This is a genomic window from Cryobacterium algoricola, assembly GCF_004402485.1.
Classification (GTDB): Bacteria; Actinomycetota; Actinomycetes; order Actinomycetales; family Microbacteriaceae; genus Cryobacterium; species Cryobacterium algoricola.
The window spans coordinates 1-56634 of the sequence record NZ_SOFG01000024.1 but is presented as its reverse complement, the minus strand read 5'-3'; the positions used below and the strand labels follow the sequence as shown (position 1 = coordinate 56634).

Sequence of the window (56634 nt, the reverse complement as noted above, 5' to 3'; positions counted from 1 at the left end):
TGTCGTCAGCCTAGGCCAGCGCTTCTCCTGAACCACACGCGCCCTATCCGTGGGGCCACTTCGTTTCAATGGCGCCGATGGTCGTCCCGACCGCCGAGCCGCCGGCGGGGAACGCGGGAATTCGTCCGCTGACGAGGAACGGTAACCGCAGTGTTCGACCGTGCTCGTCGATGGTCGTGAATGCAGCTGCACTGAACGTACGGCTGCCGTTATCGACCGTTGTTGCCTCAATCGACGACAATCGTGACCATGGCAGGTGCAGTGCTTGCACGGGCTTCACGCCTCCTTGCCAGAGCCCGATGCCCGTATCGTCGATGGCCCACACGAAATAGGTGTGGATGGGCACGGCTGCCAGCTGCAGCTCCCGGGCCGTCTCAACGAGCTCTTCCGACCGGCCGGCCGGCACGAGAAGGGCGGATGGGTACGCAGCCGCGACGGCCGCGTTCCTGCGCCGACCACGCGCACGAAGCATCCCCAGCGGCACCCAGATGCAGGCCCCTACCGCGACCACGATCGCGAGAAACACCGTCGCTCCTTGTGCGCCGCCGCCAGGCCCCGGCTCGTCGAAAACCGAAATGCCAATCAGCGCGAGGCGCACGCCAAAGCCGACAACGAGAAGCAGGATCAGCGCCCACCACCACTTCGACGGTCCAGCACTCCGAACGGATTCCGGCGGGACCGCGATCCGATCAAGAACGGTCGGTGCAGCAGAGCTGTCCGCTGGAACCATCGGACTGTAGGCATCCGGCAGGGTGTAGTTCCTGGCCGCGTACGCACGCGCTGACTTCAGCATGAAGGTCCCGGGCGCGATAGGGGAACCCGCGGGACGCAGAACGGCCCCGGTGACGGGATCGAGTCGCTCGACGAACACCGCTTCGCGCGGCAGGGTCGTGTACCCGGCCCGAATCTCCCTCGCCCGGGCGAGTGCCATCCACAACCGGCTCACGGGGACCGTAATCACGCACAGGCCCCAGGCCACCCAAGCGGATGTCGCCGCGACCGTGTGCGACTGCAGGAACGTGCTCGAGACCAGAACTACGACAAGCGACACGAATGCCACCACAAACACAACGGCACTGCCGAGGCCGACCCACAATATCCGATAGGCAGAGACGCCTCGGAGCAGAGTGGCGCTCATTTCTTTTTTGCTGACTGAGTGGTCATTCTGTGATCCTAGTAGCCTGGCAGCACACCGACATCGTTCGCGAATTTCCGGATTGAGGTTCGGATGACGGCTCCGTCATAGACTCTGGACGCACGGTAGGGAGATGGGGGACGATATGGCCACTCCGGCCGAATTGACACAAACATGGAGAACGTGGGAGCCGCTGATTGGTCCCGGCTATGCCCGCGCCCTAGTGCCGGTCCGGAGGCGATTCACCTATTCCATCCTGAGTTACCTCTTCGGATTGTTCCTGATGGTGTTCTTGGCCATGGGACTGCGCGACAGCCCATTCGTGCCCGTGGCGTGGGTCACCATCGTCATCTTGGTCACCATCGTCGTCCTTTTCTTGGGGGCGACTGCTGTCGGATTTTACGGTCTGTACGCCTTCGGGCGGGAAATGCGACAGGACCTCGCGGGGGCGGGCTTCCCTACCGATCGCAGGGCACCGATGCAGTATCCGCGCCTCTTCGAGGAATGGCTGGACCGAAATGCCCTGACGTCGGAAACCATTGTCAATGTCGGAAACGCCCGGCACGGCGAGCACGATGACTCTCGCGTGTCAGGTCCACGTCCCATCGCTGAGGAAGACCGATGACAAATCGACTCAACGAGACCAGTGACACCGATCCCTGGGCCGTGCGAATCGGCGTGGATGCCGCTGCCACTCTGCGTCGATCGAACCGAGCCTTGTTCGTCGCCATCGGGTTCCTGCTTGTGACGGTTGGAGGTGTCATGCCCGTGAGCGCGGCCCTTCCTCTGGGGAGTGACTTCCGCAATTACCTGACGCTCGGGATCGCTTCTTTCGCGATTCTGGGGTACGCCGCCGGTCTGGTGCGGCAGTGGCGTCTTCGAGCGAAAGCTTGCAATCAAGCTGCAATCTTCCTGCGTCTTCCACAGCGCACGGGTGAACGAATACTCCCCGGACTGGCGTTGAAGAATACGACGATGTTCGACAACCTCATGCACACCCGGGGCGTCTCCTCCGAGGGACGGTATGTCCCACATCCCAGCGCGAACTGGGTCAAGAACAATTTGGGCAGGTTTGGCGTAGGCAAGTTCTGACCCAATGACAAGAGTCGCTCCTGGCCCGATGGCGACGGGAGACAAAGCCGTGGGCCTCGACCGCGACACGAGCGGGGCGGCCCTCTCTAGTTAGTCCTGCCAGCGACTTCACCGAGCGCCATAGATCGCTAGACATGACCGTGGTAATGCTCGGCCGCGAGGATCTCACGTCGTTGAGCCATCTAGACCTAGTCGACCATGGGCTGAATAGGACCAAGTCCTTTGAGAGTCGGCAATGCCACCCGAGGAGCTGCCGATTTGCCTTTCCTGTGGCACTGGCTATGGTGAGGCTATGTCCACGTCTCGAATGACCACACTCTGCGCTCGACGCAGCTTGGTCGCTCTCGGTGGGCACCTCAATTCCGCGGGACGTGTTGTGCCCTTCCGCTCCTTTACGCGCGCTCCACCGCACTGACCCCCAGATATTTGGTCAGTTCAGCTGGCAGTGGCGCGTCGCAGTTGCGGCGCGTTTTTTCTTTAACGCGTAGGAGCATTCATGACTTTTCAGCCTTCCCTTTCCCGTGCGCCCCGAGGCCACCGGATCGACGTAGACGCATTCCGTCGGATCCTTCAGATCCAACTTCGCGAGCGGGAAGCCCTCATCGGTGAGCTGGACCACCGAGCGGCACCGCACCTGGATGTCGTGGCCTGGTCCACGACTCAGTCCAGCAAGCGAGTCGTTGCACAAATCACCCGGGCGTTAGGCCGCATCGCCGCGGGCACCTTCGGAATCTGCACCGGATGCTTCGAAGCCATTGCGAAAGACCGCCTCTCTGTGGTGCCGCACGCCGAGTTGTGCGTGACATGTCAAGGCCTGGCAGAACAACGACTGTGATTGATCCGGCCTTGAGGTCAGGGAGACCGTGACCACGTCCGGCCCTGCCTTGCCGGTGCCAGTGGCGGACGGTGGATCTGGCTGTGCCTGTGGAAGTGGCAGTGGCAGCATTGCCGCCGAAGGCGAGAAACACACCAGATGCATTGTGGTGCTCGGAGACACACTCAAGTGTCTCGGTGCGCTGCAATTCGATCCAGCCGCTCTACTGCCGACCGACACCGCTGGGCGGTATACCGAGGCTGCGGTGATCGGATTGAATGCCACCTCCGTCACAACACGGCGGGCATTCAAAACGGCTATTCGGCACCAGGCCCAGGTGTCCATCGCTGCCTGCAAGCAATGGACAACGCTTCGTCACATCCTTGTGATCGTCGATGCAGCGGGGAGCCTCGCTGACGAGGAGGTGATCGACCAATGCGACATCGCGGCAGAAACGACTCATCGCGGAGCTCGGGACCGACGCGCTCTGAGCCGGCCCTCCCCCGGTGAATCATGACCGATATCCCTCGGACGGTCGGCGCCGTCTGGCGCATCCAAAGCGCGCATCTTCGCAAGGCTCGATTGCAACTTTTTAGTTGCAGTTCGCTTCTTCTTGTGCAACCCTGAAGTTGCAGCAACAACCAAAGACTCATCAACCGAAGGGATGAAGAATCATGAGCACGAAGATCAACGAGTTGTCCGTCGTCAATGCGGACGAGTTCACCGTCTCACGAACCATCACGATCGCGGCCCCCATCGAGAAGGTCTGGGCCGCCGTCACCGAGCCGCAGCACATCGCCCGCTGGTTTCCCGAGCACGCCACCCTGGCGCCCCTCGCGGTCGGCACCACCGGCGTCTTCGGCTGGTCCGACCACGGCGATTTCCCGGTCCGCATCGAGGAGCTCGACCCACCCCGAATGATCGCCTACCGCTGGGCAAACAGCAACGCCACCGCATCCACCCTCGAGTCGGGAGAAACAACCGTCTTCCGCTTCACCCTGGAACCAGTGGATGCCGGCACGCAACTCACGGTCGTCGAATCCGGTTTCGACGCCCTCCGCGACCCCGCCGCGAGCATGGACAGCAACCGCGGCGGCTGGAACTTCGAACTGGACGAGCTGGTCGCCTACCTCGAAGGCTCCGAGTGACCGCATCCACCCTCGTTCCGGTGTTCGCCGCCCTGGGCGATGACACGCGCTGGAGCATCCTGGCAGCCCTCGGCAGGGCGGATGCCTCAGCATCCGCCCTCGCCGAGGTCCTGCCGGTCTCCCGCCAGGCGATCGCCAAGCACCTGGCGGTGCTGCAGGACGTCAGACTCGTCGAGCCGGTGCGGGTGGGCCGCGAAGTCCGGTACCGGGTGCTGGGCAGCCAGCTCACCGAGACCGCCCGGCGGCTCGACCTCATCGGGGCGCAGTGGGACCGCCGGCTGGCCACGATCAAGCAGATCGCGGAGGACCTGGAAATCGAGTGAGGGCGGTTACTCGCTTCGATACCGGAGGCCCTCCCCCGTCAAATCACGCCAGGCCCGAACCGGGGAGCTCCACCGTCTCGTCGGTCTCCCCGGATAGACGCCTCACGCAGGTGCGCAGCCATCGGTGCGCTGGGTCGACGTCGAGTCTCGGATGCCAGAGCATCGAGACGGTGACTTCTGGCGTGGGTATCGGGAGGGGGAACGTCCACAGGTCGTTGCGCAGGTTCCTGGTCTGTCGTTCAGGCACGGTGGCGATCAGATCTGATGCCCGGGCCAGAGCGAGCGCGGCCGCGAAGCCGCCGACCACGACGACGATCTCCCGTTCCAGCCCAGCGAGCGTGAGCGCCTGGTCGACGAGTCCTCTTTCGAGACCCCGTCGTGACACGCGGATATGACCACCGGATGCGTATCGCTTCGGGGTGATCGTGGTGTGCGTCACGGGGTGCCCCATCCGGACTACGCCGACAAAACGGTCCCGGAACACCGGCTCAGAGTGAATCTCCCTGATGTTCTCGCCGGCCACGCCGATTTCGAGGTCCACGGTGCCGTCGCGCAGGGATGCGGCGTCAGTGTTGGTCTTCTGCAGGAAACGCAGCCGCACGCCTGGTGCCTGCTCCAGGACGCTGCTGATCAGATCCGGTCCGAAGCTCTCGACGAAGCCATCGCTGGTCCGCAAGGTGAATGTCCTGGATAGTGCACCAAGGTCGACTGTGTCGGCCGGACTGAGTAACGCCTCGGCATCCTGAACGAGCCGGCTGACGCGCTCGACGAGTTCAAGCGCGTGCGGCGTGCGCACGAGACCGCGTCCGGCCCTGACCAACAGGGGGTCACCCGTGGTCTCACGCAACCGGGCAAGTGCCCGGCTCATCGCGGAGGGGCTCAGCCGCAGCCGTTCGGCCGCGCGGGTGACGTTGCCCTCCTGAAGCAGCACGTCCAGGGTAACCAGAAGATTCAAGTCAGGTCTTGCCACTGGACCAGTGTCTCATGACGCGTCGGACTATGGCGCCTGGTGCACTGATTGTGTAACAATGATGCGCCTTCCGCCATCCCAAAGACGCCTCTACTCTGAGGAAGTCCGCTCCGAGACCGCAGGGAAGCACGGTTCACCCATGACACCAATGAACGTCAATCAAGACAATCCACCGGCCACGAAGCCGGGCAGAGCGACCGGGTTCCGGGGAGCTCTCCTCACTCTCTCCCTGTCGATGTTGCTGCCTGCGCTGAGCACGAGCATCGTCAACGTCGCCCTGCCGAGCATGGCGGAGGGATTCTCTGCCTCCTTTCAACAAGTCCAGTGGATTGTTCTGGCCTACCTTCTCGCAATCTCGTCCCTGATCGTCGGCGTCGGGCGCCTCGGCGACATCGCCGGACGCCGGCGACTGCTGTTGGTCGGAATCGCTACCTTCACCGCGGCCACGTTCCTCTCCGGCGTTGCCCCGACCCTGTGGCTCCTGATTGCTGCCCGCGCGGCTCAAGGCATCGGCGCGGCCAGCATGATGGCGCTCAGTATGGCGTTCGTTGCCGAGACGGTGCCCAAGCCACGGATCGGACGGGCCATGGGGTTGCTCGGAACGATGTCCGCGATCGGGACCGCCCTCGGGCCGTCGCTCGGCGGCCTCCTGATCGCAGGCTTCGGCTGGCGGGCGATCTTCCTCGTCACAGCACCGCTGGGCCTTCTGACCTTTGTACTCGCTCGCCGGTACCTGCCTGCCGACGGGCCGACGCGGAAGGCCGGGCGACTCGGGTTCGACTACGTGGGGACGTTGCTCCTCGCCCTCACGCTCGGCGCCTACTCGCTGGCCGTGACCCTCGAGCATGGCTTTTTCGGATCCCTGAGTACGGCCCTGCTGGTGGCCGCACTCGTGGGATTGGGTCTGTTCCTGCTTGCGGAGAGGCGAGTGTCGTCACCGCTGATTCGATTGAAGAATTTCCGTGACCCCGCACTCAGCGCCGGCCTTGCAATGAGCGTTCTCGTCTCGACGGTCATGATGACGACGCTGGTGGTCGGCCCGTTCCATCTCGCTCGTGCCCTCGGAATCCAGCCCGCCCTGATCGGACTCGTGATGTCGGCCGGTCCCGTCGTCGCAGCGCTCACTGGCGTGCCGGGCGGCCGCCTGGTCGATCGTCTGGGAGCCCAGCGCGTTCTCGTCATCGGACTGATCGGCACGGTCATCGGGTCGATTTCGATGTCGTTGGTCCCGATCTCGTTCGGAATCGCGGGATATGTCCTCTCGCTTGTGGTCATCACGGCCGGCTACGCACTGTTTCAGACGGCTAACAACACCACCGTCATGACCGGCATCCTCGCCGAACAGCGCGGCGTGACCTCGGGGATGCTCAACCTGTCGCGCAATCTGGGGCTCCTCACCGGTGCGTCCGTGATGGGCGCCATCTTCGCCTTCGCGTCAGGCGCGGCCGACATCACCACCGCAGATTCCGGTGCCGTCGCCACCGGCACCCGGTGGGCTTTCGCGATGGCGGCAGCCCTCGTCATGGTCGCGCTTGGCCTCGCAATCGGAAGCAAACGGTCGGCCAGAATGCGGCCCCGGTACCCCATCGAGAGTTGACACGAACCCTCCCAGCGATTCTTGTCGGTGGGGCGGATGCCTCGGCGTCCGCCCTCGCCGAGGTCCTCCCGGTCTCGCGCCAGGCGATCGCGAAGCACCTGGCACTGCTGCAGGACGTCGGACTAGTGGAGCGATGCTACGTGCCCACTCGCATCCGTCACTGGCCGAGTTGAGCGAGGAGTTGTAAGGCGTCGGCGTCGGGGGTTCCTGGCTGGGCCTGGTACGTGAGGACGCGCAGGTTGGATTCGGCCGGCCGGAGGACGTCGAAGTCGAGGGTCAGACGGCCGACCAAGGGGTGGGCGAACAGGTGTTGGCCATAGCTGAGGTCGTGCACGGGGTGCTCGGCCCAGATCCTGGCGAACGCGTCGCTGCGTTGTGCGAGCTCACCGATCACTCCGCTGAGTCGCTTATCGTCGGGGCAGGTGCTCGACGAGTACCGGAGGAACCCAACGACTTCCCGCGCCATGGTCTCGGAATCCTCGAACAGCTCGGGGCCGGCGCATCCGAGGAAGAAGCGCTGGGCGAAATTCGGACGGATGTCGTCGCGCTCGGCCGCGTCGAAGGGAAGGTCGTGGGCGAGCAGTAGGTGACCGAGCCTGTTCCAGGCGTAGATGTCGTTGGCGTGATCGAAGACGATCACAGGCCCGGGAAGGGCTGCGATGAGCCGCAAGATGCTCGGGCGCGGCCGTTCGGCTGGGACACCGATCGCACGTGCGTATGAGGGACGCGCGAGGCGTCGGAGGTGGAGGGCTTCGTCGGGGTCGAGCCGCATGGCGCGGATGAGGGCTTCGATCACCTGATCAGATGCTCGCTCCGCATCCGCTGCCTGCTCGAGCCGGGTGTAATAGGCGACGCTCACGCCGACCAGCTGAGCGATCTCTTCTCGCCGCAATCCGGGAACACGCCGCGCCCCATAGGCACTCACCCCGACCGCTTCCGGAGTGAGTGCGGCTCGGCGGCTGCGAAGGAAGTCCCCGAATTCAGTTGACATCATTCCAGTATGCGCGGTGCAGCGAACGGTCGGGACAATCAACCTGACCCTGCTGGTGGTACGCACACCAGGGGTCTGGCTGGTCATCACCGGCCATGACAGGCTAGGGCAAATGCACTCACGTATGACCCGACATCAACTCGTCGCACTCCTGATCCTCCTTTCCTCACAGTTCCTGCTCTCGGTGGACTTTTCGATTCTGAACGTCGCACTTCCGGAAATAGGGTCGGCATTGGGGTTTGCGTCCGCCGATGTGCAGTGGGTCGCGACGACGTTCGCGCTGTGCGCGGCGGGCTTCACGTTGTTGCTCGGGCGGCTGGGCGATTGGGTCGGGCGTCGCCGGATGTTCGTCATCGGTATGGCAGTCCTCGCTGGAGCATCGCTCGTGGGCGGCTTCGCCGGCTCTCCGGTGGTTCTGCTCATAGCGCGGGCGCTGCAAGGCTTGGCAACGGCGGCCGCGATGCCCGCCGCGCTCGCGCTGATCACCTCCATCTTCGCGGAGGGGCCGCTCCGACGCCGGGCACTCGGGATGAGCAGCGTCCTCGCCTCGCTCGGATTCACGGCTGGCGCGGTGTTCGGCGGGATCTTGACGAACTACCTGTCCTGGCGGGCAGCGTTCCTCGTCAACGTCCCGATCGCCGCCGCGGTCGTCGTACTGGCGCTCCTCATCATCCGCGAACCAGCCAGAGAGAAGCAGGCCCGACTTGACGTGCGCGGTGCGGCGCTCATCACCACGGCGCTGATCACCCTGGTCTTCGCGATGTCCCGCTTCGGCGAGCACGGCGTCACAGACCCGAACGGCCTGATCTGTCTCGCCGCCAGCATTGTCCTGATCGTCTTCTTCATCCGCACCGAGCGACGCCACAGCGCCCCGCTGGTGCCCCTGAAGCTCCTGACCCGTCCGAATATCCTCGCCGGTCACCTCATCGGCTTCGCATCGCTCTCGATGGAGACCGGCCTTGTGTTCCTGTCCACGATGTACTTCCAGCACGTGCTGGAACTCGACCCGCTCATCACCGGTCTGATCATCGGCTTGACAGGCGTCGGCGCTGTCGTCGGCGGCGTCATCGGACCCCGCGTCGTCGGACGGCTGGGTATCCGCGGGGCGATGCTCCTCGGCCTCGGAATCCAGGCACTGGCCACCGGCGCACTCGTCGCCGTGAACGAGCACCCCGGATCGATCGCCCTCTACTCCGTGGTCGGCTTCATCGCCGCGATCGGTCACATGGTCGCTATCGTCACCTTCCTGGTCGCCGCGACATCCGGTGTCGAACCGGGACAGCAGGGCCTCGCGACCGGCTTGGTCACCATGACGCAGCAGGTCGGCATGACCCTCGGCACCCCGATCGTGTCGGCGATCGCGACCGCTGCCGGCGGCCTCACCAGCCTCCTCGCCCTGCGCATTGGAATCGGCATCGATGCCCTCATCGTCGCCGCATTCATCGTGGTGGTCGTCATCGTCCTCCGACGAGTCGGCACTCGGCGCGCGCCAGGGTCACCGCTCGACGCACACCCCGACGCCCACTCCGAAGCAGAACAGGCGACAACCCGCTCGTGATCCTCCACAAGCACACCCATCCCACGGTTGTCCTGCACAAGGAACGCTCCTCTCTCCTCATCGACCCCGGGACATTCACACCTGCTGCGCCTCGGCTCGTCGGCGAGACATCCGCCGTCCTGATCACACACGACCACCCCGACCACTTCGACGTCGACCTGCTCTCCGCGGCACTCGAGTCCCAACGAGAGCTCCGGATCTGGGCGCCGGCAGACGTCGTGGCGCAGCTCCACAACGACGACGGCCGGGTTACGGTCGTCGCACCCGGGGACCGTATTGATATCGATGGATTCCAGGTGGATGTCGTCGGAGGAACCCACGCGGTGATCCATCCGGACATGCCCGAAACCGGCAACGTCGGCTACGTCATCGACGACGACGTCTATCACCCGGGCGACTCGTACCACGTGCCCGGGCTCCCCGTGAAAACGCTCCTGGTCCCCACGTCGGGACCCTGGGCAAAGCTCGACGCCGCGGTCGATTTCATCCGCGCTGTGCAACCCGACCGGGCGATACAGATTCACGACATGATGCTGACCGCCGCCGGGAGACAATTCTTTTCACAGTTCGTCGATCCGTTGACCGGCATCGAGCTGCTCATCCTGGAGGACGGGGACGCGGTACAGCTCTGATCACCGCACGGCTTATCAGCCACCAGGTGGCGTGCCCTTCGCGCTGCAATAGCGGGCCAACGGCGTAGACAGCGACCGCTGGGCGAACAGCAACGCCACCGCATCCACCCTCGTTCGGGTGTTCGCCGCCCTCGGCGATGACACGCGCTGGAGCATCCTGGCAGCCCTCGGCAGAGCGGATGCCTCAGCATCCGCCCTCGCCGAGGTCCTGCCGGTCCCCCGCCAAGCGATCGCCAAACACCTGGCGGTGCTGCAGGACGTCGGACTCGTCGAGCCGGTGCGGGTGGGCCGCGAAGTCCGGTACCGGGTGCTGGGCAGCCAGCTCACCGAGACCGCCCGGCGGCTCGACCTCATCGGGGCGCAGTGGGACCGCCGGCTGGCCACGATCAAGCAGATCGCGGAGGACCTGGAACGGGAGTGACCTACTCGATCACGGGCCGAGGAGAAAGATCCTCGATGGGATCGATTTATCGGGCAACGAGAACGTGGAAGGGCGGCCGGCCTGCCGTCAAGAGGATGCGTGCGAGCGACTGTCCTGGTCTAGAACGCCCGAAAGTCCAGCATCGAATCCGCGACGGCGAGAACCGACCAGGTGCCGCCCTCTGAATCCGTGAACGCGAACGCGGGAACCACCAGGACGCTCCCGTCCGGCTGCCACTGGGTGGTGAGACCCAGGCGTGCGCTGACGATCTCGACCTTGTTCACCGGCCAGGAGACCGCCGTGCCGGCGACGGGTGCTGCCGGCGGTTCCGTCGGTGCCACCCACTCCTCGGTCGTCGACGCCTGATCGCGGAGGGCGATCGGCAGAGTCGTGGCCGCTCCGCTGAACCGCGGGTCTGAGAGTCGTTCGAAGCCCTCGTGCGCGCTGACCACCGGGTACGTCCCCAAAGCGACGATGTCGGCGAGGGCGCCATTGGCGTTGACGACACCGCCTTCGGCCATGTCCACGGACCAGCCCTGGTCGAGTTGCTGCCCGTCGATGACCGGCCTTGCCGCAGCGGTGCGTGTGGGAGAGCCCTCCGACACCTGAGAGCTGAATTCGAACGTGGCGGGATCCTGGCCGGCGGCGACGAGGAGCGCACGAAGCGCTCCGATCGCAGCGTCTTCGCTCGGCGGCTGGCCGGTCGGCTCGCAGGCGCTGTCACCCTCGCACTTCCACGGGTTTATCTGCGGGTTCTGGAAGTAGAAGGACAGCATGCCGTCGAGGCTCACGGACAGGCTCGGGGCGCTGCCGTCCTGCGGGCCGGCGATCCAGCTGCCGTCCCGCAGCTCGACCGGTGCCCCGATGCCGAGCGCCGCGGCGAGCGCGGCGACCGTGTCTGAGGTGGATGCCGAACGCGGGTCGTAGGCATAGGCCTGAGCCGTGCCCGCCTGAGTGCCGAGACCGGACGCGCTGAAGGCGTTCCGGCCGGATCCGTACGGGTACGTCGAGGAGGACATCTTCTGGTCGGTAGCGGCGCCAGAGCCCACGGATGGCGCCATTCCGCCGTGCGCGACGCTCTCGGGGCGCCCATTGGATTGGAGAGTGATGGGCGGAGCGGCGCCGTCGGCGAGGTTCTTCGGCCCGCCCGTGGTCGCTCCGATCCCGTATCCCGCAGCACCGACGATCGCGATCGACGCCGCGACCGCGACGAACGGAAGCCAGCGGGGCCGACGGCGTGCTCGTGCTGTGTCCAGGTCGGCCACGGGTACCGATCCGGCCATCGGTTCGGCCTCAGGGCCGGTCATCTGCGCGATGACCTCGTCGGCGAACCCGGGACGTGCTTCGATGTCCCCCGCCGGGTCGGCGGCACGCAGCCGGGCGAGCGGGTCGTGTTGTGTGTCGTCGTCGTTCATGTCACTCAGCCTCCGGGCTTTCGGTTCACCTGGTATATGTGCGGGGCGTGCCGAATCTTGCAGAAGCCCTAGAAGGACATCCGCTCGCCCCAGGCGTCTCGCAATCGCTGGCGCGCGCGCGACAGCGCGGCCTCCGCCCCGGATCGGGAGATACCGAGCACCTCGGCGAGCTCGGCTCCATCCAGACCCTCCCACGCGTGCAGAAGAAGGATCTGCCGGTCGCGCTCGCCCACGCTGGCCAGCGCGCCCCGGAGTTCCGCATCGAAGAGGATGTTCAACTCCGGATCGCCGTCGACTCGCGCCACGCCGGACTCCGGCACCTCGTCGACGGGAAGATCGAGGTGCTTCCTGCGCGAATTCGCGAGCGTGAACCCCGCCGTACGATACAGCCACGGCAGCACGGCCTCCCGTGGCACGTCGTTGCGGCGACGCCAGGCCGTCGCGAAGACCTCGGCGGCGAGGTCCTCGGCATCCTGACGCGGCCCGCGGCGGACGAAGTAGCGCACGAGCGCGGTCGAGTGCTCGCGGACCATCACGGTGAACCAGTCCACATCGGCCGCCGTCTTGGGCGGGTCCTCGCTGTCAGGCATCGCCGCTCCCCCGCTCGTGTCGGCGGTGGCTGGGGTGTCGGCGATGCTCACCTACTGAATATGTCGCATCCGCGGAAAGTCTTGCACGCAGCGCCCCGAATTTTCGGAGAACATCGTCCCCCTCCTGCTGACGAACTCATCGCCTCTCGAGAGAGGCGAAAGCCTTCTGGGTCGGAATACTCTTGGTTTCGATGTCCTCCAGCGTGCGGCCACGAGTTTCGGGGACACGAGTCCGGATGAAGACGACACCAAGAATGCAGATGGCACCGAAGATCGCGAACACCGCCTCCTGGCTCATCAATGCGGTCATGATCGGGAACAAGAGACCGACAGCGAACGATCCGATCCAGTTGAAGGACGAGGCGACACCCGAGGCCCTGCCGCGAATCGCCATGGGGAAGATCTCTCCGACGATCACCCAGGTGAGTGGGGCCCACGTGAACGAATAGGCTGCCACGTAGATGCTCAGGAACACCACGATCATCATCGGATTCGCGTCCTCCAGCACGGTATTGAGTATCGCGGGCAGCAGGAAGGACACGCCCATGATCGTGCCACCCACGGTCAGCAACAGGCGTCGGTTGAACTTGTCCGCGATCACCAGGAACAGCAATGAGCCGAGCACGAGGAGCACGCCCTGGATGATCGGCCACATCAGCGCCGAACTCGCCGCATTGCCGGTGGCCTTTTCCACGATCAGAGGGATGTAGTAAAAGATCGCGTTGGCACCCTGGAGCTGCTGGAACGCGGCGACACCGACACCCGCAATGACGAGATACCGGTACTTACTGTCGAACAACGTCGCAAGTGAGGTGTTGCCAGCCGTCTGCTTCTCGACCTGGGCGGTTTCCTGGATCGATCTGAGCTCGGCATCGACCTCGTCTGGGCGGCGAATGTAGCGAAGTACCGTGCGTGCCTCGTTTTCCTTGCCGACTTTCACCAGGAACCGGGGCGATTCGGGCAACCGCAACACGCCCAGATACAAAATCACGGCCGGCACTGCGGCCGTCGCGAGCATCACTCGCCACGCCCACGCTTCCGGCAGATCCTTCAGCAGGAAATCCAGGATGTAGGAGATCAGCATGCCGGAGACGATCATCGTCTGATTCAGGCCGGACAAGCGTCCGCGCAGCCGCGCGGGCGCAAGCTCGGACATGTACGCGGGAACCGATGCGGAGGCCGCACCGACCGCCAGGCCCAGGAAGATGCGGGCGATGACCAGATAGGTGACGCCACCCTCCGGTGCCAGGCCGCAGAGGACCGATCCGAGCATAAAGACGACCGCTGCGGCGAGAATCATCTTGCGCCGTCCGAATCGATCGGAAAGCTGTCCGGCCACAGCGCCACCGAAGATGGCGCCGAACATCACGCCAGAGGTTACCCAACCGATGACGGCGGCATCGTCAAGGCCCCAGTCGCTTTGCAGGAACGGCAGCGCCCCAGTCATGACTCCGATGTCGTAGCCGAAAAGGATGCCTCCGAAGGATCCGAAGAAGTAAATGAATTTACTGTCGATCTTTTTATCTTTTTCCATTTTCACTCCGAGTGAGGAACTAGTTTCAGCCCCGGTTGATCACTAGGAAGGATGGCCGGCCGGGACGTCGTCTCGGGCCTATGCCGTTGTGCCATGAGTGCGGTTTCGGCGATGGAATGGAGCGCGGCACATTGTGGTGTGCTGAGCTATTCCCTATCGCAGCTGTCCACTCTGACGCATGCCTCTGATGCATGCCCTTCCCGGCTATGGGACTTGGATGCCACGCCAGTGGGCTCTTCGGCCGAAAGTGATCGCTAACATCAAGCTTTTAGTTAGCCTAGCTCACATAATTTCAGCATCCTAAAGATGACGGATGGCGTCTATCACTGTGCTCATGCCTCGACGACAAACGCATGTGTTCTTGTATGGTAGTGTGCAAACATCCCCGGAACGAGCCTGGGACCCTGAAGCAGAAGGCACAAAGACGTGAGCCCCCTCATCGATAAATCGACCCCACGCGTGTACACGGCCCGACCCATTACGCTTGCCCGGAGCATTGGCTTCGGCGTCCTGGACCTCATGGGCGGCGGCTGGAACACCATCATCAGCGGCCTGATGCTGTACTTCTTCACGACCTACGGGGATGTCAGCGCCGTCCAAGCCGGCACGATCCTCTTTATCGCCCGCATCGTCGACGCGGTCGTCAGCCTCATCATCGGCCCGCTGACCGACAACTTCTATCGGACCCGCCTGGGCAAGAAGTTCGGCCGCCGCCACTTCTTCCTGCTCATCGGCGCACCCTTACTCCTCGTCGTCTTCCCCCTGCTGTGGATCTCGCAACAGGGCTTCTGGTACTACCTGATCGTCTACCTGGCTGTCGAGATGATCATGGCGATGATTCTCATCCCGTGGGAGACCCTGCCCACTGAGATGACGGACAACTACAAGCTGCGGACCAAGCTCAGCTCAACCCGCATGTTCCTGTCGGCCACGGGCACCTTCCTCGTCTTCTTCATCCCGGCCCAGATCAAGGCGACGAACAGCCCGAACGCCTACCTCATCACCGGTCTCATCTTCTCCGTGCTGTTTGCCGGCGCCGTCATCACGACGTACTTCACCACCTGGGAGCGCAAGCTCACCCCGGAGTTCCTCGCGGAGCTCGACGCCCAGCCCAAGGTGCCCGTCGGAAAGCTCATTACCGACAACCTCAAGGACTTCGGCTCGACGTTCAAGAACTCGAGCTTCCGCAAGCACCTGGCGATCTATCTCTTCTCCTTTACGGGCAAGGACATCTTCGCCACAGCGCTGACGTTCTTCGTCGTGTACGCCGTGCACGGCAGCGAGTCGTTCGGCCTCACCCTCCAGGCGCTGTCCATCATCGGGCTGCCGGCCACGGTGCTCGCCGCATTCCTCATGATCCGCAAGGGCCCGCGCTACTTGTTCGCCATGTCCTACTCCGTGATCATCGCCTGCCTGCTCGCCCTCGGCGCGATCTACCTCATCCAGCCGTCCTCGACGATGGTGCTGCTCGTCATCGTCGGCCTCGCATATCAGGCCGGACGAGCCCTCCTCGAGTTCACGCCGTGGAACGTCTTCCCGTTCATCCCCGACGTCGACCGGATTATGACCCGCCAGGACCGCGCCGGAATCTATGCCGCGGTGATGACCTTCGGCCGCAAGTCGACAGGCGCGGTCGCGACCCTCCTCGTCTCGTGGTTCCTGGACCTGGGTGGCTTCCTCAAGCCCGGCAGCGCGGGCGGCGTGCAGCTCGACGCCTCGTGCACCACCTCCTGCCCCCTCGTTCAGAGCACCGGCACCCAGCACGTCATCGCCCTCGTCGTCATCCTCGGGCCGCTCCTCCTCATCGCTATCGCGTTCGCCATCTCACGGTTCATGTACCTCGACCCGCAGAGCCACGCAGTCCTGCGCACCGAGATCGACCGCCTCGAGGCCGGCGGCTCCAAGGACGACGTCACCTCCGAGGCCCGTGTGGTCGTCGAGAAACTGACCGGCCACCCGTACGAGTCGGCCTGGCCCGAGGACGCGATCTCCCCGACCGTCACGCCCGTCTCCAACGGGAGCTGACCGGCACACCGGCTCGATGGCACGGTGCCGCCGCCGGGGCGGCACCGTGCCAAGTCGGCATCCATCGCGAGCTTGGCTAGCTCCAGCCGTCACACCGCTTCGCAAAGCTCGGGCACGTCGCCATCTAAGCTAGGCCTTCTGCCCTCGGAAGGAACCTCAATGAGCATGGAAAGCGCGGCCTGGAGCTCGCTGCACAAGATTTCCACCGCCAGGGACGGCAAGCACGGCTTCTCCCGTGAGTCCGTTCGGCGGATCATGACGTTCGCCGTGCCTTACCGGTCCAAGCTGCTGGTCTTCATCACCCTCTCCATCGTGGGAGCTTTCCTCGCGGTCGCGACGCCGGTACTCGCCGGCAAGGTGGTCGACGTCATCGTCGCCCAGGGCGAGGTCACCACGATCGTGTGGATCGCAGTGGTCATCGCCCTCGTGGCCGTGGCCGACGCCGCCGTGTCACTCGTGACGCGCTGGTACTCGGCGCGGATCGGCGAAGGCGTAATCCTGGACCTCCGCACCGCCGTCTTCAACCACGTGCAGAAGATGCCGATCGCGTTCTTCACCCGCACGCGGACGGGCGCCCTCGTAAGCCGCCTCAACAACGATGTGATCGGCGCCCAGCAGGCCTTCAGCGGCACGCTGTCCGGCGTGGTCACGAACCTCGTGGCGCTGACCCTCACCCTGATCGTCATGCTCAGCACGTCCTGGCTCGTGACGGTTCTCGCCGTGATCATGCTCCCCATCTTCCTGGTACCCGCGCGCCGCATGGGCAGTCGCCTCGCCGCGCTACGACGCGAAGCCGCCGATCACAATTCCGCCATGAGCACGCAGATGACCGAGCGCTTCTCGGCGCCCGGCGCCACCCTCGTCAAGCTATTCGGTCGGCCCGACGAGGAGGCCGAGGAGTTCCGCGTCCGCGCCGCCCGTGTCCGCGACATCGGGGTCCGGACCGCGATGCTGCAGTTCGTCTTCTTCACCGCACTGATGCTCGTCTCCGCCCTCGCCCTCGCTCTCGTGTACGGGCTCGGCGGCGCCCTCGCACTCGCCGGCCAGCTGAATACCGGTGACGTGGTCACCCTGGCGCTCCTCCTCACCCGCCTCTACGCGCCGCTCACCGGCCTGGCAAACGCACGGGTGGAGATCATGAGCGCGGTGGTCAGCTTCGAGCGCGTCTTCGAGGTACTGGACCTCGACCCGCTCATCCAGGAGAAGCCCGACGCCATCGCCATCCCCGAAGGCCCAGTGGCCGTCGAGTTCGACAACGTCCGCTTCGCCTACCCGTCCGCGGACAAAGTCTCCCTCGCCTCTCTCGAGGAGGTTTCTACGCTGGACACCCGCGGCGGCGACGAGGTGCTGCACGGCGTGTCCTTCAGGATCGAGCCGGGGCAGACCGTTGCCCTCGTGGGTTCATCCGGTGCGGGCAAGTCCACAATTGCGCAGCTCCTCTCGCGCCTGTATGACGTCGACAGCGGTGCCGTGCGCCTCGCGGGGACGGATGTCCGCGACGTCACGTTCGTGTCCATGCGGCACAGCCTGGGCATGGTGACGCAGGACGGCCACCTGTTCCACGAGACCATCCTCTCCAATCTGCGCCTCGCGAGGCCGGAGGCCACCGACGACGAGGTGTGGGACGCCGTCCGCCGCGCGCGGCTCGAGCCGCTCATCCGGTCGCTGCCGGACCAGCTGGACACCATGGTGGGAGAGCGCGGCTACCGGCTGTCCGGGGGTGAGCGCCAGCGGATGACCATCGCGAGGCTCCTGCTCGCCCAGCCGCGCGTCGTTATCCTCGACGAGGCGACGGCGGCGCTGGACTCGACGTCGGAGGCCGCCGTACAGGCGGCCCTCAGCGAGGCGCTCAAGGGACGGACGGCGATGGTGATCGCCCACCGCCTCTCCACCATCCGCAACGCGGACCTGATCCTCGTGGTTGAGGACGGCTCGATCGTGGAGCGCGGTACGCACGAGGAGCTGCTGGCTGCGGGTGGGCGGTACGAGGAATTGCACCGGACCCAGTTCGCCGTGCAGAAAAATGTTGCGGCCGATGAGGAAGCGCTGAGCCGCACAGCAGCTTGGGTCACGACTTAGGACTCTGAGGGCACCAAGGGCAGTTCGGCTCCGTAGTTCCACGACACGATGGCCGGCTGCTCACGGTAGAAGCTGAGCACGGAGACCGATCCAGCATCCAGGGTGATTTGAGCACCGAATCGAGGGGCCATCCTCAGGTACACGGCGGTGAGAATGCGCAGGAAATGGCCGTGCGCGATCAGGGCGACATTTCCCTCCTCCATGGCAGGCAGCACCCGCGTGAGCACCCGCGACGCGCGGGCGGCGACCTCCTCCACCGTCTCACCGGGCGTGCTACCACGAATCACGCCGTGGGTGAATGCGCTCCAGTTGTAGCCGAGCTCGCTGCGGATATCGCGCGTCGTACGCCCCTCGTACCCGCCGTAGTCCCACTCAACGAGAAGCGGATCAACGTCCGCTTGAAGGCCAGCGAGCTCAGCAGTGCGTCGGGCACGCTGCAGCGGCGAGGTCAGCACGAGGGAGAAATCGTAACCGGCCACTAACCTGCCCGCGCCGCGGGCTAGTTCCTCTCCCCGGTCGGTGAGCGGAACATCCGTGAGCCCAGTGTGTTTGCCATCCTTCGACCACTCCGTCTCTCCATGGCGCAAGAGAATCAGCTTCCCTGACGGGTTATCCGGAGCGGGGTGGCTGGGCAGCGGCTCGTTCATGAACATACGGCAACAGTAGTATCACCCCCGGTTTCGATGGAGGTTTTGGATTGCTGGAAAGAGCAGCGTTCAACCCCGCGGCCGTTCGAAACGGGTGGGGGAACGGGCATCCCAGCAATCACGAGGCTACGGCCGTTCATGGTGAGCGCAGACGACTCGGGAAGCGAAGAGATGCTCGCCCCCGGGAACCCCGTATGCCGCTCTCGACACGGACGTACTCCGCTCCCACGCGGGTGTGAGTTCTAACGCTGCCCGTCGCGGCCGAACTAGAGGTCCACGAGACCTTCGACACGACCGCCCGGATGACCTCAGGAGCCTAGACGTTCAGTAGGGCTTTACGGTTTTCGCCGGGTGCCTCGATTAGCACGCTCGCGTAGCGCGGGGGCTCTCGTCAGATCCTTTAACCAAGAAGCCCCGGAATCCCTTGAGATTCCGGGACATTTGGTCGGGCTGACTGGATTTGAACCGGCGACCCCCTGAAGGTTCTGGCCATATTTTGGTCGTTACCGAATGTCTCCGAAAACCCTCGGATTCCCTTGTGTTTACAGGGAACCGGGCGGTTCGCTGCTTCCAATTGTAGGTCATCGTTTTGGGTCAAATAGGGATGAATTAGATGAGTAAATGATGACTTTGAGAAGCGCATCGAGCGGCTCCACGAGCCTCCCCCGCACGCCGCAGCTCGTGATTGTGCATGTCCAGTGACGAGGATCGGTCGTAGGCTCTTGGCGGTTCCGTCTGCGGGCATCGCTCTCTCGACCGTCTTGGCCTGTACGGCTACTGCTCCTGGCCGCCCGGGCGAATACACGACCAACTCAATTCCGACAGTGCCGCCATTCGGGCCGAGGCAATCCAGAGCGTCAAGAGCTTGTATTGAACCAGTAGCTCTCCAGACGCCTGCGGTTTCATTGTGCCGCCGCACCCGATTTGGGCGACTGGGCGCAGCGGCTTCAACGAGCGCGACGCTAGCTGGCTATTCTCATCGCCATTCGTGTCGCGGCAGGTTCAATGTCGTAATTCGTGGTGCTAAAAGCTTCGGGGCTAATTGAGACGCGCGCCCTGAACCAAGCGTCAGGATAGGTTTCATCGCCGGTTGACCACCGCAGCAATGGTTCGACGGCTCTTGTGCGGACAAAGCGCGCGTCGCCCCAAACGGAACCAAGTGCAGTCGCAAATCGGACTGAATGCCTTACCCGGAGTGCGAACTCAGCTACCGCGACTTCATCAGGGAGGTCGAGGTGCGCTTGAAAGAGCGCGAGGCTCGATTCGGCAGACGACTCAACCTCACCAAATCGGCCGCTGTTCATGGACGGATTCGCGACGCACGCCTGGAGATCTATCAGATCCCGAGCAAGTGATACAGTCAGCTCACGCCGCAGAGCCGTGAAGCGTTCGCGTTCCCGACGACTCGCCTCCGCCACTAGGACTCGCCAAGCCGTCACAGCCGAGGCCGCCCCGCCGACCAACGCGCCGCATAACGCAGCCCAGAATTCCATGACCCGACTCTAGCGCTCGGTGTCGCCGAGGCATCGAAGGCTCGGCCGCCTCGAGCCGCTCCTGACGCCACTACGCCCGAAAGCCTCATTGTCCGACAAGAAGCGCCAGCCCTGGTCGCGCATCACATCGAATAAGTTCAGACACTCAGCGCCGTGCTCGTCAGCGATGTTGGGAATCTTTCGGTCCTTCTCAACCTGCGACACCTCTACCGCAGCGCCGGCGCGGAAAAATCGCTGACTGGCTACATGGTCATGGCCGGCATCGTCTGCCTCGTCGCCATCAACTTGAAGATCGCAGCCTCCTCTACCAAAGAGTCCGAAGAGCAAGCCCGAAAGGCGGAGAGCGGTTCGGTGACAACGGTCGTCAGCTCGCCGCTTACAGCGCCTTATAAGAGTTGAACGGCGAATCACAGCATCACGATCACCTCCGCCCCAGAGCAATACACGACCTTGGTTTCGGGCAATTGCTCGCTCCGGGTCGGTTGTGAGGCGGGACCGCCCGATTGCCCTTTGGGTTCGCGGTCGCCTACGACTGGCATGTGCCGGCCTCAGCCGACACGCCGGCAGTTGGGACCGAGATCCGCGGTGTATGAATGGTCACCAGTTGTCTGGACGCCACCCCTCCTCGAATCGTTGCCAGTCCTCCGGCTCGATATCGGGGCGGCGCAGTCCAGTCTGGACTTGTTCGACAGTCATCTCACCGACCTGCACCTTGTCGAGAGTCTCGACTGCGGCCTCCTCGCCCCAGATCTGGTTGATCTCATCGAACAGGCGGGCGGGCAGAATCGGGTGACCCGTTGTCTTGCGCGTGGCCATATAGACCTCCTTGTCGTCGACCTTCAGACTATGCCACGGGCGCGCTCAACTCCCGAGCTTCTGAACCGCCTTGAGGGGTCCTACGAGCCCTCCTAACCTCACCCCCGCAAGCGGCCGCCGGTGATCGAGCATGGCCGGTATTGGCGTTCGGTCGTGCCCTCGGTCCACGGTCTGGTTCACATCACGACGGCGCTATACACTGGGCGCGATTTAGGACGTCGATGACAAAGGGCCCAGGCAATCCTCTGAGGAACGTCCGACGAACGCAGCGCGGGCATCAGCGGCACCTCCTCTGGCGGTATGCCCTCGAACCGTTCGGTACCTCGCTCCCAGATGGCGACGTCACCTGCGAATCCCCTCGGCAGAGCGTGGCCAAGAAGCAGTTCCTCCGAAGTGCTTCCGGCGAGCACGGACGTCAGCGCGTCGTCTGGACGCGGCCCCACCCACTCGATTCGTCTCTCCGTCGGCATGAGAACCCCACCTGCCTCGCCCGCCTTCCCGCCAAGCAAGCCCACGAGCGTCTCAGCGGGAGGCGCGATAGTCACGTGAACGAACTCGAAGCCGAGGATGACTGCCGCGGACGTATGGCCGCCTTGGTGCGTCGCAAAGTGATGGAGGAAGGCGCGGTCCTGGCAGGTGAGCAGGTCGAGAACCATTCTTTCGAGGTAGCGCAGATACTGTGGGCGTCATGGCCGACCTCTCGTTCACCGCACTGCGCATTCTCTCGCCCCGTTCGCTGACCCGCCCTGCTGACGTATGCGGCTCGATACACTGACTGCGTGCGAGATACCCGCCTTGACCCGCTGCCGTCCGAGCTTCGCCGCCGCCGTGAGCAAGCTGTCGCGGAATTGGAGACTGGCATCACCTGGCTCGACGGATGTCCGACCCCGGTTGGTGCCGAGGTCATCGCCGCACTGGAGACCTTCACGAACATGCCGAGACGGGTGCTCGACATGGCCGACAAGCGCCTAGGTGAACGCGACTCGAAGGTGTGGGTAAGCGCGAACCGCCTGCGTGGTGAAGGTGACGACTACGAACGACTCGATGCTCTGGCCGCGGTCGTGAACGCGTTCCTCTGGCTCTCCGACCACGACGAGGAGTGGGAAGACTCGGGGTACGGCAACCGCCCCGACGTGGAGCCGGAGTACAACCTCGACGCTTTTATCGAGGTTGTCAACGACAGGTTGCTGCACGCCCGCGCCGACTGGCTTTTCGAGGACGGGCGATTCCAGGAGCGCGGGAACTACGTAATGCACTCCGAGGTGTTGCGGCCCGCGACCATCCTCTTAGGCGACGACCCCGTGTTCAACACAGCGTCCAACGCATACCAGAGTGCGCTTACGCGACTTTCGAAGGGCGAGACGGATGTCGCGCTGACGCAGGCGGCCACCTCGCTTCAGGAGTTCTTCCGGGCGCTCGGCGTCGAAGGAAACTCGGTTTCCGACCAGCTCGACAACGCGCAACGCCAGAAGGTCATTAGTCCCGCCGATCGCTCTCTCATGAAGCCCCTAATTGGTTGGGTAAACGCAGACAGGTCCGACCGTGGAAACGCCCACCGTCATCGCGAGGGCGATGTGACGAAGGCGGACGCTTGGCTCATGATGCACGTCGTCGGTGCGCTCATGGTGCGGCTATCGAACCGGGAGCCACGCGACATCGTGGCCGCGCGCGAAAGGCGCGAGGCCGACACCGCGGCTGCACGCGAAGAGGGCGTGCGCCTCGAACGCGAGGCGCAGACAGCCGCAGTGCCGTCCCAAGAGCAGGACCCGTGGGAGCGACTCGGCCAGCATGGAGACGACACGCCGTTCTGAGCCATTTGTGGTTGCTGACAGACGGGTTCTTGCGAGCACTCTCTAACCGCACAGTGTCGACTAGCACCCGCGTGTCTCGCCCCTGACGTACTCGAGTAGCCGACGCTCATCGGGATTCATGCCAAGCCGACAGCGCGGAGCGTTTTACGCCCGCTGCGCAGCGTAGCAAGCCTGGTGACGCTGACCTCCACTGCAAGCCCCCGTTACTTTGTCGAGACGACAATGCTCAGTCGCATGTGACGCTTCATGACCCCACTGCTGATCACTTCTTGTTTACGCGAGTGGGCGGAGCAACGCGACCCAGATCCGGTTCCCACCGCGGAACGTGCTCCCCGTCTCAGATGAAAAAGGTGGCAGGTCGGGCGGATCTCTACCGATACGCTCAGGTGCATGGACGACTGGATGCCGATTATCACCGCCAGCATTGCAATAGTCGGAACTCTCCTCGGTGCTTCGCTTAGCGGGCTGCTCTTGGCAAGGACGGAGCGGCAACGACGTGACGCAGAAGCTATTCGAGAGGCAGCACGGGCCCAACGTGAAGACGAAGCCACGGAAGAGTCCAAAGAAACGGAAGCACGTGAGGCGGATGCTGTAATCGGCACAGAGATCGCAGCGTTGTTCTTCGAGAGCCGGCGTCATGTGCTGCAGTTCGGTGAGGGCGGCGAATCCGAATTCAATGCCTATTTCGACCGCAAGTGGGACACCGAGCTTCAGGAGCAGATTCGAATGAAGGTGGGGCGGGTGCGGGACAATGAGGCCCGAAGCCGCCTCATTGCCATCGTTGATTCACTCCTGGACTACCAGCCCTTGGCGCCGTTCAGCGGGTCGATTAGCACCCGGCGATTCGTTGACGATGCGTTTCTGCTTGGAGCAGAGCTTGCCTTAGCAATCTCGCGGGGGCAACAACCCGAAAGCGGACACGCTCAGCAGTTTGATTCGTTGAAGCAGACGCTGAGTACATGGGATGCATTTCTAGAGCGTCAAGCGCAAGAGCGCGCGCAGCGCGAACGGGAACGCCTGGCGCGCGAGGAAGCGGAGGAACGTCGTCAGTATCGCTTGGAGGAAGCCGACTTCGACATGAGGGTCGACTTGGAGGCGGAGTCGCGAGAGTAGTTCGAGGAAGGCTGAACCCCAATGTGACGATCTGTATGGTTTCGATCACGATGTAAGGCCGGACGTACGAGTCCGGGCGGGCGCATAGCGCGGAATCATGATGACTCCTCACAATCGACGACGAAAATGAGCTCCTCGTGGCAGAGCCGCACCCACTTCGCTAGATAGGTCTCGCTCTGCGTTTAGGACTCAATCGTCACGGCGAGGCATCTTCCTTGAATCCGAACTCGAAACTAGAGTCACGGTAAATGAGCTCAGAACCAGCCAGCGTGTCGTACTCCACAGCGATTCGCACGGGCTCGCCTGCAGACTTGACATGGGCACCTGTTCGCTCGGTGTGCACCAAGTACGCGATGCCACACTTACACTCGGTCTTGAACCAATGGAACTTGCCCCGCATCCCCTCCTCAGCCAACGCCGATGGGAAGTAGATGGTGTGTCCCTGTCCACACGGGGTCGGCATCTCAACCATCAACCCGACGAGCTCGCTTTGTGGCGAGTCCATCAGGAACGACATCGGCCGGAGACTCATTTCTCTCTCCGCAAGGACGAACTCCCGGCCCTGGGCGAGACCTAAGAAATCATCGTCGGAGACGTCGATACTGACGGGCCATTCGACATCGTCGCTCGCAGGCCAAATCTCACTTAGCGTGCGTTGAGTCGCGACATCCACGGCGAAGGGTAGATCGGTGAAACGGACGCCATGAAGCAGAATTGCGCCAACAGCTATCGTCATTGCGTAGCCGTGCGGGAAGTCCGGCTCAGGTAGGCCCTGGTTGACGGCCACCGGAGTAACCCATACCGTTCCAAGTCTCAGCCGACCTGTGTAACGAGCTATCCAAAACCTGGAATTGGGTAGCGGTTCCATGCTTGCGCGCTGTTGATACAACGACGCGTATTCGGACGGCGGTACACCGTGGCCGGCCTCCCTGTCCGCGGCAGACGACAGGTACATCGCCATCAAAGCTGTCTTATGAATCCACATAGCAAGCGGCGCCTGGTCCGCGACTTCTATGAGACCCGGCTGTCCGAGGGCTAGAGGAGTGAGAACGCGTTGAGCAACTGTTTCTAGCCTGCTCATCCAACCGTTGTTGCAGGTGCCGCAGACGTTCTTCACCTTGGTCTGGAACGGACGCGACTCCCCCATCCGTTTCCCGATCTGATTGAGGGAGCCCGCGACGCTCTGAACAGGAACGTCTTCGAGCCCGATTTTGCTCAACCAATCACCAAATACATGCTCGCGGGTGAGGGTGCCGGTACTGCCGCAGAACACGCAGGCGCGTCCACCGGTCATTTCGAGGTCTCCGAGAGGTTGTCGGGTTGTCCGGGTGGCACGAGAAGGATCGGATCCAGCGGCCAGTCAACCGAGAAGACTCGGTTGAAACTTATCGCGTAGGTAATCGAGTCGTCAGCATGGAGCATCTGCACAAAGGCAATTTCGCCTGGTACTGGATTTGCCGCGGTTCGCCTGACGCGGATCGACTCCAGAAACGGACTCAGAGCGAATACTCCGTCCCCTGGGTGATCGCGTGCAGCAACCAACTCGGCGCGGAGGGCGTCCGCATTATCGGTACGCGGGACCATCTTCAGGAAAAGGCAGGCCGCGAGATAGGCAGTTTTTATCGCAGCCAAACGAAATGCCACATCATCAAAGAGGGGGTAGGTAATCTCAAATTTTCCTTTCAGCAGCATCTGCTGAAACGAAGGATCGACGTATCCAGTGGAGAAAAGCACGGGCTTGCCATCCACTGTCTCCCGAACGAGATACTCGCCCCCGTGTCGGCGACCGAGTACATCACCGCTCGAGATCCGAATATGGCCCGTCGAGCCGTTATACCAAGTCTGAAGATGCGGTTCGTACAGGCTGCCGAACTTGCTGTTGCAGGGTTCGCAGGTTCGGGTCATGACATTGCCACCTATGGACTGCGGCGGAACGTGCTCTCTGGTTCCGGGAGTGGTCTCAAGACAGATTGGGCACTCGCCGAATTCGAGGTAGCCGATTTCCATAGGGAGATGATGGCCAGTGGCCTCAACCCCGTTCAATGTGGGCATTCGAGTTTCAAGGATTGAGCCATCGTCCATCGTGAACGTGGCCTGATAGACCTCAGGGATACCTCGGGCAGCGCCCCGACGAACAACGGAGCTGATGAAACCCGACTTTCCGATTTGCTTCGACTCGGCGCGATCGTGTCGAGCAGGCGAGTCGGCCTCACCCGCGGCGCGTACCTCGCCGGGATTGGAGGTGCTCAAAAGCTGCGACGCGGACGGCGCTTGACGCGCCTGGGGACGAGCCCGAGCAGGAGAATGCCAGGCAAGAGCAGGAACATCCAAGGGTTGTCCACCATCATCTGCCAACCCGCGTGAGCGACGAGAGCGAAGCCGTCGATAAAGGACTGAAGAAAGAGCTGACCAACATTGATGTCCATGGCAAAAGGTTAGACCCGACCTGCGACACTGCCCCATCCTTCCGACGCCGGCATCGGGACGGTGATCTCTGACCGATGGTCCTTCCGATACGAGGCGGCAGCCCTCGGGTCCTTCGTCGTTCGCCTTGGTGGCGGTTGGTCCCCCACCAGACAGCTCATGACTTGGAACGGATACTCGTCGACGCTCGTTGAAAAGTAGGCCGTTTGCGCGAAACTGGCCTATTTTTCAAAGAGCGCTGACAATACTCAAACAGCTTCAGCGGGAAACACGACTAGCGATCCGTCATTGCTTCGTTCGATCTCAATGGCAACGTCGGCGTGAGTACCGCCGACACTCAGATCATTGGCAAAATTGCGTAGGCGGTACACCGCGCGGAGAAGAGCGTCCACTTCTCCCGGCGTGGACACAGGATGGAACAAACCAGTGTGGCGCCTGAGCTCGAGCGTCGACAGGTGGAGAAGTATTGAGCTGAGCGCGGACTCCAGTTCGTTGACGCGACGCTCATCTTCCTGAAGGGCGCTTACGAAGTTGGCGAACGGGTTACTCCCACCGTCCATCTGGGCCTGTTCGACTGCTTGAAGCACGAGCACTCGTCGCTTGAGAGCGATCGTGAGCCTTGCGAGCTCGAGATGCGCACGAAAGATTCCCCCCTCCTCGTGGATGCCGGGGAATTCCTTTGTGAGGGCCGTAAGCTCAACCGGACCTTCCGGGAGACTTGCCAAAGACGCCTGCCACTTCGATAGACGACGGCGAGTCAATTCCAACGACTTACTAATCGCGTGAACGGCAGAATCGAGGCCGAGCGCGGGGCCGATGCGCCCCTGGTCGAGCAGGACCGCGGTGGCTTTGTCGATCGCGTCACGGCAACCGTCGAGCTCGCTTCGTTCTTTCTCAAGGTCGTTGTCGTGCAGCTGCTGGAGTAGATCTGTTATTCGCTCAATGGCTTGCTGGCGCTCATGCTCGGCGTAGGCGCTCACACCGACGGCGACGGCCATCAGTACGAGCGGCGCTGCCACAGTGATAACTCCGGCAGTCGCAACTGCTCCACCCGCGGCTCCCGCCGCTCCAACTGCTCCGCCGGCGCCTGCTGCTGCCGCACCAGCGCCGGCAGTTGCGGCCTTCCCAGCGACCGGTACGAAAGCGGCATTCCCGACAATTGAGGCGGCATCACGTAAACCGCCGTAGATACCTCCCGGCACACCTTTGGCAATCATCGGCTTGACGAGCCCCTGACCGAACTGTGCGGCGACCTTGGCCGGAACTACCATCCGGTAGAGAACATCACCGGCGGCAGCGGCGTCTAGAGCCGGCGAAACCGACTTTGCTGTTGCCCCAGACTTCACTGTCTGGGAGACGAGCTGAGAAAGTTGATTAGCAAGCGGGCTCGCCGCGTGGAGCCGGATACCACCACTCCGAGCGCGCCTGTCCGCCTTCGTGTGGACTTCCAGCGTCGCGATCGGGCTCACCGCAAGGGACGCGAGGACTGTCCGCAGCTCAGCGAGACGGGCGGGCGTGAGGTTCCCCTCGCCGAAGAGGTTCGGAAGGCTGACTTCTTCAGTGGCGAGTGTCCACACAGGCACGATCGCATTGCTGTTGTTGGCGGTCATGATTGGTTCTCCCCCAGTCGGCAGTGCCTGCCGTAAGCCGTGGCAATGAAATTCAATGACAAACGTGGCATAGCGAGATTGACCCGATCGCGTCGACTGCGGACGGGCCTACTAAGTGTCTCGCAACTTGGCCTTTCTTTTGACCTGTCCGAAGTGCGTCGTCGCAGTAGTGCCTGGTTTGACTCCTGGGCTAGCGGTAGTCCTATCAAGGAATCCGAATTCAACCCCATTTACGACGTAAGACGCGGCTCCTGACAGCCTGATGGAGCGTACTCCAAATTGGCGGGCGCACACTCTGCCGTCGACGCGCTTTGGCGCATCGCACTATGTTCAGCGCGGGTCTGCAGCACCGGCTCATGTACCTCTCCCCCCATTCAGTGGCAACAACAGATACGACTACTGCCTCATCGGAATGCTTTCAACGGGGACCAGAGGGAAAGCCCTGAGGCTTCCAGCTGCCCCGTCCGCGCGATCGGACGAACCCCGGGCCCGCGCCCGCTCGTTCGCAATGGTGGTTCGAGAGTCCAAGGCGAACGGACACCGACGGGTTAACGCGCACGGCTAGGCTCAGTATCTGCCTGACGATATGTTCTGGCGGGAGGAGGCCCGATGCCTGAGTTTATTTCCGCCACCGCAGAGATACATGGCGAGTACCGCTACAGGCTGACTCGTGTTTGGGATGCGGCGCTGCCGATGATCACGTTCGTGCTGCTCAACCCGAGCACCGCCGACGCGGTGCAACTCGATCCAACCCTGCGGCGGTGCATCGGTTTCGCGAAGCGCGATGGGTACGGCGGTATGGTGATCCTCAATCTGTACGCGTTCCGGACCAAGGACCCGAAAGTGATGATGGCCGCGGCCGACCCGGTTGGGCCGGACAATGATCGCGTGCTTGCCGACGTCACGGGCACCGTTGTCGCTGGGTGGGGCACGAACGCCGACCCAGCCCGCGTGACCCGCGCACTGGCGCTGCTGCCGCGACTTCACGCGTTGGGCGTTTCAAAGAACGGGCACCCCAGGTATCCGCTTTACGTGCGCGCCGATGCGCCACTGATCGAGTGGACGCCGTAGCTCCGTGGGGAGTTGTCGGCGGCTGGATATCAAAATCGGATACGAACTGGCGAAGGCCGCGTCGTGCGGCCCAGGAACCGTGTCGCAAAGGCGTCTCGTCCGTTCGAGATCCGCTTCGCGGCCTCCAGCGCGGTACGAGCTCGAGCGGTATCGCGTCGCTCGGTCTCCGTCTGTGGGGCGGGGCCGAGCACTCTCATACCGACTATTGCGTAGCGGTCCCGGAATGCCGCCACCGTGCGCGCCTGCTGTCTCCAACTGCTCGTCATCTGTCGTCCTGGGACGGCTCCGAGTTCCCGAGTCCACTTGGCTCCCCCGAGCAGAGCCCTGTCGAGGACGGCGCTCGCTCGCGCTTCGATCAGATCACGGCGCTCATTGAGAGCCTGGCGCATCGCCGTGGTCATTGGTCCAGTTGCCTCCGGGATGAGCCCGACGATCAGTCGCGGCATCCGGCGCGGGCGGACCGCTTGGGCGTCACGCGCGACCGCCGTCGCTATTCGGGAGCACAGAACGGCCGAAACATCCTGGGCATCGTCCAACCCGCGTGCTGCCACCGTTCGAGTAAGCAGGCTCTCGATGTCGAGATGGTGGGCTTCGGCTCGCCGGAGTTCCGACGCCAGCGCCCCGAATGCAGGCGACTTGATGGCCTCCTCGGCCTGGCCGGGTGGGAGCTCGCTGCCGCGTACCAATGCCGCCCATCTGTCGCGTTGTGCGGCCGCCGCGATGGTCTCGTACTCCGCCGCAAGTTGCGCCACCGAACCCAAGGCATCCTGCTGCGCCACGATCGTCTCGTGCGCGGAGAGTTCGGCACCGATGTGCTGAAGAACCCCACAGAGGACGCCGCGTGTCGTCGCGGCCTGGTCGCCACCCGGCTGCGGCCCGACGTGGGCGACATCGGGTCGGTCGACGGCGACGTAGGCGGTGTTCGCCTCGCGACCTCGCGTCATCGCGACGTAGAGGTTCTCGCGCGTCATGCCCGTGGTCACGACGACGTGCGCGGTATCGGTCGTCAGGCCCTGCGCGCGGTGCGACGTGACGGCATAGCCGAGTTCGAGGTGGTCCTTGACGTAGTCCGCGGGAAGCAGCACCGCGCTCCCCCACCGGTGGCCTTGCGGGCGAACGTCGACCGAGCCGTTCTGGTTCACTCCGACCACGGTCCACCGATCGCCGTTGCGCACCCAGGACCGGGCGCTGCGCAGCTGCCGGTCGTTCCGGCGGGTGATCACCGCGTCGCCGACGGCCGCACGGTTTCCGTCATGGAGAGCGACTTCGCGAACCGAGTTGACGCGACCCTCGAGGATGAGTCCCGTGCGGGCGCGCGCATTCAGGGATGCGACTGTCTCGTTCGAGTCGCTGATCAGGACCGTCACTTTGCCGGCTCGAGCGTCCGCGCACCAGGCCGAGTAGGCGGCATCCGCCATCGACTCGGTGATACCGCCGCTCACCCTGTCGTGCATGATGTAGTGGTCGATCGCGTCGGGGTCGCCCTGGCGCAGTCCGAGGGAGGCCGTCTTCTCCCACTCATGTGTGAAGCGGTGCACGTCGACGAGCTCGGGGGGCATCCACCCGGCGGTGGACCAACAAGGAGAACGCGCCGCCGGCGTCCACCGACTGGAGCTGCGCGTAGTCGCCGACAAGCAGAACCTTGGCGCCGGCGTTCGCGGCGAGCGCGGTGATCCGATCCAAGGACAGCGTGCCCGCCAGGGAGGCTTCGTCGACGATCACGAGCTGGCCGGCGTCAAACGTCGCTCCGTGGTCGAGGTGGTTGTGCCACCACTTCGCCAGGTTCTCGGTCGTGATGCCGAGGTCCTCCGCCAGCACTTGGGCGGCGGCGGCCGACGGAGCGAGCCCCACCACCGACCCCGTACCATGCTCCGCCTCCCACGCACGCCGCAGCGCGTTCATCGCCGTCGTCTTGCCCGCACCGGCCGGCCCCACCAGCACATCAACTACCCGCCCGGAATCGACGATCGCAGTGAGGGCCGCGAGCTGGTCGTCGGCAAGCATTGCGCCACCCGGCAGCCGCGTGCGCGAGGTTGCGCTGAGCATCGCCGCCGCAACTCGCGGCCCGGTCGAGTCCGCCGCGCGTTCCAGCAGCCTAGATTCCGCGTCAAGCAGTTGTGTCGAGGTGAAGAGCGTGGTGTGTTTCGGGCGAAAGACCGACGTGCCGTCGGTTCGCTGGAACGCGACGGGGCTCGGCGCGAGCTCGGGTGGCGTGATCCGCAACGAGGCCCGCTCGGCGGCAGCCACGACGAGGCTGATGACTTCTTCACGATCAGACGCAGATGCGAAGCGGTGCTGCATCATCTGACGTGCGGCCTCGGCGGCGAGATTCCAATGCCGCCAGGTCGTGCGTTTCTCACTCACCGACGTCATCACGCCCAACCCGAGCGCATCGATCGCCTTGCGCGGCACATCCTCGGCACGCAACATCGGCGCCCGAGAGTTACTGGCCGACGCGGTCGCCCACTCCGTTGCGTCGTCTCCGAGCACTCGCTCCGCTCGTTCGCGCCAGGCCGCGGCGAGTTCGGCAAGCGAGTGCACTTTCTTCGCGGGCCGGGTGGTGAGCGTTGCCTGGGCCCGAAGCTTCATAATCGCTACTGGGCCTGGTCTGCGGCCTTGCCTGGTCAGGTACGCGTCGATCAGCGCGTCCGCCGCGATGTCGATGTGCCGCGACCGGGTTGAGAACTCCGCGACGAGCGTCTCCGGAACGGAACTGATCGACAAGGCGGGGTGGCGATCCCTCCCCCGCTCCCGCATCTCCCACCGCACGCCCAGTGATCGCGTCAGAGCGTCGGCGAACAAGGACTCGTGCAGCTCGGAGAGTGCGACGACGGCCGCGTGCATCGGGCGGCCGTCGAGCGAGCGCCACTTGCCGTCGAGTACGGTCTGCACCTTGTTGCTGATCACGACGTGCGTGTGCAGGTGCGGGTCGCCGGCCCGGCTGTCAAAGTGGTCGAACGCCGTCGCGATCAGGCCCGTCACTTCGACCTGCGCAACGGCCCCGTCGTGAGCCGTGGCCCCGGTCCGCGTCGCCGCGACCTCGCGCTCCATGTACGCGATCACCTCAGAAACCGCGGCATGATGCGCCTGCACGATCCGCGACTGTGTCGCCGCATCTGCCACGCCCCAGAGAATGCTCGCCGACTTCGGAATCGAGAAGGTGAAGTCGTACCCGGCGACGGCGCGCCGTCGAGTAACCGGCTCCGGGCCACGGCCGGTCGGCGCCGATTCTACTGAGCTTCGATACACGGGATAGGCGCGGCCGAGAGGTTTGCCATCGACAGGGTCGCGCCCCAACCCGATCAATCGCTGCAGCTGGGTTTCCGTAATTTCGGCACCCTCGACGATGTGACCGGAGCCGAGGCCGGGGAGACCGCTTCCCATCCACCGGCCCGGGGGCGTGCCCTTCGCGCTGTAGTACCGGGTCAATGGCGTGGACAGCGACCGCTGCCCGTCGCCGGCAGCGACGGTGCGCAGCAGGTACTTGTAGCCATCGCCGGCGCTCATCACCCTCATTGACACCGTCACCCGGCACTCCTCCCCTCTCGCTTAGGAGGTGCGCCGCCTCGATCTGCAAGAGGCGTGGCAGGTCAAGACGGGGACTCGGGGCAGTCGCGCGGAAGCGCAATTTCTCGGCAAACCTGGATTCGTCTTGGTGCGTGTTAACAGAACACGAGGCATTGCTCCAGTAGAGTTCGAGGCGATACGAGAGTGAACAGTGTCGATCACATCAAGCGCAGTGTGCTTGCTGGCCTGGCACTTCGTGCTCCGCGAACAGAGGGCTGGACGAGTACATGCTGCTTGACAACATCACAATCCGAGGATTTCGCTCCATCGAGTCGGACCTAACAATTGCCGTCGGTTCGCCGACCATTCTGGCCGGGCACAACGATGCCGGCAAGAGCGCAGTTTTGGACGCGATCGCGTTTCTGTTGGATGCAATCAAGCTAAGCGATCGAGACCGGACCTACGGAGAGCCGGGTCCGGACGGCGCTCCCTCTCGAGTGTCCGAAACCGTCGTTGAGGGACAGTTCTTGTTGCGACCTGAGGAAATAACACTGCTAGGACTACCTCGCCTCGTGAGGGTGCGCCGCGCGTATAGGGAAAGCGGGACAAATCTTGAGGTCCTGACCGCCGTTCCCATCGATGAGCGATTGCAAGATGTGGCGGGTCAAGATGTTAAGACCTTGAAGTTCCGACTCAGCGGACTCGGTCTATCAGAGGCCGGACTCAAGCCAGACTTGGTGGCGCGACTTGAGGATCTAATTCCGGACGCGGACAAGATAGATAAGTGGATCCCGGCGACAACCGACTTGAAGCGGTCGCTACCCCGTGTGCAGCGTTTCGATGCTACATCGACCCAGAACCCCGAGGACGCCATTCTGACAACTCTTCGCACGTCCTACACCACACACACGGAGGACGACACAATCAAGGGCGACATCACGGGTCTCACAAGGGTCCTTCAGCAGCGCGTAACAAGTGACGCCGAAGACCTTCGCGCTCACATCAAACGCCAATGTTCGGACATCGGTGAGATTGAAATCCACCCCGTCGTACGACTCGACAGCGGGCTGAAATCTATTGAAGTGAGTGCGGTCAACGCGCGAGGCGAACAGGTCCACCTAGGACAATCGGGCACTGGGCGTTCTCGACGCATCGCACTAGCGGTGTGGGAGTTCAATGCTGGCCTTCTGAGCGGATCGAACGAGGACACTGTCCTTCTCTACGACGAGCCGGATACCCACCTGGACTACAGCAACCAGCGAGGATTCATGAACCTGCTCGATGAGCAGGCAGTACTTCCCAATGTCCGCATCGTCGTGGCCACTCACTCGATGAACCTTATAGACGGGGTCGACATCTCCAAGGTGGTCCACCTGCGACACGTTACAAGCCGGACCACCGCGGACGAGATTGCCGACGACAGCGAAGTCGGCGCGCATTTAGGAGCGATTGCTGCTTCTCTTGGGCTTAGGAATACCGTGCTACTACATGAACGACTGTTCGTCGGTGTGGAAGGAGCTACGGAGAGTAGGGCATTTCCGGTGCTGTTCAAACTGGCCACCGGTCGTCAACTGCAGGCGTGCGGAATCGCCATTTGGCCTTGCGACAATAATGATGGAGCTCTTCGTTTCGCTCAATATTTGAAAGCCCACAACAGAGATGTCCTGCTTGTAGTTGACGAGGATTCCCGCGATCTGAGGATGTTCTCCGAGCCACGACTCTCAGTGCATGAGCTGACTCTTGGAACCGACGTCCTTACAGTCGGGGTCCGAGAGTTCGAAGACACGTTCACGGATGTTCAATGGGCCGCGTGCGCCAACCGAGAGTGGCCACGAACGGATGGTCGAGAATGGGTACCAGCTGACTTCACCCTTTACCGCTCGGGCAAATTCAGCAGGGACGTCGAGCGGATGATTCGCGACAACAGCACGATCGAGGTCAGCGGCAAGCCCGAGATCATGTCGGCGTTGGCGCTGGGGCTTCGGTCCCGCGAGGAGGTTCCGGAGAAGCTGCGCGAAGTCTTCGAGCTATTGATTGCTCGTGCAGCTTACTGACGCGACCGACGGGCGAGCATGCGGGCGCGTCGTTGGGCCAGGGTCGGCTCGGCCCAGCTGTGGTAGCCGACAGACTTAGCCCACTCGATCGAGTGGCGCCGATCATCGCGACCACACCACCTGCACGCATTCGGCGAAGGCGCGGTCGCGTTGCGCACATACGTGGGATTCAGTGCGGTCATCGGCGGACCTCCCTTCGGTCATTTTCAAGTACATCATGGACCGCTGACAGGCTCATGGTGGCGGACGAGTGCCGAAGTTTCTCGGCACAATGACGGCGCCACCTGGGTCCCATAGCGCCCACGCTTGTGTCGATGGGCCTCACGACGAGGCTGTTGCAGCACCCCAATATTAGGGGTTCCTCCTCTGGAAGCCCGATTGAGGCCCGGGGGTGCGGTATGTTCGATCCAGACCACCATGACGGAGAGATCCGCTGCATGGGCCCATAGCTCAATTGGTAGAGCGCCGGATTGATACTCTGGAGGTTGCGGGTTCAATCCCCGCTGGGTATTGGGAAACCACGTCGACGATGACGTGGTTTTTTCCCGTTAGCAGCCGACTTTGGGGGCGCAAATCGAGAGCGAGACCAAGACGCCTAGAATTTCCACACCGAATGTTGGCTATCTTTTGGGCGGAGGCTGAGGCAGGCTGGCGACGATGGCGAAGACCGGCTTGTAGCCGAACGCAGCTCTCTCGGGGCTTGCCCGGCCGGTCACGGCTTCCGATAGCCTCCACGAGGCGTCGTTTGGTGGCGCCGTCCCTGCACGGATTCGGGGTGCCGCTCTTGCCGATCTCCTTAGAATTCCAAGGGACGCAATTACTCTTCTCAACATCTTGCCCACCCGGCCACGTACGAGTGCTGCAGTGAAATACCCGATGAGATGGTGCCGCCACCGTCGCGGCACCGTGTTCAGTCTTTGTCTTTCGCGAAGGCCCGGTCGAGGAGCGCTGCGGTCGCCGGGTTTACTAGTTCGCTGCGTTGAATGTAGTGCATCACCGTGACCCTCGTGTCGGTGTGGCCGAGGAGTTCTGCGGCGAGTTCGATGCTGGCGTTGTCGTGAACCGCGGTCGCGACCGTGCGGCGGAACATGTGTGGGGTCACTCCGTTGATGCCGGCTCCCTCGAGCACCTGTCGGAGTTGCCTGCGCACGTTCGCGGTCGTCAGCGGGGTGCCGTCCCGGGACTGGAACAGCAGGTCATCCAAGCCCATGCTCCCGAACTTGGCGAGTCGCCGGCGGACGGCGTCGGCAGTGAAGGTGGGGATGGCGACAACCCGAGTGGACTTGGCGGTCTTGGGGTGGTCCTGCCGGAAGGTCTGCTCCCCCTTGCGGCTGACGATGGTAACGGCCAGGCGAATGGACGGCACGGGGCTGGTGATGTCGATGTCCCGGCGGCGGATGGCGAGGACCTCACCAATCCGGGCCGAGGTGCCGAGCATCACCTCAATGATCGCGCCGAGCTGTCCGTCGGGTTTGGGGCCGGACGTGTGGTCGGCGGCGCTTTCCCACTGGGCGATCGCGGCACGGATCACGTTGACCTCCGGCGCCATGAGCGCGGCGGGGATGTGCGGCTCGCGGTGGAGGCGGGCGACGTGGTCCATCGGGTTACGAGGCAGAACCTCGTGCCGCACCGCCAGCTCCAGGGCGAGCCGCAGAACCACCCGGGCCTGCTTTGCGCGATTGTAGGAGATCTTCGCGAGCTGTTTGATGAACTTGTCGCACCGGGCGACGCCGATCTCCCGCAGGGCGAGGTTGTCGAACGCCGGGGAGACCAGGGTGCGCATGTTGCGCTCGTAGAGGTTCCGGGTGGTCCTTGAGATCCGGCCCTCGAGGTCGATGTCCTCCAACCAGTAGCTCACCAGGTCACTGAACAGGCTGTCCGGGCTGAGAGTCGTGTCCGCCGGTTGGAACAGATCCCGGTTGGCGAGCTTGCTCTTCAGTGCCCGTTCTGCAGCCTTGGCGGTGGCACCGCTGGCCTGCACCAGACGCGCGTGGCCGTCCCAGTCGCGGTAGCGGGTCCGCGACAGGTACCGGCCAGTCGGCGACTTGCGGGTGCTGATGTCGCCGAAGGTGCCGATGCTCAACCGTTGCCGGGGCACGTCAGCTCACCGCCGATCGGTGCGCCTGGGCGGGGTGGAGGGGTCGCGCTGCTGGGCGATCCAGGCCCGCACATCGGAGACGGCGAACTTCAGGTGCTTGCCGAACCGGTAGGCCGTCGGACCTTTGCCGTGCACGCGCCAGTCGTAGACCGTGGAGATCGGTATGCCCAGGTAGGACGCCAACTCGGCAACGTCCATCAGGGGTTCCATACCCCAGGCGTCGGTGGGAGGGGAAGTTGGGTACTCGTCGTGGATGCTCATACCCAGAAGGTGCACGCCACATTCCCGCACAATCGGGATGGACCGAGGAGGACGTCGGCACCTCGCACGGGAGGGCCGCCTCAGCGGCTCCGGAGAGGGGTAAATGGTGAGTTTGTGATGGGGTAGTCAATTCTCTTAACCAAAAAGTCCCGGAAACCCTTGAGTTTCCGGGACATTTGGTCGGGCTGACAGGATTTGAACCTGCGACCCCCTGACCCCCAGTCAGGTGCGCTACCAAGCTGCGCTACAGCCCGTCACCCTCCGCTAACACGCTTCGAGAAGCGCATTCTGCAGGAGACAACTTAGAAAGCTTACCGCCTCCGGCGACCTCTTGTGTGCACAACGGATGCCCGGCTCCGCCCGTCCGTCAACGCGGCGTCCGTCGGGGCGCACGACCGCTCTCGCCAGCGGACCGCCCGGCCCCGAACTCGCGGCATAGCTGCCGCCAGATCCGGGGCAGCAGCACGGCGTCGCCGAGGAGAGGGCGGCGGTGCTGCACGACCACCGAACCGAAGCCGGGCAGCGCGGGGCTGAAGCTGAGGCGCTCCGGAAAGTTGGCGAGGGTCCAACCGCGCACGCCCAGGTCGACCGCGGAGATCGAGCCGGGAACCGGAGGCGAGGCCGGCCCGGACCCGGCGCGGGCCGGCGCGGCCAGGCCGCGGGGCACATCCGCTTCGGTCGGCACGGCCGCCACTCCCCCGGGTTCGCCGACCCGGAAGTCGCCGAGGGCGCTCGTGCGGATGAGCGCGGTGGACCCGACCCAGAAGGAGGCCCCATACCGGGACGCGCTGCGGTGCAGCAGGCCACGGAGCCCCGAGGAGGCTCCCCCGGTGCGCGGTCCGCCCTGCGGGAACGACGGGGTCTGGAGCACGGCGACGCCGCCGTGCTCCGGTTCGTCCAGAAAGTAAATCGAGCGCAGGCAGTAGTCGCTGAGGAGCTGGGCCTCCGGCCCGAGGGTGAGCAGGTAGTCCGTCTCGGCGGCGTCGCCGGGCCCGGCGGCACCGATCAGGTCCACGTAGCCGGCGAGGCTGCCATCGAAGATCTCCAGGTCGGCGGAGAAGGTCCAAGCGAGGCGGCGCTGGAGGCGCAGCATCCGCTCGGGGCGCTGCGGGATCCGGTCGGCGATGGCACGGTCGAGGTCCGCGGCGATACGCGCGAAGCCCGCGGCGGGGCCGCCGAGGGTGTGCGTGCTGAAGACGGCGCTCGACCGGTCGCTGACGGCCTCGGCCAGGCGCTGCCGGGCCAGCCAGGCGACGGCCCAGCGGTAGTCGGCGGCGAGGGCGTCGATGAGGTCTTCGGAGACCGCGAGGCCGTCGGTCACGTCGTGGTCGGCGGCGAGTTCGAGCTCGAGCACGAACAGGGCGTCCTCGAACCGGGCGCGCGGTTCGGCGAGGGCGTCGGTGAGCTGACGCACGATCGTGAGGGCCTCGGCCTGGGCACTCGGCTCCGAGCGCTCGTCGAGCAGCAGCACGACCCGCAGGGTCGGGTATTCCTGCAGGGCGGCGGACCAGAGCGACGCCCGCAGGGCATTCGACCCGGACCGGGCGCCGGCGCTGTCGCCCGCGGCGGCGACGACGGTCAGGGCTTCCTGGCGAGCGGCGAAGTGGCGCTCCAGTTCCCGGTGGGGAACCCTCACGTGCTCGTTCAGGCGGATCAGGGCGCCCTGGCGGGCGGCGAGGTAGCAGAGGAGCGCGATCGCACACAGGGTCGAGCCGCCGAGGGACAGCGCACGGTCGAGGACCGACCAGGCGGCGCCGTCGATGCCCGTCTGGCGGAGGATCACGACGGCGAGCCAGGCCGTCCAGCCGAGCGCGACGGCGACGATGGCGGCCCGGCCGCGGGCGAGCTCCGGGGCGCGTCGGAGCGACGACCGGGCGGCGGACGACACCGTTCGACCGGCGGCACGTTTTCGGGTCGGCGAAGCAGACAACTTCGTGTGCATGGTGAATCCTCGGGTAAGGCTTGAACGCAGAATCCCCGATTCGGGCGGTGATCCGGCATCTGTGGCACTACTGGTGCATTAGCCCGAATGTAGAACAGCTGGCCGGGTGGCGACAGTCCCCGCTTCGGGGCGAGGCGCATCCGCTGCCGTCTGCCGGCACGACCGCCGAAACAGGCCCTTAACCGACGGATGCGCCGCCTCCCCGGACCGGGGATGGCGACGCATGCGTCTGGTGGAGCGTGGAGCGCCTGCTTAGCGCTTGCGCTTCTCGCGGACGCGCATGCTGATGTTGATCGGGCTGCCCTCGAAGCCGTAGACCTCACGCAGGCGACGCTGGATGAAGCGACGGTAGCCCGGGTCGAGGAACCCGGTGGTGAAGATGACGAAGGTCGGCGGGCGGCTCGAGGCCTGGGTGCCGAACAGGATGCGCGGCTGCTTGCCGCTGCGCACGGGGTGCGGGTGCTCCGCGGCGAGTTCGGCGAGGAACGCGTTGAACTTGCCGGTGGCGACGCGGGTGTCCCACGACTCGAGGGCGACCTCGAGGGCGGGGACGAGCTTCTCCATGTGGCGGCCGGTCTTCGCGGAGATGTTCACCCGCGGGGCCCAGGCCACGTGGGCGAGGTCGAGCTCGATCTCGCGCTCGAGGTAGCGGCGACGGTCGTCGTCGATCTGGTCCCACTTGTTGAAGGCGAGCACGAGGGCGCGGCCGGATTCGAGCACGAGGTCGATGACGCGCACGTCCTGCTCGGAGATGACCTCGGTCACGTCGATGAGCACGACGGCGACCTCGGCCTTTTCGAGCGCGGCGCTCGTGCGGAGGGAGGCGTAGAAGTCGGCGCCCTGGGAGAGGTGCACACGACGACGGATGCCGGCGGTGTCGACGAAGCGCCAGACCTTGCCGCCGAGCTCGACCTGCTCGTCGACCGGGTCGCGGGTGGTGCCGGCGAGCTCGTTGACGACAACGCGCTCTTCGCCGACGACCTTGTTCAGGAGGCTGGACTTGCCGACGTTCGGGCGGCCGAGGATGGCGACGCGGCGCGGTCCGCCGACTTCCTGCTTGGCGACGGCGGAGATCTCGGGAAGCTTCTCGAGGATCGCGTCGAGCAGGTCGGCGACGCCGCGGCCGTGCAGGGCGGAGACGGGCCACGGCTGGCCGAGGCCGAGCGACCACAGGTTGGCGGATTCGGGTTCCTGGCGCACGTCGTCGACCTTGTTGGCGACGAGGAAGACCGGCTTGCCGGCCTTGCGGAGCAGGCGCACGACGGCTTCATCGGTCGAGGTCGGGCCGACGTTGGAGTCGACGACGAACATGACGACGTCGCACAGCTCAATAGCGAGTTCGGCCTGCATGGCGACGGAGGCGTCGATGCCCTTGGCGTCGGGCTCCCAGCCGCCGGTGTCGACGATGCTGAACTTGCGTTCGTGCCATTCGCCCTTGTACGTGACGCGGTCGCGGGTGACGCCGGGGGTGTTCTCCACGACGGCCTCACGGCGGCCGAGGATGCGGTTGACGAGCGCCGACTTGCCCACGTTCGGGCGGCCGACGATGGCGATGACCGGCAGGGCCGGGAGGTAGGTGATCGCGTCGGGGTCTTCCGTCACCGAGTCGAGGACATCGAAGTCCTCGTCGTCGAGGTCGTAGTCGTTGAGCCCGGTGCGGAGGGCGGCGGCGCGCTGTGTCGCCAGGTCGTCGTCGAGATCGTCCAGCCTCGCCCCGAGGTCGGGGTCGAGATCGGGAAGTGTTTCGTCGTATTCGTTAGTCATGCGAGGTCCTCGCGGTACGTGTGTTGATGACCTCGATGACCGCGCCAATGGTCTGTTCGAAGTCGAGATGGGTGGAGTCGACGGTGTTCACACCGTCTGCGGCGCTCATGAATTCGACGACCTGTGAGTCGGCGCGATCCCTCGATCGCAACTGATCTGCCACGGTTTGAGCCGATTGAGTCGATATTTCCGCAGAGCGCCTAGCCATTCTAGCTTGTTCGGATGCCGTGAGCAGGATCCGGACTTCCGCCTCCGGTGCGACGACGGTCGTGATGTCCCGTCCTTCGACCACGATTCCGGGCCGGTCGACCCCGGCTGCGATGCTGCGGAACAGCGCGGTGAGGTGGGCGCGCACGGCGGGGATGCGGGCGACGGCGCTCACGATCGCCGATACGGCCGGCTCGCGGATGGCCTCGGTGACGTCGTCGGCGCCGACGCGCACGGCCGGGTCGTCGGGGTCTGTGCCGATCGAGTAGTCGAAGGCGGGCAGGGCGCCGATGACGGCATCCGGGTCTGCGGGGTCGATGGCCCGGTCGCGCACGTACCAGGCGAGGGCCCGGTAGGCGGCGCCGGTGTCGAGGTAGCTGTAGCCGAGGCGGCGGGCGACGGCGCGGCTGACGCTCGACTTGCCGCTTCCGGCCGGTCCGTCGATGGCGACGACGAGCGGATGCGTGGATTCAGTCATGTGCTAGCCGGCAATCCGCCAGCCGCGTGCGGCCAGCTCTTCGGTGAGGCGGGTGACGGCCTCGGGGAGCACGGAGATCTCGGCGAGGCCGAGTTCCGCGCCGGGTGAGTGCTCGAGCCGGAGGTCCTCGACGTTGACGCCGAGGGCGCCGATCTCGTTGAGGAGCCGGGCGATCTGGCCGGGCGTGTCGTCGACCATCACGGTCAGCGATACGAAGCGGCGGTCGTGGCCGTGCTTGCCGGGGAGCCGGGAGACGCCGGCGTTGCCGCCGGCGAGTTCTTCGGCGACGCGGCGGCGGGCGCCGGGAGCCGCCGGTTCGGCCAGGGCCTCGATGAAGCGGTCGAGGTCGTCGCGGTACGCCACGAGGATCTCGCGCACCGGGGCCGCGTTCGCGCCGAGGATCTGCACCCACAGTTCGGGGTCGCTCGCGGCGACGCGGGTCACGTCGCGGAGGCCCTGGCCGGCGAGGTTCAGGGAAGCGGCGGGGGCATCCGTCAGCCGCCGGGCCATCAGTGTCGAGACGACCTGGGGCACGTGGGAGACGAGCGCGACGCTGCGGTCGTGGTCCTCCGGGCTCATCTCGACGAGGGTCGCGCCGAGGTCGAGGATGAGGTCGTCGATCGCGGTGGCCTGCTGATAGCTGATGCCGTCGTGGGCGGCGACGACCCAGGGCCGGCCGAGGAAGAGGTCGGCGCGGCCGGCGAGGGGTCCCCCGCGTTCGCGGCCGGCGAGCGGGTGCGAGCCGATGTACCGGGACACGTCGGCGCCGCGCGCCCGCAGTTCGGCGAGGGGCGCGAGCTTGACGCTCGCGACATCCGTCACGATCGCGTCGGGGAAGGACTCGAGTTCGCGGGCGACGATCTCGGCGGTCACGTCCGGCGGCACGCACACGACGATGAGCTGCGGCCGGTCGCCGGTGAGGGCGGCCCGACCGGCGCCGTAGTCGATCGCGATGCTGAGGTTCGTCGGCGAGGCGTCGGCGAGGATGACCTCGATGCCGCGGGCGCGGAGGCCGAGTCCGATGCTCGTGCCGAGCAGCCCGGTGCCGACGACGCGCACGGGCCCGATCAGGCGACTTTCGACCACGGGTGTCTCCTGACTTCGTGCGGGTTGTGCCTCTAGTATTCGGTGTCCGCCCGCGAAATCGTGAGCAGCTGACCGAGTTCAACCTTAGTCAAGTCGCGCAGGTCACCGGCCCGCAGGGTGCCGAGGTGCAGCGGCCCGAACTGGCGGCGCACGAGGTCGACGACGGGGTGGCCGACGGCTTCCATCATCCGGCGCACGATGCGGTTGCGGCCGGAGTGCAGGGTGAGCTCGACGAGGCTGAAGCCGTCGCCGGGAGGGCTCGTCAGGATGCGGGCCTTGTCGGCGTTGATCGGGCCGTCGTCGAGTTCGATGCCGGTCTGCAGCAACTGGATGGTCTGCGCGGTGACGCGACCCTCGACCTTGGCGATATAGGTCTTCATCACGCCGAAGGAGGGGTGCGCGAGGATGTGAGCGAGGTCGCCGTCGTTCGTCAGGATGAGCAGGCCGCTCGTCATGGCGTCGAGGCGGCCGACGTTGAAGAGGCGCTCCTCGAACTGCTCGGTGAATTCGCGCAGGTCGGGGCGGCCGCTCTCGTCCTGCATCGAGGAGACGACGCCGACGGGCTTGTTCAGCATCACGTAGCGGCGGCTGGTGTCGAGCTGGATGGCGACGTTGTCGACCATGATCTGGTCGTGGTCGGGGTGGATGCGCCGCCCGAGTTCGGTGACGACCTTGCCGTTCACGCGCACCCGGCCCGCGGCGATGAGGTCTTCGGAGACCCGGCGGGAGGCGACCCCCGCTGAGGCCATCACCTTCTGCAGGCGCACGCCGTCTGCGGCGGCTTCCGGGTTGGTGGGCGTGCCCTGGGGGTCGATCGTCATGGTGAATCCTCAAATCCATTTGCGCCGTCTGCGAGCAGGGGCGATAAGTAGGGCAACTCGTCGAGCGAGTTGATTCCCAGCTGTGTGAGCAGCAAGTCCGTGGTGCCGTAGTTGATCGCACCGGTCTCACTATCGGTGAAGACCTCGGTGATCAGGCCGCGCCCCACGAGGGTGCGTACGACCGAGTCCACGTTAACGGCCCTGATTGAGGCTACCGCCCCGCGGCTGATCGGTTGCTTGTATGCGATCACGGCGAGGGTCTCGAGGGCGGCCTGGGACAGTTTGCTCGGGTTCTGGGTGAGCACGAAGTCGGCGACGATGACGTCGTGTTCCGGGCGCACGTAGATGCGCCAGCCGCCGGCGACCTCGCGCAGTTCGAAGCCGCGCCGCACGGTGCCGTCCCGGCCGTCGAAGTCGGCGACGAGCCGGGCGATCGAGCGACGCACGTCGCTCAGCGGCCGGCGGAGCGCGGTGCCGAGGTGCAGCAGACTCTGCGGTTCGTCGGCGACCATCAGGATCGCCTCGAGGGAACGGTCGAGGGCGGCGGCCTCCGCGGCGAGTGCGCTGCCGGGCGCGCCGGCTGCGGGCGTGCGAGTCGTGCCGGGCGTGCGGGTCGCACCGGGGCCGGCCAGGGTGTCAGTTGTCATAGTCCGCTCCGAGGTTCGCGAGGGTGTCGTCCGACCAGTCGTCGTCCGGAGACGCCGCGGCGCTCCAGTGCAGGCTCAGGTCGCCGAGGGGTTCGAGCTGGTCGAAGGAAAGGAAGCCGCGCCGGTAGAGCTCGAGCACGGCGAGGAACCGGGCGATGATCACGCCGGTCAGTTCGACGTCGGCGATCAGTTCACGGAAGGTGAGGGTGTCGCCGGAGCGCAGCATCCCGACGAGCCAGGCCGCCTGCTCACGGATGCTGACCAGCGGCGCGTGCAGGTGGTCCAGTCCCACGGTGGGCACCTCGCGCGGGGTGAGCGCCCGGGTGGCGAGGGCGGCGAAGTCGGCGAGCGAGAGCGTCCAGACGAGTTCAGGGGTCTGCTGCCGGAACTTGTCCTCGAGGCGCACGGACCGCACGTGCCGGGCGGACTCGACCTCGATCCGGCCGAGGAACCACGCCGACGCGGTCTTGAAGGCGCGGTACTGCAGCAGGCGGGCGAAGAGCAGGTCCCTGGCCTCGAGCAGCGCCGCATCCTCGGCGTCGACGAGTTCGCCCTGGGGCAGGAGCCCGGCGACCTTGAGGTCGAGCAGGGTCGCGGCGACGACGAGGAATTCGCTCGCCTGGTCGAGTTCCTCGGCCTGGTCGAGTCCCTTGAGGTGGGCGATGAACTCGTCGGTGACCCTGCTGAGCGACACCTCGGTGATGTCGAGTTCGTGCTTGCTGATCAGGGAGAGCAGCAGGTCGAACGGGCCCTCGAAGTTGCCCAGGGCGACCGAGAATGTCCGCGTCGGGACGGTGTCAGGCGACAGCGCCACGCTGGATCAGTTCCCGCGCCGCCTGGCGGTAGGCCTTGGCCGCCGCGTGTTCGGGCGCGAACTCGGTGATCGGCACCCCGGCGACGCTCGCGTCTGGGAACTTCACGGTGCGGCCGATGACGGTCTCGAGCACGCTGTCGCCGAACGCGTCGACGACGCGCTCGAGGACCTCACGGGAGTGCAGGGTGCGCGAGTCGAACATGGTCGCCAGGATGCCGTCGAGTTCGATCGCGGGGTTGAGGCGGTCGCGCACCTTGTCGATGGTCTCGATCAGGAGGGCGACGCCGCGCAGGGCGAAGAATTCGCACTCGAGCGGGATGAGCACGCCGTGGCTCGCGGTCAGGGCGTTGACGGTGAGGATGCCGAGCGAGGGCTGGCAGTCGATCAGGATGACGTCGTAGTCGGCGGACACCTTGCGGAGCACCCGGGCGAGGATCTGCTCGCGGGCGACCTCGTTGACGAGGTGCACCTCGGCGGCGGAGAGGTCGATGTTCGCGGGCATGATGTCGAGGTTCTCGACGGCGGTCTTCTGGATGACCTCGGCCGGGGTGTACTTGTTGCCGAGCAACAGGTCGTAGACCGTCGGCAGGTCGTGGGTGGGGATGCCGAGGCCCGCGGACAGGGCGCCCTGGGGATCGAAGTCGATCGCGAGCACGCGGCGGCCGTACCCGGCGAGTGCGGCACCCAGGTTGATGGTGGTCGTCGTCTTGCCGACGCCGCCCTTCTGGTTGCAGAGCGAGATGATGCGCGCGGGGCCGTGGCTGGCCAGCGGCGCGGGTTCGTCGAATTCGTGTTTCGGCCGTCCGGTCGCACCGACGACCACGTCCTCGAATCCGGGGAGTAGTGTCCGGTCAGCCTTTTCGCGCTTCACTCCGGTGTCCTCGTTCCGTCCTGCACCCATCACTCAGTCGAGTGTACCGAGCGGATCGGCGCCCATTCGCAAGGATCGCCGGAAAGCCGCGGTTCCGCATCCGCCGGGTGAAACGGATGCCGCCGATTCAGTGATTCCGGCGGCCTCAGCGGGCGCGCGGGTGCGCGGTCGTGTACATGTCACGGAGGGTGTCCGCCGTGACGAGGGTGTACAGCTGGGTCGTCGCGACGGAGGAGTGCCCGAGGAGTTCCTGCACGACGCGCACGTCGGCGCCGCCGGCGAGGAGGTGCGTCGCGAAGGAGTGCCGGAGCGTGTGCGGCGAGACGTGGCCCTCGAGGCCGGCGCGCTCGGCCGCGGCGCGGATCAGCAGCCAGGCGTTCTGCCGGCCGAGGCGCTTGCCGCGCAGGCCGAGGAAGAGCGCGGGCGTCGCCGTGCCGCGTGCGGAGAGCACGGGCCTCCCCCGCACCAGGTAGGCCTCAACGGCCGCACGGGCGAAGCTGCCGACCGGAACCAGGCGTTGCTTGTTCCCCTTGCCGGTCAGCCGTACGACGTCGAGGTCGAGCACGTCGTCCACGTTGAGGTCGACGGCCTCCGAGATGCGGGCCCCGGTCGCGTAGAGCAGTTCGAGGAGCGCCTTGTCGCGCAGTTGCTGCACGTCCTCGCCGTCGGTCGCGGCGAGGAGCTGGGTCACCTGTTCGATGCTGATGGCCTTGGGCAGCCGGGTGGCGAGCTTGGGCGGTTTGACGTCGTGGGCAACGTCGGCGTCGACGAAGGACTCCTCGAGCAGGAACCGGTGCAGTCCGCGCACGGTCGACAGCATCCGTGCGATCGACGCGGCCGTCAGCGGTGACTCCGCGCGGGTCGCGAGGTGCCGTACGAACGCGGAGACGTGCAGCGCGGTCACCTGCCCGGGTTCGGTGATGCCCTCGGTGTCGAGCCAGCCTGCGTAGACCACGAGGTCGCGCCGGTAGGCGGCCACGGTGTTCGCGCTGAGCCCGCGCTCGATCGCGACGTGCCGCAGGAACGCTTCGATCGCCGCCGCGACCGTCATCGGCCGGTGTGGGCCCAATTGTTCGGGTGCCGCGGCCAGGGCAGGTCGGCGGCGCCGAGGCTGCTCCAGTCGCGCTCCTTCGCGGCGAAGGCGGCGAGCACCGCGATCACGAGCGAGGGGTTCTGCACGCGGCGCGCGAGCACGGCGTCGAGGCAGTCGGCGAAGGGGACCCAGCGGATCTCCATGTCGGCTTCCTCTTCGGTGCGGGCGAAGACCTCCGGCGCGGCGGTGAGGCCGCGGGCGAGGTAGATGCGCAGGGCTTCGTTGCTGCCGCCCGGCGAGGTGTAGAACTCGCTCAGCACGTTCCACTCCGCGGCGACGTAGTCGGTCTCCTCGGCAAGCTCGCGCTTGGCCGCCTCGACCGGATGCTCGTTGGCTTCGTCGAGGAGGCCGGCGGGCAGCTCCCACTCGCGCATGCCGACGGGGTGCCGGTACTGCTTGATCAGCAGCACCCGGTCGTGCTCGTCGAGGGCGAAAATGGCGACGGCGCCGGTGTGGTCGACGTAGTCGCGCACGATGTCGGAGTCACCGTAGCGGAAGGTGTCCGTGCGGATGTCCCAGACGTGGCCGGCGAAGACCACGTCGGACTCGGAGACCACCGCGGAGGCGACCTCATCCTCGAGGAGTTCGGTCACGGCTCAGGCCTCGGCGCCGACGACGTCTGCAACGTCGACGGTGTCGTTGCCCTCGTTGACCTCGAACAGGCGGCTGGCCTGCTGGCGGTCGAGTGCTGCGCCGATCAGGCCGCGGAACAACGGATGCGCGTGGCTCGGGCGGGAGCGGAGCTCCGGGTGCGCCTGGGTGCCCACGTAGAACGGGTGCTCGGCGCGGGGCAGCTCGACGTACTCGACCAGGTGGCCGTCGGGAGAGGTCCCGGAGAACCACATGCCGGCATCCGCGATCTGCTCACGGAACGCGTTGTTGACCTCGTAGCGGTGGCGGTGACGTTCGGAGGCCGAGGGGGCTCCGTAGAGTTCGGCGACGAGAGAGCCCGCGGCGAGGTCTGCCGGGTAGAGGCCGAGGCGCATGGTGCCGCCGAGGTCGCCGCCGGCGATGATCTCGACCTGCTCTTCCATGGTCGCGATGACCGGGAACTCGGTGTCCGGGTCGAACTCGGAGGAGGACGCCCCGGTGAGGCCGGCCTTGTTGCGGGCGTACTCGATGACCATGCACTGCAGGCCGAGGCAGAGGCCGAGCACGGGGATGCCGTTCTCGCGGGCGAAGCGGAGAGCCCCGAGCTTGCCCTCGATGCCGCGCACGCCGAAGCCGCCGGGGACGCAGATGCCGTCGAGGTCTCCGAGGAGGCGGGTGGCGCCTTCCTCGGTCTCGCACTCGTCGGAGGCGATCCAGCGGACCTGGACCTTGGTCTTGTGGGCGAAGCCGCCGGCGCGGAGGGCCTCCGTGACGGAGAGGTAGGCGTCGGGCAGGTCGATGTACTTGCCGACGAGGCCGATCGTGACCTCGTGCTTGGGCTCGCGCACGGCGTCGAGCACCTTCTGCCAGCCGGTCCAGTCGACGCTCGTGACGGGCAGTCCGAGGTGGTCGGTGATGTACCTGTCGAGGCCCTGCTCGTGCAGCACGGCGGGGATCTCGTAGATGCTGGGCACGTCGATGCAGTTGACCACGGCGTCTTCGTCGACGTCGCACATCAGCGCGATCTTGCGCTTGTTCGCGTCGGAGACGGGGCGGTCGCTGCGCAGCACGAGCGCGTCGGGCTGGATACCGATCGAGCGGAGCGCGGCGACGGAGTGCTGGGTGGGCTTGGTCTTCTGCTCGCCGGCCGCACCGAGGAAGGGCACGAGGGAGACGTGCACGAAGAACACGTTCTGGCGGCCGAGTTCGTGGCGCACCTGGCGGGCGGCCTCGAGGAACGGCTGGGACTCGATGTCGCCGACGGTGCCGCCGATTTCGGAGATGATCACGTCGGGGCGCAGCGCGTCGTCGGCCTGGAGGCGCATCCGGCGCTTGATCTCGTCGGTGATGTGCGGGATGACCTGCACGGTGTCGCCGAGGTACTCGCCGCGGCGTTCCTTGGCGATGACCTGCGAGTAGACCTGGCCGGTGGTGACGTTCGCGGCCTGGTTGAGGTTGATGTCGAGGAAGCGTTCGTAGTGGCCGATGTCGAGATCGGTCTCCGCGCCGTCGTCCGTGACGAAGACCTCACCGTGCTGGAACGGGTTCATCGTTCCCGGGTCCACGTTGAGGTAGGGGTCGAGCTTCTGCATGACGACGCGTAAGCCGCTGGCCGTCAGGAGATTGCCGAGGCTTGCCGCCGTCAGGCCCTTGCCTAATGAAGAAACGACACCACCAGTCACAAAGATGTGCTTGGTTGTGCCGTCTGAATTGTCCGCGTTTCTATTTTCCACCACGGGCTTCGACTCTATCATCGGATCTTCGTGGATCCGCCAGCACTCGCGAGGTTCATCAGTTCGCGGGCGTGTTCGAGCCCGCTCACGGAGTCGGGCAGGCCGGACAGCAGCCGGGCCATTTCGGCGGCGCGATCGTCGCCGGTCAGCTGGCGGACACTCGACTCGGTGACCGAGCCGTCGCTGTTCTTGACGACGCTCAGGTGGTTGCCCGCGAAGGCCGCGACCTGCGCGAGGTGGGTCACCACGATGACCTGGGCGGTCTCGGCAAGCCGGGCGAGCCGTCTGCCGATCTCGATCGCGGCGGCGCCGCCCACGCCGGCGTCGACCTCGTCGAAGACGAAGGTCGCAACCGGGTCTGTCGCGTTGATCACGACTTCGATGGCGAGCATCACCCGGGACAGTTCGCCGCCGGAGGCGCCGCGGGCGAGGGTGCGCGGTTCGGCGCCCGCGTGCGGGCGCAGCAGGATGCCGACCTGGTCGCGGCCGTGAGCAGTGAGCTCTCCCCCGCTGTCGACCTCGACCACCAGGGCGGCGTCGGGCATCGCGAGCGCGCTGAGTTCCTCGGTGACTGCGGTGCCGAGGTCCACGGCGGCGGCAGTGCGGATGACGGTGAGCCGGTCGGCGAGCGCCTCGACCACGAGCAGCTCGGCTTCGGTGTCGGCACGAAGCTGCTCGATCCGGTCGGTGTCCCCGTCGAGTTCGAGCAGGCGGGCGCTGCCGGTGTCGAGGAAGGCGATCGCCTCGTCGAGGCCGCCGGCGTACTTGCGGGCCAGGCCGGTGAGCACGGCCCGGCGTTCCTGCACGATCTCGAGTTCCCGGGCTCCGTCGGCATCGAGGCCGGCGAGGTAGCTCGAGAGCTGCGCGGCGACATCCGCCACCAGGAAGCCGGCATTGGCGAGGCTCTGCGCGAACTCGGACAGGGCGGGGTCGTGGTCGCCGGCCCGCTCGAGTTGCCGGCGGGCGGCGTCGAGCAGGGTGACGGCATCCGGCAGGTCGTCGGGGTTCTCTTCCGCGGAGAGGAGCTCACGGGTCTGGGCGGCGGCGAGGCGGAGTTCTTCGAGGTTGCCGAGCCGTTCGGCGCGGGCGGTGAGCTCGTCGTCTTCGCCGGGCTGTGGGGCGATCGCCTCGATCTCGTCGATGGCGGCGCGGAGCTCTGCGGCCTCGCTCGTGCGCTCGTCCTGCTCGGTCACGAGGCGGGCGAGTTCGGCGCGGTCGTCCTGCCAGCGGTGGTAGTGGGTCTCGAAGTCCGCGAGCACCGGGCCGAGTTCGGGGCCGGCGTAGCGGTCGAGGGCAGCGCGCTGGGCGCCGGCGGAGCGGAGCCGGACCTGGTCGGACTGCCCGTGCACGACGACGAGGTCGCCGCCGAGGTCGCCGAGCACGCTCGCGGGGGCGCTGCGGCCGCCGACGATGGCGCGGCTGCGGCCCTCCGCGGAGACCGAACGGCTGAGGATGAGTTCGGGGCCGTCGAGGTCTCCCCCGGCGTCGCGGACGCGACCGGCGACGGTGCCGTCCGCCTCGACCTGCCAGCGGCCCTCGACCCAGGTCTGCTGGGCGCCGTGGCGCACGAGGCCGGGGTCTGCGCGAGCGCCGAGCAGCAGGCCGAGCGCGGTGACGACCATGGTCTTGCCCGCGCCGGTCTCACCGGTCACGGCCGTGAAGCCGGGGCCGAGCGGGAGGGTGGCCTCCTTGATCACGCCGAGGTCGCGGATGACGAGTTCCTCGATCACGAGCGGGCCTCCCCCGCGACGGGGTCGGTCACGCGCAGCTCACTCGTGCGAGGCGCCCCGGACTCGCTCACGCGGCGCTCACTCACGTCCGACCGGTCCGCGCCAGCCCGTGACGGGCAGGTTGAACTTGTTCACCAGACGGTCGGTGAACGGGCCGGAGTGCAGCCGGGCGAGGCGCACCGGCACCGGGGAGCGGCGCACGATCACGCGGGATCCGGCAGGGAGGTCGTGCACCCGGCGACCGTCGGCGCAGAGCACCGCGGCTCCGCCGTAGTGCGCGAGCACCTCGACGGCGAGCGACGAGTCCGGGCCGACGACGAGCGGGCGGGAGAAGAGCGCGTGGGCGCTGAGCGGCACGAGCAGGAGCGCGTCGAGGCTCGGCCAGACGATCGGGCCGCCCGCCGAGAAGGCGTACGCGGTCGATCCGGTCGGGGTGGACATCACGATGCCGTCGCAGCCGAAGGAGGAGAGCGGCCGGCCGTCGACCTCGACGACGACTTCGAGCATCCGCTCACGGCTCGCCTTTTCGACCGTGGCCTCGTTGAGCGCCCAGGTTTCGTAGATGACCTCGTCGCCGAGTTTGACCCGGACGGCAAGGGCCATGCGTTCTTCGACGAGATAGTCGCGGAGGAGCGCGCGGCGCACGGCTTCGCCGAGGTCGTCGCGTTCGCTTTCGGCGAGGAAGCCGACGTGGCCGAGGTTGATGCCGAGCAGGGGCGCGGAGCAGCCGCGCACGATCTCGGCGGCGCGCAGGATGGTGCCGTCCCCGCCGAGGATGATGACGAGCTCGAGCTCGGTCGCCTGCACGGTGTCGCCGAGGATCGCGAGGCGGCCGTCGAGCTCGGGGCAGTAGGCGAGGATGTCGGTGAGCTCGGTCGGTGCGAGCACGGGGGTCGCGTCGGCGGCGAGCAGTTGCTGGCAGACGGTCACGGCAGCCTGGAGCGAGTCCTTACGCCCGGTGTGCGCGACGACAAGGATGTGCCGGGGTGATGCAGTCATCTCGTCACGCTCCCACCAGGTCCGTTGTGCGGTCGATCCATTCTGTCGGATTGCTGCCCACCCGGGCGCTCATCCAGCACAGATACTCCTGATTACCCGCCGCTCCGACGATCGGGGACGCGATCAGGCCGTTTGTGCGGAGGCCGAGGTCCCAGCCAGCCCAGAGCACGCCGGCGATCGCGTCGGCGCGGAGTGCGGGCCGGTGCACGACGCCCTCGCGGATGCTCTCCTTTCCGACCTCGAACTGCGGCTTGATCAGCAGCACGAAATCGGCGCCCTCTGCGGCCGTCGCCACGAGGGCCGGCAGCACGGTCGGGAGTGAGATGAACGACAGGTCGCCGACGACGAGGTCGGGGCGGGTGTCGATACCGGATGCCGCGGCGAGCGTTTCCGGGGTCGCGTAACGCAGGTTGAACCCCTCGACGACGGCGAGGCGCGGTTCATGGGCGAGCTCGGGGGCGAGCTGGCCGTGGCCGACGTCGACGGCGAGCACCTGAGCGGCGCCGCGTTCGAGGAGTACCTGGCTGAAGCCGCCGGTCGAGGCGCCCGCATCGAGCACGGTGCGGCCCGCGACGGGAATGTCGAAGGCGTCGAGCGCGGCGATGAGCTTGTGGGCGCCGCGGCTGACGTAGTGGTCGGTCGGCGCGACCGCGAGCACCTGGTCGGCGCGCACCTTGGTGGACGCCTTGACGACGGGGTGGCCGTCGACGGTCACGAGACCTCCGGCGATCACCTGCGCCGCTACCGTGCGCGAACGCACGAGCCCGCGGTCGGCGAGGGCCGTGTCGAGGCGCTGGTCGGGCATCCGCTCGGCGACGGGCTCGGACACGGACTCGGGGCTCGGCTCAGCGCCCGCGTTCGCCTCAGGGCCGGGGTGCACTGTCGCCGCCCTCGAGGTGGGTGCGCAGCTCGTCGTGCAGCTGCGCGTAGGCCGCCGCGCGGTCTTCGAGGGGCAGGTCGCCGATGTCGCCGAGCCGGGACAGGAGTTCGTCCGCGATGGCAACATTGTCGGGGCTGCCGCCCTGGGGGATGTCCGCTGGGTTCTGCTGCACCCTCTCCACGTTACCGTCTGAGATACAGTCGCTCCGGAACATTCAGCCCGTAGATCGGCCGGCCGGACGCCCAGATCACGGCGCACGCGGCGCGGAGCAGGTTGATCCCGCCGTCGCCCTCCGCGACGATCTCGACGTCGGCGCCGCTGATGCGCACGCTCGCGCCGGCGACGGTCGCGGTGGCCCGGTCCTTGGAGAACGCGGTCTCCGGGTAGGGCTCATGCAGCTGGCGCAGGTCGTCGAGGATGTAGCGGGGGCGTTCGTTCTCGGCGGCGGCGAGGGCCTGCTTGGCCTTGTCGATGCCGGTGAGCACGAGCACCGCGGGGATGCCGGCCCGGTTGGCTCCGAGGATGTCGGTGTCGAGCCGGTCGCCGATGAAGAGCGCGTGCTTCGCCTCGAAGCGGCTCATGGCCTCGTCGAAGATCGCGACCTCCGGCTTGCCGGCCACGATCGGGAGCCGGCCGACGGCGCTGTGCACTGCGGCGACGAGGGTGCCGTTTCCGGGCGCGATGCCGCGGGCGACGGGGATCGTCCAGTCGGTGTTCGTCGCGACCCAGGGGATCTCGATGCCGTCTTCGTTCGGGTGCAGCGCGAAAGCGGCCTCGGCGAGGTCCTTCCAGCCGAGTTCGGGCGTGAAGCCCTGGATCACGGCGGCGGGGTGGTCGTCGGCGGAGCGGGTGATCTCGAACCCGCCCTTCTCGACCTCTTTCACGAGGCCGGCTCCCCCGATGACGAGGATGCGCGCGCCGGCTGGCACCTCCTGGGCGAGCAGCCGGACGGCGGCCTGCGGTGAGGTGACGACATCTTCGGCGCGGGCGTGCAGCCCGAGTTCGGTGAGGTGGTCCGCGACGGTCTGGTCGGTGCGGGAGGCGTTGTTGGTGAGGTAGCCGACCCGCACGGTCTCCGCGGCCTTGTTCAGGCTGTCGATCGCGAACGGGATCGCGTGCGGTCCCTGGTACACGACGCCGTCGAGGTCGGCGAGCACCACGTCGACGCCGGTGAGCGGCGTCGCCGCGTCACTCATGCGTCGGCGCCTGAGCATCGGACTCCTCGTCGGTTCCCGTCGCCGGGTCCACTCCGGAGTCCGTCAGCACCACATCGATGACCTCGTCGGCGACCTCGAGCTCGTCGATCTCGTCGGACTCCTCGGACTCCTCGATCTCAGCAGCCGGCTCGTCGATTTCGGGCTCGTCGCCGTCTTCGTCGTCGTCATTGCTGTCATCGACGTCGAAGTACTCGTCGTCGGTGTCCTCTTCGTCGATCTCGAGAATCTCGATGGTCTCGTCGATGTCGGCAGCGGATGCCTGTGCGGCGTCGGCACGGTCGGCGCGCTCGTTCCACTGCGCGGCCTCGTCGACGCGACCGAGTTCCTCGAGCACCTCGGCGTAGGCCGAGAACAGCTCGGCACTGTAGGAGAACGCGGTCTTCGGGTCGAGCTGCGGGATGTCGAGCTCGGCAAGTGCGGCTTCGGTTTCACCGAGGTCGAGACGGGCACCCGACATCGCGATCGCGAGGGCCACCTGCACGCCGGCGGGCAGGGTCGAGCGGTCGACGGAACGGCCGAGCTCGAGGGCACGGTCGGGGCGACCGACGCCGCGTTCGCTGTCGACCATGAGCGGCAGCTGCGAGTTGGACCCGGAGATGCGGCGGTAGGTGCGGAGTTCGCGCAGGGCCAGGGCGAAGTCGCCCGTGGCGTACGCGGTGATCGCGAGGCTCTCCCGCACGACCGCGATGCGGCCGGCGCGGCGGGCGGCGCTCATCACGTGCCGGTGGGCGAGCTCGGGGTCCTCGTCGATGACTCGTGCGGCCATGGCGAGGTGGGCGCCGACGGCCTCGGCGTTGTCCTTGGTCAGGGTCTTGAGTTCGTTCCGCGCGAGCCGGTCGAGGTCCGCCGACGAAATATCGTCGGGGAGTTCGGGGTCGTCGTGGCGCGGGCGCACCGAACGCAGCTCGCGCTGCATCCGCTGCTCTTCGGTCATTTCCTCTTCGACGGCGCGCGCATCACGGTCGCCGCGGGCAGGGGCGCCGTCGCGGGTCCAGAGCTTCTTGCCGGCGTCGCCGCGCGGTGCTCCTGCGCGGGTCGCCGAGCCGCCGCGCTGGGTCGCGTTCGCCCAGGGCTTGCGGTCGCCACCGGACTGCGGACGCTCGGTGCGCGGTGCGTCCTTGGACCAGGGCTTGCGCTCACCGGTCTGGGGACGATCGGAATTGCCCCGGTATGCGGGACGTTCGCCGTCACGCTGCGGACGGTCGGTGCGCGGTGCGTCCTTCGACCAGGGCTTGCGCTCACCGGTCTGGGGACGATCGGAGTTGCCGCGGTACGGGGCACGCTCACCGGACTGCGGGCGATCGGAATTGCCACGGTACGGAGGACGCTCACCGTCGCGCTGGGGGCGCTCGGAATTGCCGCGGTACGGGGCACGCTCGCCCGACTGCGGGCGATCGGAGTTACCACGGTACGGGGCACGGTCGCCCTGCGGACGCTCAGAGTTGCCACGGTACGGGGCACGCTCGCCCGACTGCGGACGATCGGAATTACCACGGTACGGGGCACGCTCCCCCGACTGCGGGCGATCGGAATTACCACGGTACGGGGCACGGTCGCCCTGCGGACGCTCAGAGTTGCCACGGTACGGGGCACGCTCGCCCGACTGCGGACGATCGGAATTACCACGATATGGGGGACGCTCACCGTCGCGCTGCGGACGGTCGGAGCTACCGCGGTACGGGGCACGCTCCCCCGACTGCGGACGATCGGAATTGCCGCGATACGGGGCACGCTCGCCGCTCTGCGGGCGGTCATTGTTACCGCGGTACGGAGGACGCTCACCGTCGCGCTGCGGACGATCGGAGTTACCACGGTACGGGGCACGCTCCCCCGACTGCGGACGATCGGAATTGCCACGGTACGGGGCACGCTCGCCGCTCTGCGGGCGGTCGGTGTTGCCGCGATAGGCGGGTCGGTCACCATACTGGGGACGGTCGCCCTGGGGGCGGTCATTGTTCCCGCGGTACGGCGCACGCTCGCCGCCCTGCGAACGGTCGTTGGTGCCCTTATAAGGAGGACGGTCACCGTCGCGCTGGGGACGGTCGGAGCGGCCCTGATAGCCGCCGGATCCACTGTTGCCGCGAGCCCCGGGCGGGCGTCCGCCGTCGCGTGCGTCATTACCGTTAGTTCCTGAAGGGCTCACTGTGTCTCCTGTGTAATTGGTTGCCTCGAAGGCAGACTCGTCAAGCCTACGGCTTAACGCAAAATGGCCACCCGTTAGGTGGCCATTTTGTGTACTTCTGGTGTTTCTAAGTTAAGTCCGGCGGTGTCCTACTCTCCCACAGGGTCCCCCCTGCAGTACCATCGGCGCTGAGAGTCTTAGCTTCCGGGTTCGGAATGTGACCGGGCGTTTCCCTCTCGCTATAGCCGCCGAAACATCGTTCGATGGATCGATTCTATACTTTTTAGTTATAGACCCCTCCTAGAAGGGGTTTGTTCTCGACCGTACGTCGAGAACCACATAGTGGACGCTTGCAGCTTATTCAAACTGGTGTGTTATCAAATTATTGGCTTATTAGTACCGGTCAGCTC

General features: G+C 65.7%; 54 protein-coding genes, 1 tRNA gene and 1 rRNA gene. 19 read left to right on the top strand and 37 right to left on the bottom strand.

What is annotated here, in order from left to right; genetic code table 11:
* Positions 1-43: 43 nt before the first annotated feature.
* Complete coding sequence (locus E3O44_RS17265; protein WP_134536113.1) at positions 44-1138, bottom strand: hypothetical protein; 1095 nt, start codon at positions 1136-1138, stop codon at positions 44-46.
* A 142-nt stretch (positions 1139-1280) separates the two neighbouring features.
* Here E3O44_RS17265 and E3O44_RS17260 point away from each other — a divergent pair, with 142 nt between their 5' ends.
* Positions 1281-1760 (top strand): hypothetical protein, encoded by a 480-nt coding sequence (locus tag E3O44_RS17260; protein ID WP_134536111.1) that lies wholly within the window; start codon positions 1281-1283, stop codon positions 1758-1760.
* Complete coding sequence (locus tag E3O44_RS17255) at positions 1757-2227, top strand: hypothetical protein (RefSeq protein ID WP_134536109.1); 471 nt, start codon at positions 1757-1759, stop codon at positions 2225-2227. The genes E3O44_RS17260 and E3O44_RS17255 overlap by 4 nt, the downstream gene beginning before the upstream one ends.
* Before the next feature lie 430 nt (positions 2228-2657).
* Here the strand turns inward: E3O44_RS17255 and E3O44_RS19700 are convergent, their stop codons facing one another.
* Positions 2658-2846 (bottom strand): hypothetical protein, encoded by a 189-nt coding sequence (locus tag E3O44_RS19700; RefSeq protein WP_241976408.1) that lies wholly within the window; start codon positions 2844-2846, stop codon positions 2658-2660.
* Between the two features lie 24 nt (positions 2847-2870).
* Between E3O44_RS19700 and E3O44_RS20020 the strand changes: the two genes are divergently transcribed.
* The 3 genes from E3O44_RS20020 to E3O44_RS17240 all read left to right on the top strand — a co-directional run bounded on the left by E3O44_RS20020 (position 2871) and on the right by E3O44_RS17240 (position 4512).
* Positions 2871-3062: a TraR/DksA family transcriptional regulator gene (locus E3O44_RS20020; RefSeq protein ID WP_420897944.1), complete on the top strand. Its 192-nt coding sequence runs from the start codon at positions 2871-2873 to the stop codon at positions 3060-3062.
* Positions 3063-3715: 653 nt separating this feature from the next.
* Positions 3716-4189: an SRPBCC family protein gene (locus tag E3O44_RS17245; protein WP_134536105.1), complete on the top strand. Its 474-nt coding sequence runs from the start codon at positions 3716-3718 to the stop codon at positions 4187-4189.
* Positions 4186-4512 carry an ArsR/SmtB family transcription factor gene (locus E3O44_RS17240; protein WP_134536103.1) on the top strand — a complete coding sequence of 109 codons (327 nt, stop codon included), beginning with the start codon at positions 4186-4188 and terminating at the stop codon, positions 4510-4512. Before E3O44_RS17245 ends, E3O44_RS17240 begins: the two co-directional genes overlap by 4 nt.
* A 43-nt stretch (positions 4513-4555) precedes the next feature.
* On the opposite strand, the gene E3O44_RS17235 is transcribed toward E3O44_RS17240, so the two are convergent.
* Positions 4556-5482 carry a LysR family transcriptional regulator gene (locus E3O44_RS17235; protein WP_134536102.1) on the bottom strand — a complete coding sequence of 309 codons (927 nt, stop codon included), beginning with the start codon at positions 5480-5482 and terminating at the stop codon, positions 4556-4558.
* 139 nt (positions 5483-5621) lie between these two features.
* Here E3O44_RS17235 and E3O44_RS17230 point away from each other — a divergent pair, with 139 nt between their 5' ends.
* Together E3O44_RS17230 and E3O44_RS17225 are read left to right on the top strand one after the other, a co-directional pair.
* Entirely contained in the window at positions 5622-7079 is a 1458-nt protein-coding gene (locus tag E3O44_RS17230) for an MFS transporter (RefSeq protein WP_166792704.1), read from the top strand.
* Positions 7076-7252: a helix-turn-helix domain-containing protein gene (locus tag E3O44_RS17225; protein ID WP_241976406.1), complete on the top strand. Its 177-nt coding sequence runs from the start codon at positions 7076-7078 to the stop codon at positions 7250-7252. The genes E3O44_RS17230 and E3O44_RS17225 overlap by 4 nt, the downstream gene beginning before the upstream one ends.
* Here the strand turns inward: E3O44_RS17225 and E3O44_RS17220 are convergent.
* A complete protein-coding gene (locus tag E3O44_RS17220) occupies positions 7237-8070 on the bottom strand; it encodes a helix-turn-helix transcriptional regulator (protein ID WP_134536100.1) in 834 nt (277 codons plus the stop codon). The two genes, E3O44_RS17225 and E3O44_RS17220, sit on opposite strands and share 16 nt — an antisense overlap.
* Positions 8071-8194: 124 nt before the next feature.
* Here E3O44_RS17220 and E3O44_RS17215 point away from each other — a divergent pair, with 124 nt between their 5' ends.
* The 3 genes from E3O44_RS17215 to E3O44_RS17205 all read left to right on the top strand — a co-directional run bounded on the left by E3O44_RS17215 (position 8195) and on the right by E3O44_RS17205 (position 10681).
* Positions 8195-9628, top strand: coding sequence for an MFS transporter (locus tag E3O44_RS17215; RefSeq protein WP_198415986.1), 1434 nt, complete (start codon positions 8195-8197; stop codon positions 9626-9628).
* Positions 9625-10260 carry an MBL fold metallo-hydrolase gene (locus E3O44_RS17210; RefSeq protein ID WP_134536097.1) on the top strand — a complete coding sequence of 212 codons (636 nt, stop codon included), beginning with the start codon at positions 9625-9627 and terminating at the stop codon, positions 10258-10260. Before E3O44_RS17215 ends, E3O44_RS17210 begins: the two co-directional genes overlap by 4 nt.
* Positions 10261-10378: 118 nt before the next feature.
* The gene (locus E3O44_RS17205; RefSeq protein ID WP_134536095.1) at positions 10379-10681 is read left to right on the top strand and encodes an ArsR/SmtB family transcription factor; all 303 of its coding nucleotides are present in this window, start codon (positions 10379-10381) and stop codon (positions 10679-10681) included.
* 119 nt (positions 10682-10800) lie between these two features.
* On the opposite strand, the gene E3O44_RS17200 is transcribed toward E3O44_RS17205, so the two are convergent.
* The 3 genes from E3O44_RS17200 to E3O44_RS17190 all read right to left on the bottom strand — a co-directional run bounded on the left by E3O44_RS17200 (position 10801) and on the right by E3O44_RS17190 (position 14220).
* Positions 10801-12096 (bottom strand): hypothetical protein, encoded by a 1296-nt coding sequence (locus E3O44_RS17200; RefSeq protein ID WP_134536093.1) that lies wholly within the window; start codon positions 12094-12096, stop codon positions 10801-10803.
* 68 nt (positions 12097-12164) lie between these two features.
* Positions 12165-12737: an RNA polymerase sigma factor gene (locus E3O44_RS17195; protein WP_241976405.1), complete on the bottom strand. Its 573-nt coding sequence runs from the start codon at positions 12735-12737 to the stop codon at positions 12165-12167.
* An 85-nt stretch (positions 12738-12822) separates the two neighbouring features.
* Positions 12823-14220 (bottom strand): sugar porter family MFS transporter, encoded by a 1398-nt coding sequence (locus E3O44_RS17190; RefSeq protein WP_134536091.1) that lies wholly within the window; start codon positions 14218-14220, stop codon positions 12823-12825.
* Positions 14221-14646: 426 nt separating this feature from the next.
* On the opposite strand from E3O44_RS17190, the gene E3O44_RS17185 reads away from it, so the two are divergent.
* Both E3O44_RS17185 and E3O44_RS17180 read left to right on the top strand, forming a co-directional pair.
* The gene (locus tag E3O44_RS17185) at positions 14647-16245 is read left to right on the top strand and encodes an MFS transporter (protein WP_198415984.1); all 1599 of its coding nucleotides are present in this window, start codon (positions 14647-14649) and stop codon (positions 16243-16245) included.
* A 159-nt stretch (positions 16246-16404) separates the two neighbouring features.
* Positions 16405-18324: an ABC transporter ATP-binding protein gene (locus E3O44_RS17180; RefSeq protein ID WP_134536090.1), complete on the top strand. Its 1920-nt coding sequence runs from the start codon at positions 16405-16407 to the stop codon at positions 18322-18324.
* Here the strand turns inward: E3O44_RS17180 and E3O44_RS17175 are convergent.
* The gene (locus E3O44_RS17175) at positions 18321-18977 is read right to left on the bottom strand and encodes a histidine phosphatase family protein (protein ID WP_241976404.1); all 657 of its coding nucleotides are present in this window, start codon (positions 18975-18977) and stop codon (positions 18321-18323) included. The two genes, E3O44_RS17180 and E3O44_RS17175, sit on opposite strands and share 4 nt — an antisense overlap.
* A gap of 1175 nt (positions 18978-20152) precedes the next feature.
* Here E3O44_RS17175 and E3O44_RS19340 point away from each other — a divergent pair.
* Positions 20153-20326 carry a hypothetical protein gene (locus tag E3O44_RS19340; RefSeq protein ID WP_166792703.1) on the top strand — a complete coding sequence of 58 codons (174 nt, stop codon included), beginning with the start codon at positions 20153-20155 and terminating at the stop codon, positions 20324-20326.
* A 291-nt stretch (positions 20327-20617) separates the two neighbouring features.
* Positions 20618-20863, top strand: a complete 246-nt coding sequence (locus E3O44_RS17170) for a hypothetical protein (protein ID WP_134536088.1) — start codon at positions 20618-20620, stop codon at positions 20861-20863.
* Between the two features lie 198 nt (positions 20864-21061).
* Here the strand turns inward: E3O44_RS17170 and E3O44_RS17165 are convergent, their stop codons facing one another.
* Both E3O44_RS17165 and E3O44_RS17160 read right to left on the bottom strand, forming a co-directional pair.
* Positions 21062-21280, bottom strand: a complete 219-nt coding sequence (locus E3O44_RS17165; protein ID WP_134536086.1) for a hypothetical protein — start codon at positions 21278-21280, stop codon at positions 21062-21064.
* A 176-nt stretch (positions 21281-21456) separates the two neighbouring features.
* Positions 21457-21936, bottom strand: a complete 480-nt coding sequence (locus tag E3O44_RS17160; RefSeq protein WP_134536084.1) for a hypothetical protein — start codon at positions 21934-21936, stop codon at positions 21457-21459.
* Positions 21937-22059: 123 nt separating this feature from the next.
* Here E3O44_RS17160 and E3O44_RS17155 point away from each other — a divergent pair, with 123 nt between their 5' ends.
* Both E3O44_RS17155 and E3O44_RS17150 read left to right on the top strand, forming a co-directional pair.
* A complete protein-coding gene (locus tag E3O44_RS17155; protein ID WP_134536082.1) occupies positions 22060-23091 on the top strand; it encodes a hypothetical protein in 1032 nt (343 codons plus the stop codon).
* A gap of 390 nt (positions 23092-23481) precedes the next feature.
* Positions 23482-24204 (top strand): hypothetical protein, encoded by a 723-nt coding sequence (locus E3O44_RS17150; RefSeq protein ID WP_134536080.1) that lies wholly within the window; start codon positions 23482-23484, stop codon positions 24202-24204.
* Between the two features lie 196 nt (positions 24205-24400).
* Here the strand turns inward: E3O44_RS17150 and E3O44_RS17145 are convergent, their stop codons facing one another.
* The 4 genes from E3O44_RS17145 to E3O44_RS17135 form a co-directional block, all read right to left on the bottom strand.
* Positions 24401-25498 carry a hypothetical protein gene (locus tag E3O44_RS17145; RefSeq protein ID WP_134536079.1) on the bottom strand — a complete coding sequence of 366 codons (1098 nt, stop codon included), beginning with the start codon at positions 25496-25498 and terminating at the stop codon, positions 24401-24403.
* Positions 25495-26211, bottom strand: coding sequence for an HNH endonuclease (locus E3O44_RS19335; RefSeq protein WP_166792702.1), 717 nt, complete (start codon positions 26209-26211; stop codon positions 25495-25497). Before E3O44_RS19335 ends, E3O44_RS17145 begins: the two co-directional genes overlap by 4 nt.
* A 239-nt stretch (positions 26212-26450) precedes the next feature.
* On the bottom strand, positions 26451-26630 hold the full coding sequence (locus tag E3O44_RS19330; protein ID WP_166792701.1) for a hypothetical protein: 180 nt from the start codon (positions 26628-26630) through the stop codon (positions 26451-26453).
* 246 nt (positions 26631-26876) lie between these two features.
* Positions 26877-28238 carry a hypothetical protein gene (locus tag E3O44_RS17135; RefSeq protein ID WP_134536075.1) on the bottom strand — a complete coding sequence of 454 codons (1362 nt, stop codon included), beginning with the start codon at positions 28236-28238 and terminating at the stop codon, positions 26877-26879.
* 609 nt (positions 28239-28847) lie between these two features.
* Here E3O44_RS17135 and E3O44_RS17130 point away from each other — a divergent pair.
* Complete coding sequence (locus E3O44_RS17130) at positions 28848-29309, top strand: DUF1643 domain-containing protein (RefSeq protein ID WP_134536074.1); 462 nt, start codon at positions 28848-28850, stop codon at positions 29307-29309.
* A gap of 29 nt (positions 29310-29338) precedes the next feature.
* Here the strand turns inward: E3O44_RS17130 and E3O44_RS20035 are convergent, their stop codons facing one another.
* Positions 29339-30868 carry a hypothetical protein gene (locus E3O44_RS20035; protein WP_478213359.1) on the bottom strand — a complete coding sequence of 510 codons (1530 nt, stop codon included), beginning with the start codon at positions 30866-30868 and terminating at the stop codon, positions 29339-29341.
* Entirely contained in the window at positions 30828-32816 is a 1989-nt protein-coding gene (gene mobF / locus E3O44_RS20030) for a MobF family relaxase (protein ID WP_478213358.1), read from the bottom strand. Before mobF ends, E3O44_RS20035 begins: the two co-directional genes overlap by 41 nt.
* A 287-nt stretch (positions 32817-33103) precedes the next feature.
* On the opposite strand from mobF, the gene E3O44_RS17120 reads away from it, so the two are divergent.
* Positions 33104-34870: an ATP-dependent nuclease gene (locus E3O44_RS17120; RefSeq protein WP_134536072.1), complete on the top strand. Its 1767-nt coding sequence runs from the start codon at positions 33104-33106 to the stop codon at positions 34868-34870.
* Positions 34871-35780: 910 nt separating this feature from the next.
* Here E3O44_RS17120 and E3O44_RS17100 read toward each other — a convergent pair.
* From E3O44_RS17100 to E3O44_RS17005, 20 genes are all read right to left on the bottom strand, one after another.
* The gene (locus E3O44_RS17100) at positions 35781-36968 is read right to left on the bottom strand and encodes a tyrosine-type recombinase/integrase (protein WP_241976403.1); all 1188 of its coding nucleotides are present in this window, start codon (positions 36966-36968) and stop codon (positions 35781-35783) included.
* Between the two features lie 6 nt (positions 36969-36974).
* On the bottom strand, positions 36975-37244 hold the full coding sequence (locus E3O44_RS17095) for a helix-turn-helix domain-containing protein (RefSeq protein WP_241976402.1): 270 nt from the start codon (positions 37242-37244) through the stop codon (positions 36975-36977).
* A 162-nt stretch (positions 37245-37406) separates the two neighbouring features.
* Positions 37407-37483: transfer RNA gene (locus E3O44_RS17090), tRNA-Pro, on the bottom strand.
* A 113-nt stretch (positions 37484-37596) separates the two neighbouring features.
* A complete protein-coding gene (locus E3O44_RS17085; protein WP_134536068.1) occupies positions 37597-39171 on the bottom strand; it encodes a hypothetical protein in 1575 nt (524 codons plus the stop codon).
* A gap of 252 nt (positions 39172-39423) precedes the next feature.
* Positions 39424-40935, bottom strand: coding sequence for a ribosome biogenesis GTPase Der (gene der / locus E3O44_RS17080; protein ID WP_134536066.1), 1512 nt, complete (start codon positions 40933-40935; stop codon positions 39424-39426).
* Complete coding sequence (gene cmk / locus E3O44_RS17075; RefSeq protein WP_134536064.1) at positions 40928-41620, bottom strand: (d)CMP kinase; 693 nt, start codon at positions 41618-41620, stop codon at positions 40928-40930. Before cmk ends, der begins: the two co-directional genes overlap by 8 nt.
* Positions 41621-41623: 3 nt before the next feature.
* Positions 41624-42706, bottom strand: a complete 1083-nt coding sequence (locus E3O44_RS17070; RefSeq protein ID WP_241976401.1) for a prephenate dehydrogenase — start codon at positions 42704-42706, stop codon at positions 41624-41626.
* A gap of 32 nt (positions 42707-42738) precedes the next feature.
* A complete protein-coding gene (locus E3O44_RS17065) occupies positions 42739-43527 on the bottom strand; it encodes a pseudouridine synthase (protein ID WP_134450161.1) in 789 nt (262 codons plus the stop codon).
* Entirely contained in the window at positions 43524-44174 is a 651-nt protein-coding gene (scpB, locus tag E3O44_RS17060; RefSeq protein WP_134536062.1) for an SMC-Scp complex subunit ScpB, read from the bottom strand. Before scpB ends, E3O44_RS17065 begins: the two co-directional genes overlap by 4 nt.
* Positions 44164-44988: a segregation and condensation protein A gene (locus E3O44_RS17055; RefSeq protein WP_134536060.1), complete on the bottom strand. Its 825-nt coding sequence runs from the start codon at positions 44986-44988 to the stop codon at positions 44164-44166. Before E3O44_RS17055 ends, scpB begins: the two co-directional genes overlap by 11 nt.
* Positions 44972-45889: a ParA family protein gene (locus E3O44_RS17050; protein ID WP_134536058.1), complete on the bottom strand. Its 918-nt coding sequence runs from the start codon at positions 45887-45889 to the stop codon at positions 44972-44974. Before E3O44_RS17050 ends, E3O44_RS17055 begins: the two co-directional genes overlap by 17 nt.
* Before the next feature lie 115 nt (positions 45890-46004).
* Positions 46005-46910, bottom strand: a complete 906-nt coding sequence (gene xerD, locus E3O44_RS17045; RefSeq protein WP_134536056.1) for a site-specific tyrosine recombinase XerD — start codon at positions 46908-46910, stop codon at positions 46005-46007.
* Entirely contained in the window at positions 46907-47545 is a 639-nt protein-coding gene (locus tag E3O44_RS17040; protein ID WP_134536054.1) for an NUDIX domain-containing protein, read from the bottom strand. Before E3O44_RS17040 ends, xerD begins: the two co-directional genes overlap by 4 nt.
* A 3-nt stretch (positions 47546-47548) precedes the next feature.
* Complete coding sequence (locus E3O44_RS17035; RefSeq protein WP_134536052.1) at positions 47549-49297, bottom strand: CTP synthase; 1749 nt, start codon at positions 49295-49297, stop codon at positions 47549-47551.
* On the bottom strand, positions 49294-51006 hold the full coding sequence (gene recN, locus E3O44_RS17030; RefSeq protein ID WP_134536050.1) for a DNA repair protein RecN: 1713 nt from the start codon (positions 51004-51006) through the stop codon (positions 49294-49296). The genes E3O44_RS17035 and recN overlap by 4 nt, the downstream gene beginning before the upstream one ends.
* A gap of 78 nt (positions 51007-51084) precedes the next feature.
* Positions 51085-52005: an NAD kinase gene (locus E3O44_RS17025; RefSeq protein ID WP_134536048.1), complete on the bottom strand. Its 921-nt coding sequence runs from the start codon at positions 52003-52005 to the stop codon at positions 51085-51087.
* A gap of 4 nt (positions 52006-52009) precedes the next feature.
* On the bottom strand, positions 52010-52810 hold the full coding sequence (locus E3O44_RS17020; RefSeq protein WP_134536533.1) for a TlyA family RNA methyltransferase: 801 nt from the start codon (positions 52808-52810) through the stop codon (positions 52010-52012).
* A gap of 58 nt (positions 52811-52868) precedes the next feature.
* Complete coding sequence (locus E3O44_RS17015) at positions 52869-53057, bottom strand: hypothetical protein (protein ID WP_134536046.1); 189 nt, start codon at positions 53055-53057, stop codon at positions 52869-52871.
* Positions 53058-53067: 10 nt separating this feature from the next.
* Positions 53068-54081, bottom strand: coding sequence for an HAD-IIA family hydrolase (locus E3O44_RS17010; RefSeq protein ID WP_241976400.1), 1014 nt, complete (start codon positions 54079-54081; stop codon positions 53068-53070).
* The gene (locus E3O44_RS17005) at positions 54074-55036 is read right to left on the bottom strand and encodes a hypothetical protein (RefSeq protein ID WP_174775103.1); all 963 of its coding nucleotides are present in this window, start codon (positions 55034-55036) and stop codon (positions 54074-54076) included. The genes E3O44_RS17010 and E3O44_RS17005 overlap by 8 nt, the downstream gene beginning before the upstream one ends.
* Between E3O44_RS17005 and E3O44_RS17000 the strand changes: the two genes are divergently transcribed.
* Positions 54983-56236 carry a hypothetical protein gene (locus E3O44_RS17000; RefSeq protein WP_134536042.1) on the top strand — a complete coding sequence of 418 codons (1254 nt, stop codon included), beginning with the start codon at positions 54983-54985 and terminating at the stop codon, positions 56234-56236. The two genes, E3O44_RS17005 and E3O44_RS17000, sit on opposite strands and share 54 nt — an antisense overlap.
* A 124-nt stretch (positions 56237-56360) precedes the next feature.
* Here E3O44_RS17000 and rrf read toward each other — a convergent pair.
* Positions 56361-56477, bottom strand: a 5S ribosomal RNA gene (rrf, locus tag E3O44_RS16995).
* Positions 56478-56634 lie beyond the last annotated feature (157 nt).

Coding starts and splice junctions, on each gene's coding strand:
- E3O44_RS17010 (WP_241976400.1), bottom strand. CDS start 54,081: ATGAGTGACGCGGCGACGCCGCTCACCGGCGTCGACGTGGTGCTCGCC.
- xerD (WP_134536056.1), bottom strand. CDS start 46,910: ATGACGGTCGCGGCGGCGATCGAAGCGTTCCTGCGGCACGTCGCGATC.
- E3O44_RS17135 (WP_134536075.1), bottom strand. CDS start 28,238: ATGACCGCCAACAACAGCAATGCGATCGTGCCTGTGTGGACACTCGCC.
- E3O44_RS17020 (WP_134536533.1), bottom strand. CDS start 52,810: ATGCCCGACCAGCGCCTCGACACGGCCCTCGCCGACCGCGGGCTCGTG.
- E3O44_RS19340 (WP_166792703.1), top strand. CDS start 20,153: ATGCCTTACCCGGAGTGCGAACTCAGCTACCGCGACTTCATCAGGGAG.
- der (WP_134536066.1), bottom strand. CDS start 40,935: ATGACTAACGAATACGACGAAACACTTCCCGATCTCGACCCCGACCTC.
- E3O44_RS19335 (WP_166792702.1), bottom strand. CDS start 26,211: ATGGAAATCGGCTACCTCGAATTCGGCGAGTGCCCAATCTGTCTTGAG.
- E3O44_RS17200 (WP_134536093.1), bottom strand. CDS start 12,096: ATGAACGACGACGACACACAACACGACCCGCTCGCCCGGCTGCGTGCC.
- E3O44_RS17245 (WP_134536105.1), top strand. CDS start 3,716: ATGAGCACGAAGATCAACGAGTTGTCCGTCGTCAATGCGGACGAGTTC.
- E3O44_RS17130 (WP_134536074.1), top strand. CDS start 28,848: ATGCCTGAGTTTATTTCCGCCACCGCAGAGATACATGGCGAGTACCGC.
- E3O44_RS17230 (WP_166792704.1), top strand. CDS start 5,622: ATGACACCAATGAACGTCAATCAAGACAATCCACCGGCCACGAAGCCG.
- E3O44_RS19330 (WP_166792701.1), bottom strand. CDS start 26,630: ATGGACATCAATGTTGGTCAGCTCTTTCTTCAGTCCTTTATCGACGGC.
- E3O44_RS17005 (WP_174775103.1), bottom strand. CDS start 55,036: ATGACCGAAGAGCAGCGGATGCAGCGCGAGCTGCGTTCGGTGCGCCCG.
- E3O44_RS17085 (WP_134536068.1), bottom strand. CDS start 39,171: ATGCACACGAAGTTGTCTGCTTCGCCGACCCGAAAACGTGCCGCCGGT.
- E3O44_RS17255 (WP_134536109.1), top strand. CDS start 1,757: ATGACAAATCGACTCAACGAGACCAGTGACACCGATCCCTGGGCCGTG.
- E3O44_RS17160 (WP_134536084.1), bottom strand. CDS start 21,936: ATGGTTCTCGACCTGCTCACCTGCCAGGACCGCGCCTTCCTCCATCAC.
- E3O44_RS17260 (WP_134536111.1), top strand. CDS start 1,281: ATGGCCACTCCGGCCGAATTGACACAAACATGGAGAACGTGGGAGCCG.
- E3O44_RS17050 (WP_134536058.1), bottom strand. CDS start 45,889: ATGGGTGCAGGACGGAACGAGGACACCGGAGTGAAGCGCGAAAAGGCT.
- E3O44_RS17190 (WP_134536091.1), bottom strand. CDS start 14,220: ATGGAAAAAGATAAAAAGATCGACAGTAAATTCATTTACTTCTTCGGA.
- E3O44_RS17215 (WP_198415986.1), top strand. CDS start 8,195: ATGACCCGACATCAACTCGTCGCACTCCTGATCCTCCTTTCCTCACAG.
- E3O44_RS17175 (WP_241976404.1), bottom strand. CDS start 18,977: ATGTTCATGAACGAGCCGCTGCCCAGCCACCCCGCTCCGGATAACCCG.
- E3O44_RS17220 (WP_134536100.1), bottom strand. CDS start 8,070: ATGTCAACTGAATTCGGGGACTTCCTTCGCAGCCGCCGAGCCGCACTC.
- scpB (WP_134536062.1), bottom strand. CDS start 44,174: ATGACAACTGACACCCTGGCCGGCCCCGGTGCGACCCGCACGCCCGGC.
- E3O44_RS17065 (WP_134450161.1), bottom strand. CDS start 43,527: ATGACGATCGACCCCCAGGGCACGCCCACCAACCCGGAAGCCGCCGCA.
- E3O44_RS17265 (WP_134536113.1), bottom strand. CDS start 1,138: ATGAGCGCCACTCTGCTCCGAGGCGTCTCTGCCTATCGGATATTGTGG.
- E3O44_RS17120 (WP_134536072.1), top strand. CDS start 33,104: ATGCTGCTTGACAACATCACAATCCGAGGATTTCGCTCCATCGAGTCG.
- mobF (WP_478213358.1), bottom strand. CDS start 32,816: ATGAGCGCCGGCGATGGCTACAAGTACCTGCTGCGCACCGTCGCTGCC.
- E3O44_RS17025 (WP_134536048.1), bottom strand. CDS start 52,005: ATGACTGCATCACCCCGGCACATCCTTGTCGTCGCGCACACCGGGCGT.
- E3O44_RS17035 (WP_134536052.1), bottom strand. CDS start 49,297: ATGATAGAGTCGAAGCCCGTGGTGGAAAATAGAAACGCGGACAATTCA.
- cmk (WP_134536064.1), bottom strand. CDS start 41,620: ATGACTGAATCCACGCATCCGCTCGTCGTCGCCATCGACGGACCGGCC.
- E3O44_RS17180 (WP_134536090.1), top strand. CDS start 16,405: ATGAGCATGGAAAGCGCGGCCTGGAGCTCGCTGCACAAGATTTCCACC.
- E3O44_RS17165 (WP_134536086.1), bottom strand. CDS start 21,280: ATGGCCACGCGCAAGACAACGGGTCACCCGATTCTGCCCGCCCGCCTG.
- E3O44_RS20035 (WP_478213359.1), bottom strand. CDS start 30,868: ATGCCCCCCGAGCTCGTCGACGTGCACCGCTTCACACATGAGTGGGAG.
- E3O44_RS17150 (WP_134536080.1), top strand. CDS start 23,482: ATGGACGACTGGATGCCGATTATCACCGCCAGCATTGCAATAGTCGGA.
- E3O44_RS17145 (WP_134536079.1), bottom strand. CDS start 25,498: ATGACCGGTGGACGCGCCTGCGTGTTCTGCGGCAGTACCGGCACCCTC.